This is a genomic window from Acinetobacter sp. DSM 11652, assembly GCF_900109815.1.
Lineage (GTDB): Bacteria > Pseudomonadota > Gammaproteobacteria > Pseudomonadales > Moraxellaceae > Acinetobacter.
This window is the reverse complement of sequence record NZ_FOBK01000008.1, coordinates 1-57,671: the sequence shown is the minus strand read 5'-3', so window position 1 is coordinate 57,671 and position 57,671 is coordinate 1. Positions and strand designations below refer to the sequence as shown.

The following is a 57,671-nucleotide window of genomic DNA, read 5'->3' as shown; positions in this document are numbered from 1 at the left end:
CGTGAATTATTGAATATTCGTGATCCGCTGTATCGTGAAGTTGCACATCATATTATTGAAACGAATCAAGGTGCTGCGCGTGATTTGGCACAACGTATTCTTAATGTGATTGTCGCAAAAGAATTGAATTAAATTTGTTTTATTGGCTTATAACATCATGCAAACCTTATTCGTTGAACTCGGTGAACGCCGTTATCCTATTTTCATTGGTAGTGATTTAGATCCGCAACAATTACTTGAACCCTATATTCATGGGCAACAGGTCATGATTGTCACCAATGAAACGGTTAAACCGTTGTATTTAAATCACTATGTATCAGCTGTGGAAGGTTTAGGTAAAAAAGTTGAGACATGTGTTCTACCTGATGGTGAATGTTATAAAAATATTGAACATTTGAATTTAATTTTTGATGCCTTGCTTGAGGCAGGATTTAACCGCGATTGTACAGTGCTTGCCTTGGGTGGAGGGGTGATTGGTGACATGGCTGGATTTGCATCAGCTTGTTTCCAACGCGGAGTATATTTTATTCAAGTCCCGACCACGCTGCTATCGCAAGTCGATTCGAGCGTTGGCGGTAAAACTGGAATCAACCACCCATTAGGCAAAAACATGATTGGCGCATTCCAGCAGCCACAGGTCGTACTTGCGGATATGGCGCAACTTAAAACATTGCCTGAGCGTGAGTTATCAGCAGGTTTGGCTGAAGTCATTAAGTATGCCCTATTAGGAGATGTTGATTTTCTTGCATGGCTTGAGGAAAACATGGATGGTCTCGTTGCACAACATCCAGAATTACTTGCTGAAGCAGTGTACCGCTCTTGTGCACACAAAGCGCGAATTGTGGCCAATGACGAGAAAGAACAGGGTGAGCGTGCATTGCTGAATTTAGGTCATACCTTTGGACATGCGATTGAATCTTATCTGGGGTATGGTGAGTGGTTACATGGTGAGGCTGTGGCGACGGGAATGGTGATGGCGGCAGATTTATCTTATTTAATGGGGTGGATCACAGAAGCTGACCTTGAACGTACAAAAATTATCATTCAACGTGCGAAATTACCGATAAAATGTCCTCAAATTCCACTTGATGAATTTTTGGCATATATGTCTCATGACAAAAAAGTCCTGAATGGTCAATTACGTTTAGTGCTCTTGAAGTCGCTAGGGCAAGCAGTAATTACCAAAGAGTTTGATGTGGGATTAATGAAACAAGCGATTTTACGTAATCAAGCATAATCTTAGGTTTTCTCATGACGGTACGCCACTCATCCCCACGCACAGCGCAACAATATATTTGGTTGATCGGTGGCATACTGTTTTTAGTCGCATCTTTTGTATTCTGGATTTTGACTGATAGCAAAGAGTTGGTTACTCAGTCTAAGCAAATTGAAGAAACTCAAGTCCAGATTCAACCTGAAAAGGTGGCAGCAACAAATTATTTGGGCGGGCTGACTGATCAAGTGCGACCTTTGGAATTAACTGCGCGTAAAGTGGCTTCAGGAAACCATTTGCCTGAATTTAGAGGCACAAAGTTTATTCAAGACAATAAAAATAATTATTTTATCGAACTATTTCGCGTTACCAATGAAGATGTAATTAAAAGTTTTCTTAATAAGCAAACTGATCGTAAACCATACATTTATTTTCGTTTGAGTGGTGAGGATCAAGTTGAACAGTACATTTTGGGTTATGGGCTGTTTATGGGGGAAGGTGCTGCCAAGACAACTTTAAATGGATTGGATTTAAAGTTACCACCTTCTGTAGCGCCTAAAGTTGCTGGCTTTAATCAGTTTGTGGGTCAAGTCAATGACATGGGTTCTGAAGAACTAACAACTGCAAAATTATACGAAATTAAATTACGACCTGCAGCGGTACCATTGATTGATGAGTCATTGCTGGTTCGTCCTAAGCCAACCCCTGTGGCTGATCCTGCTAAGGCAACAACCAATGTGACTATTACAAGAAAAGATCAGTCAGGAAATGTGGTTGATGTGAGACGTTCGCAATCGAATGTTGACCCTATTTCGAGCGATAATTCAAAGAATAATACGGATAAACGGAATCAAGAGGCTCAAATTAGTGATCCATTTAATTAAAATGGTATAAAATGGCGCAAAATTAAACGAAAGCATAATAAATTTGCACATCATTGGTGCGATAAAGTGGTTCTAATTTGGTGCCTTTTCGGTTAATAATGACAAAATAATTGAAATAAAACGCTTGCACGGAATAAATAAATATTGGCATAGATTTTGCTTTTATTGGTGCACTGATTAAGTAAATTGTCCCTATTTTGGAGCGAAGACCTTAATTTAGTGTGCGATTTAGTCAAATTGATCTGCTTTAAATGGGTGCAAATCGTCTCGTACATTTGTGAAATTAAATCAGAAAAGACGTTCAATAACGAAAGACATACAGAATCATGTCTTTGTTTTATAAAGAAATCGTATTTGAAGAATAGATAAGTTTTGCCCAATGAGGGCCATGTTGAAGAAGGGTACGCTATGCACATGCCATCGCCTAATACTGTAGCTCCCGCTAAAGGTCTATACCAACCGGATGAGTTTAAAGATAACTGTGGTTTCGGATTAATCGCCCATATGCAAGGTGATGCGAGTCATGACTTGGTCAAGACCGCGATTCATAGTTTAAGTTGTATGACGCACCGCGGTGGTATTGCTGCAGATGGTAAGACGGGTGATGGATGTGGTCTACTGTTGGCTATGCCTAAGCAATTCTTCCGTGAAGAAGCAAAACGTTTAAGTGATATTACACTCAGTGAAATTTTTGCAGTAGGTACAGTTTTTCTTAGCCTAGATCCTGCAATTGCTGCACATGCAAAACAAGTGCTGACTAAAGAAATTGAATCAGAAGGTTTGCGTGTAATTGCATGGCGTTTAGTGCCAACCAATAATGAAGCATTAGGCTCAATTGCGATGCAGTCTTTGCCAGCATTTGAACAAGTAATTGTTAACTGTCCAATGGGTGTTGAAGAGGTTGAGTTTAACCGTAAGTTATTCTTGGCTCGACGTCGTGCTGAACAAAAATTAAGTCAAGATAGTTCATTCTACGTTACAACACTTTGTTCAACTGTGATCTCTTATAAAGGCTTAATGATGCCTGATGCGATTGCAGATTTTTATACAGATTTGGCTGATCCACGTTTGGAATCACACATTGTAGTGTTCCATCAGCGTTTCTCAACCAATACATTGCCACGTTGGCCATTGGCACAACCTTTCCGTTACTTAGCGCACAATGGTGAAATTAATACCATTACAGCAAACCGTAACTGGGCGATGGCACGTACACCAAAGTTTGAAAACCCGCTCTTACCTGGTTTAACTGAGCTCAACCCAATCGTAAATCGTACTGGCTCTGACTCTTCAAGTTTAGACAACATGCTCGAGATCTTGGTTGGTGGAGGTATGGATTTATTCCGTGCACTACGCATGCTCGTTCCACCAGCATGGCAAAACGTTGAAACTTTAGATGCTGATTTACGTGCATTCTATGAGTTCAACTCTAAACATATGGAAGCATGGGACGGGCCAGCAGGTCTTGTGATTCAAGATGGTCGTCATGCGATTTGTATGCTTGACCGTAATGGCTTACGTCCTGCACGTTGGGTAATTACTAAAAATGGTTACATCACACTTGCATCAGAAATTGGTGTCTGGGGTTATGAACCAGAAGATGTGGTCTCTAAAGGTCGTGTTGGACCAGGTCAGATCTTAGTCATTGACACTTTCACTGGTAAATTGCTGGATACTAAAGACGTCAGTAATCATCTGAAAAAAATGCGTCCTTATCGTCAATGGTTGCGTGAAAATTCAGTTCGTATCCAAGGCAGCCCAGAGTTAGAAGAATATCTATGTGATCAAGGCTTAAAAGGCGATGCTTTAAAAGCAGCGCAAAAAATGTTTATGGTGACATTTGAAGAGCGAGATCAGTTATTACGTCCAATCGCTGAAAGTGGTCAAGAAGCAGTAGGTTCCATGGGCGATGATACGCCGATGGCAGTATTGTCTCGTCAAGTACGCCATGTAACAGATTACTTCCGTCAACAATTTGCTCAGGTAACTAACCCACCAATCGATCCATTACGTGAATCGATCGTAATGTCTTTAGAAACATGTTTGGGTCGTGAACAAAATGTATTTGAACAAGGTCCAGAGCATGCGGATCGATTAATTATTTCAAGTCCTGTACTGTCAAACTCTAAAATGCATCAAATTCGCACTTTAGGTCGTAAGGGCTACGAGATTGCAGATATTGATCTAAACTATGCAGAGACTGAAGGTCTAGAAGCCGCGATTACACGTATTTGTGAAGAAGCAGCGCAAGCAATTCGTGATGGCAAAACCCTATTGGTGATTTCTGATAAGAAAATTCGTGAAGGGTTCTTACCAGCCAATGCAGCGATGGTAACGGGTGCTATCCACCATTACCTCATCCATGCAGGTTTGCGTACAGATGCAAACATTATTGTTGAAACAGCTTTAGCGCGTGATCCACACCAGTTTGCCGTAATGCTTGGCTTTGGCGCAACAGCAATTTACCCATATCTTGCATATGACGTCATTAATGATTTAATTGCGAAAGGTGAGTTGTTAGGTGATCCGATTCATGCACAAGCGAATTTCCGTAAAGGGATTGAAAAAGGATTGCTGAAAGTCCTTTCAAAAATGGGTATTTCGACTGTTGCTTCATATCGTGGTGGGCAGTTATTTGAAGCTGTCGGTTTATCTGAAGAAGTTGTTAATAAATGCTTCACAGGTGTTCCAAGCCGTATTAAAGGTGCGACTTTTGTTGATCTTGAAAATGATTTGAAAAAATTAGCAGAAACCGCTTGGAAATCACGTAAGCCAATTGAGCAAGGTGGTTTGCTGAAATTTGTATTTGATAAGGAATATCACGCTTTTAACCCTGATGTAATTAATGCTCTACATAAATCTGTACGTTCTGGGAAATATGAAGATTTCAAAGAATATGCTGAGCTTGTAAATAATCGTCCAGTGGCAACCATTCGTGATTTATTTAAACTCAAAACAGAAAATTCAATTCCACTGGATCAAGTTGAATCTGTAGAAGCGATTCTTCCGCGTTTTGACTCTGCAGGGATGTCTTTAGGGGCATTATCACCAGAAGCACATGAAGCGATTGCCATTGCAATGAATACAATTGGTGGTCGTTCGAACTCAGGTGAGGGTGGTGAAGATCCAGCGCGTTACGGCACAATCCGTAACTCAAAAATCAAACAAATCGCATCAGGTCGTTTTGGTGTAACGCCTGCTTACTTAACTTCTGCAGAAGTACTGCAAATTAAAGTGGCACAAGGTGCAAAACCGGGTGAAGGTGGTCAGTTGCCAGGTGGTAAAGTGAATGGCTTAATTGCACGTTTACGCTACTCTGTACCGGGTGTGACATTAATTTCTCCACCACCGCACCACGATATTTATTCAATCGAAGATTTATCGCAGTTAATTTTTGATTTAAAACAAGTGAACCCTCAAGCGATGGTCTCTGTAAAACTGGTATCTGAGCCAGGTGTGGGTACGATTGCTGCGGGTGTTGCAAAAGCCTATGCTGACTTTATTACCATCTCTGGTTATGACGGTGGTACAGCAGCATCGCCATTGTCTTCGATTCATCATGCGGGTTCGCCATGGGAGCTTGGTCTTTCTGAAGCGCATCAAGCCCTTCGTGTAAATGATTTGCGTGGTAAAGTTCGCGTTCAAACGGATGGTGGTTTAAAAACGGGTCTAGATGTCGTGAAAGCAGCTATTTTAGGTGCGGAAAGCTTCGGTTTTGGTTCTACACCAATGATTGCGTTGGGTTGTAAATACCTCCGTATCTGCCACTTAAATAACTGTGCGACTGGTGTAGCGACTCAGCAAGATCATTTGCGTCAAGAGCACTATATCGGCGAACCACAAATGCTCATTAACTTCTTCACCTTTATTGCTGAAGAAACACGTGAGTGGTTGGCTGCATTAGGTGTATCAAGTTTGAAAGACTTGATTGGTCGTACCGATTTACTAGAAATGCTACCTGGTGAAACAGATAAGCATGCTCACCTAGATTTAAGTGCTTTACTTGAATCACATCCAGCTGCTGAAGGCAAAGCTCAATATTGCGAAGTCGAAGGAAATGCACCATTTGATAAAGGTGTTTTGGCTGAGTCTATGATCGCAGAAATATTGCCTGCGATTGAAGCTGGTACAGGTGGTGAATACAGTTTTAGCATTGGTAACTGTGACCGTTCTATTGGGGCACGTGTTTCAGGTGAGATCGCTCGTCGCTATGGTAATTTAAGTATGGAAGCACACCCTGTTAAAGTGAATTTGACAGGTACTGCTGGACAATCACTTGGTGTATGGAATGCGGGTGGTCTGCATATCAAGCTTGAGGGTGATGCGAATGACTATGTGGGTAAAGGTATGGCGGGTGGTCGTATCTCAATTTTCCCACCGAAGGGTTCTCCATTCCAAACACAAGAAACAGCGATCATTGGTAACACATGTTTATATGGTGCAACAGGCGGTAAATTATTTGCTGCAGGTACAGCTGGTGAACGTTTTGCTGTTCGTAACTCAGGTGCGTTCGCGGTGATTGAGGGTGCAGGCGATCACTGCTGTGAATACATGACAGGTGGTATTGTGACGGTACTGGGTAAAGTTGGTCATAACTTCGGTGCAGGTATGACAGGTGGTTTTGCTTATGTACTTGATTTAGATAATGACTTTGTTGATCATTATAACCACGAGTTGATCGAGCTTAATCGTATTTCGACCGAATCAATGGAAGAACATAAAGAGTTCTTAAGCCGCATTTTAGATGAGCATATTAAGGAAACTGGTAGTGCTTGGGCGTATAAGATCCGTAATGAGTTTGATTTCTACAGCCGTAAATTCTGGTTGGTGAAACCGAAAGCTGCAAACTTGCAGACTTTATTAAAAACAACTCAAGCTGATCCTCAATAATTCCACTACTGCAGATATATAGGCAGATGCAGCTGAACTAACAACAGACTGCATCTACCCACGGAGAGAGACATGGCAGAACGCCTTAATAATGACTTTCAATTCCTGGATGTCGCACGCCAAGATCCAGAGAAAAAAGATCTCAACGTCCGCAAAGCTGAGTTTGTGGAAATTTATAAACCTTTTACAGCCGAAGTTGCGAAAAACCAAACACATCGCTGTTTAGGTTGTGGTAACCCTTACTGTGAATGGAAATGTCCAGTACATAACTATATTCCAAACTGGTTAAAACTGATTGCTGAAGGTCGTATTTTTCAAGCAGCAGAGCTTTGCCACCAAACCAATACACTACCGGAGGTGTGTGGTCGAGTTTGTCCTCAAGACCGTTTGTGTGAAGGTGCATGTACACTAAATGATGGGTTTGGTGCGGTGACCATTGGAAATGCTGAAAAGTATATTAATGATACGGCATTTGCATTGGGCTGGCGTCCTGACATGTCTCATGTCAAATGGACAGATAAAAAAGTCGCGATTATTGGTGCAGGCCCTGCAGGTCTAGGTTGTGCGGACATTTTGGTGCGCAATGGTGTTAAACCTGTCGTATTTGATAAGCGCCCAGAAATAGGTGGTTTGCTGACCTTTGGTATCCCTGAGTTTAAGATGGAAAAGGACGTGATGAAACGTCGTCGTGAAATCTTTACAGGCATGGGGATTGAATTCCGTTTAAATACAGAAATTGGCACAGACATCACCATTGATCAATTGCTTGCTGATTATGACGCTGTCTTCATGGGTATGGGAACATACACATACATGAAAGGTGGTTTTGCAGGTGAAGATTTGGAAGGTGTTTATGATGCCCTTGATTTCTTAATTGCCAATGTGAATCGTTGCCAAGGTTGGGAAAAAGATCCTTCAGAATTTATCAGTGTGGAAGGTAAGAAAGTTATTGTACTCGGTGGCGGTGATACTGCTATGGATTGTAACCGTACTTCAATCCGCCAAGGTGCAACATCTGTCACTTGTGCATACCGCCGCGATGAAGAAAACATGCCAGGTTCACGCCGTGAAGTTAAAAATGCGCGAGAAGAAGGTGTTGAATTTCAGTTCAATCGTCAGCCGATCGAAATCGTGGGTGAGAATGGAAAGGTCACAGGTGTTAAATTTGTGACGACTCAACTCAGTGAGCCTGATAGTCGTGGTCGTCGCAGTCCTGAACCGATCCCAGGTTCAGAGGAAATCTTACCTGCTGATGCAGTGCTGTTGGCCTTTGGTTTCCGTACAAGCCCTGCAGAATGGTTTAATGATGTAAGTATTAATTTAGATGGTTCAGGTCGTGTCGTTGCTCCTGAGCATCAACAATACAAGTTCCAAACTTCTAATCCGAAAATCTTTGCCGGTGGAGATATGGTGCGTGGTTCTGACTTGGTCGTAACTGCGATTTGGGAAGGACGTCAGGCTGCTGAAGGTATTTTAGATTATCTTGATGTTTAAACGAAAACATGCCTTACAAAAAATCCTACTTCGGTAGGATTTTTCATTTATATGCATGACTTGTTTGACAATCTCTTGTTGAATATTCAAAAGTATCCAATTCAAGAACTATCTTAAGAATCATGTAATTAAATAAAAAAGAGAATGGAGTTGTAATTTAATTTGCGACTTTATTGGCAAAAAATATAATTTATTTGTCTGTGTGGTTATTTTTGCAATATTAAATCTGATTTATTCTGACAGTATGAATAAGAAATGCTATATCCATATAGGCTCTAAAATGACAACTACACAAATCGCCAAAGATAAATCTTATTTAAATCGTCCAAAAGCGATTGGGATTACCGTACGACGTTTAAATTATAATCCTAAAGCCATTCGACGCCATTTTTTCGCGAATTCTCCAGTCATGTCACATTTGTTGACAGCACTTTCTTCTACCTTTCCAATTGGTGAACAATTTTTTGTTCATAGTGTTCGTAATGTACGAGATAAAGTGAAAGATGAAAAATTACAAGCGCAGATTGCAGCCTTTATTGGTCAAGAGGCGATGCATTCAAAAGCACATGCGGAATTTAATGACGCTTGGCGCCGTGATGATTATCAACTTGATAACTTTCAAGCATGGTTAGCGCGACGCGATGAATTTATTCGTACTACCCATCCAAAATTGCAGTTAGCAATTACCTGTGCTTTTGAGCATTTTACAGCGTTATTGGGTGGTTATATTCTTCGTCATCCTGAAGTGCTGTCGACCTTAGATGAAGATGCAACTAAGCTTTGGGTGTGGCATGCAATTGAGGAAATCGAGCATCGAGCAGTTGCATTTGATCTCTACCAAGCGGTATATAAAGATACCAAAGTGCGCCGCAATATTATGCGTAGCGTAACCACAGGTTTTGCGAGTCTTACATTTTATTCAGCAACTCGATTATTTTGGCAAGATCGTCGAAAAAGCTTACCGAAGGTCAGTGGAAACTTATATGGTATTTACTTAATTTCTAAAATGATGATCGAACTAATTCCAGAATATCTATCATATTACAAAGAGGATTTTCATCCTTCTGAAATTGACTATACGGATATCGTGAATCATTGGAAGGCCAAATTAGCTGAAGAATATCAAGTGGAAGGCTTCCAAGAGCATTCCCAACCTGTACTGTATAGCTAATAAAAAACCTAGCGAATGCTAGGTTTTTTATTACTTAGATGAATCTTGATTAAACTGACGCATTCTTCTTTGGCGCTGCCAAGGGAGGGGGCGGTCGAGTGCTTCAGGAACATCACCTGATGTAGAGCGTAAACGTAAATGTAATGCAGCTTGTGCAATTAAATTTGCCGATACAGGCGCCGTAATAAAGGCAAGTAATGTAATCAGTAGTTCAGCAAACCCTAAGCGACTATGAAAGGCTGAATAAATCATAGCTGCTATTAAAAAACTACCTAAGCCTAATGTGCTCGACTTTGTAGGGGCATGCAGACGCATGAAAAGGTCAGGCAATTTCACCATTCCAATTCCACCTACAAGTGTAAAAAAGGCACCATTGATCAGGAAGAAGGAAACTAAGATTTCCATAATCAGCTGAATATTCATAGTTTTCTCCTAGTCCACCACATGGCCTGTCGTAAAATAGCGAGCTAATGCTGCTGTCGATACGAAACCAAGCATGGCTACCAATAGTGCACCTTCAAATAAAGAGGTGCTAGCCCAATAAATTCCTAGAACCACAACTAAACACGTAGCATTCAGAAATAAAGTATCTAATGCAAGTAGTCGATCAACCATTGAAGGACCGATTACAAGACGGATTAGACAGAGCAACATTGAAATCGTAATTCCAATTAAGCTAATTCCCAATACATAAGGAAGAATGATCATTGAGAATCTCCTTGCTGTTTTACATGGAAAATTGCGATGAGAGGCGCTTCGTAGCGCTGTTTGATTTCTAAAATATCAGCCTCTGGATTGTCTGTATTAATCGAGTGAACAAGAATATCTCCACGTTCTTGGTCGATTCCAGCACTGACTGTACCAGGAGTAGTCGTAATGATCATTGCCAGTAAACTGTTTACTTGGTCATGATCCGTATCTAGAGGTACCCGATACCACTTAGGGTGTAGACGATCAGTAGGTCCTAGGACTTGTTTAGCAACACGAATATTACTGATGATAATGTCCCATAACACAACAAAAACCAGTTTAACTGCTAAATCCCAATGAATATTGGGTGTACGAACGATAAAAGGTTGTACTAGCTTAGGAATGACTAAACCAATAAGAATAGCAACCAATATATCAAACAACGCTGCGCTGTTAGCCAACATCAGCCAACTGATAGCCACGATAACTGAAACAAAAGGATGTGGCATGATTCGATCAAATAGAGAGCTCTTTTGTATCATTTACTGCTCCATCGGTTGAAGCTTAGATTGGGCTTCTTCAGGTTGTCGCTGGTTCAATTCTTGTTCTTTGATTTGACGGCGCTTGAACTCTGAGATGTGTTCGCCCTCAAGTGATTTTTCACTTATAACATGTGGAATATAATGTGCATTTGGGTCTGCAAACTCTCCGCCGTATTTTGTTTCTGGAAGATAATTGGGATCAAATGGTTGTACACTAATTACTTCACCACGTTCATCCATTTTTAAAACAGCAGTAATATATTGTTCTGAATCATTTAACTGATTTGCAGTTTGTTGAATATACTGTGTGACTGGATGAGCAAATATCACATAAGCGATTAAACTTATAATAAAGACAAAAATTGTGGTGTCATTACGTGGAGGTGCCTTGCTTGGTAACTTTTGATATTCATGATAAGACTCTTGATTAGGGTCATTTTCTGGTACAGTTGAACGCCATAAAATAACGAATCCTAAACGAGTGAAAGCTATCATACTAAGCAAGCTCACAATCAGAATGACAATAATAATGAGCAATTGATAGCTAGATACAGAGGCCGCTTGAAGGATAAATACTTTTCCAAAGAATCCACTGAAGGGTGGAAGCCCTGCCATCATGAGTGCAATAATGAAAAAGCAAATCGAAACTAGCGTCTGCTGTTTCATGATTGGTGCGATTTTTAGATGATCTTTGAATGCACCACGCTGCGAAGTAATCCAACCGCATAGCAAGTAGAATGCAGCGGCAATAATCGTACTATGCACGAGGTAATATAGCGCTGCAGCCCAAGCATCTGCAGTCATCAGAGAAAGGGCGATTGCAATCGTTCCTATAGACGATAGGATCATGAAACCAACAAAACGACGCATTCGCTCTGCACCAATCGCACCAATTACACCATAAATAGTCGTAATTAAACCAATTGGAAGCAGCCAAGTGCTGAGAATTTCTCGCGAAAGCTCATCGGTGAATACGGTTCCATTCACACGTAAAATGGCATAGATACCCACTTTGGTCATGATGGTGAATAATGCGGCTACAGGGGTCGTGGCGACGGCATAAGTTTTAGGTAGCCATAGTCCGACAGGGAGGATTGCAGCCTTGATACCAAAGACTACAAACAGCATTAATCCGCCTGCAACTGCCATATTGTACTGATCACCTTCAAGTGTACGTACAATTCGACCCACATCAGCCATATTCAGGCTACCAGTATTACCATAAATCATCCCTAAGCCAATCAAAAAGAATGCAGACGCTAATAGGTTGATCGTTACATAGTGAATACCAAGTTGGAAACGTGCTTTGCCTTGACCATGTAGAAGCAATACATATGAAGCCATCAATAGCACTTCAAAGAAAACAAACAAGTTAAATAAGTCGCCTGTTAGAAATGCACCACATAATCCCATGAGTAAAAAATGGCTCATTGCATGGAAATAGCGTCCACGTTCATCCCATTCTTTACTTGCAAACCAAATAATTGGTGTCGCAAGAGCATAGGTGAGCACGAGCATAAAGGCTGCCAAACGATCTAGTACAAGTACAATGCCAAAAGGAGCTGACCACTCGCTTAAACTATACACATAGATCTGACCAGAGTTCGCCTGAATTAAGTAAATGATTGCAGTCGCTAAACCAAGAAAAACCGATGTTAAACTGATTCCACGACGCCAAGGTTGACGCCAGTCATGCGCTAAAGATCCTGAACCTGGATTACCCAATAGCACTAAAATAAATGCAGTAAATGTCGGAATTAAAATACTTAAAATTGGCGAGTGGGTGAGCCATAAATCATAAAAATTCATCATTAAGGCTCATCCTCTCTTGGGTCTGTATTGATTATTTCTTCTTTAGAGTCAACATGATCAGTACCCGATTCATAACGACTTCTCAATGCTAGTTGCACGATAAAAGCAGTTGTGGCAAAACCGATTACAATTGCCGTTAATACAAGTGCTTGAGGTAATGGATCTGTAACTTGAGTGGCATTGGTTAAAATCGCAGGTGAATTTAATTGAATCCGCCCCATTGCAAAGAGAAATAAATTGACTGCATACCCTATCATGGCCAAGCCTAGTACCACAGGGAAAGTGCGGGCACGTAAAATCAGATAAATACCAGTGGCAACCAATAATCCAATAGCGGAGGCGAGTAAAAATTCTAAACTAATCATTCTTTACTCCTTCGGTACAGGGCCGGTGATGCTTGAGTTGCGTGAGTCGCCTAAAACGGAAATCATGAGCATTGTTGCACCAACGACTGTGACATAGACACCAACATCAAATGCTGCAGCAGATGGCAAATGCATTTTTCCGAGAATGATCGGCTCTACATAAATATGAGCACTGGTCAGGAATGGTCGACCCCAGAACCACGCAGCGACCCCAGTCAGACCAGCAATAGTTAAGCCAGTACCAATCCAAATTTCATAAAGACGCCCAGACTTTGCTCGTAAGAGTTGTTCAGTGTGATCTTGACCTAGTGCAATGTACTGAATCACAAGCGCCATTGATGTAATGAGACCTGCGATAAAGCCACCCCCTGGAAGATTATGTCCGCGTAAGAAAATATATAAGCTGACGACTAAGGCAATCGGAAGGACCCAAGATGCGGTCATTCGGAACATCAACGGTGATGGATTAAAGCGATAGGTTAAGCCTTGTGTAATGGTCGTACCATGAGCACGCATTCCATCCATTAAACACAGTGTCCCAATCGCAGCAATACCCAGTACTGTGATTTCACCAAAGGTATCAAATCCACGGAAATCGACTAAAATTACGTTCACAATATTTGAACCACCACCGAGCGGTAGAGATTGTTGAACAAAGAACCATGAGATTGAATTGTGATCACGCGTTAGAATCATCCAAGTGATCCAACCGATTCCTAGGCCTCCGATGATTGCAATCACCGCATCTCTCCAACGACGAGTGCGTGAAGATTCATAAGGCGTAAGTTGTGGTAAGAGGGACAGACTCATCAGAAGTAAAACAGTTGTGACAACATCGACTGTGATTTGTGTGAGTGCCAGGTCTGGTGCTGACATCGTAACAAAGACCATCGTCACGACAAGACCGATTGCTCCACTGATAAGAACGGCTTTAATGCGTTCATGGTGAAACCAAAGCATCATCCAGCACGCTGAAAACAGTAATAACCAAAGCACGATTGCAACCAATGGTGCATGCGTCAGTTCGCGTGTACCTGCATAAATACCTTGACCAATGAGAGGCATGGAGACTAAAGCAACAGCAAAAATTAATATCCACAATAAATAGTTTTGTAGAGAACCTGTTTCTGTTGCTCTTTTTAATTTTCGCGAATTTAAGAGCAAATGTTTGAGAAAGAGATCAAACAGGACTTTACCTTGAAGTTTGCCAAGTATTGGATCAAGGTCAATGTCACGAATTCTACTGTTCTTCGCAAGACTAAAATAAAAAATAATACCGCCAATCAATGCAATCGCACTCATCAATAAAGGCACGTTAAAGCCATGCCAGATTGCTAGATGTACGCCTTCAAAAGCTGGAAGGTTGGTGCTTGCTCGTGCACCAGCATTGACGATATCGCCTACTAAGAGCGCTGGTAATAGACCAACTGCAATACATAATGTAGCTAATAAAATTGCAGGTGCACGCATACCAATTGGTGGTTCATGCGCATCTTTATTTGGAATCGCTTTGCCTAAATCACCATCAAAAAATACGCCATGAACTAAACGAACAGAATACGCGACAGCAAACAGACCCGCGAGTGTTGCAATAATTGCTGCGAAGACACCTATACCACCTGAGAGATTCGCTAATAGTTCAGTAAAGAACATTTCTTTAGATAAGAATCCATTGGTCAGTGGTACACCAGCCATTGAGGCTGCTGTGATCATGGTTAAAGTCGCTGTAAATGGAAGTAACTGCCATACCCCACTGAGTTTTCTTAAATCACGGGTACCTGTTTCATGGTCGATAATGCCGGCGATCATGAATAATGCTGCTTTAAAGGTCGCATGGTTAATGATATGAAAAATAGCTGCAGCCACAGCGAGTGGTGAACCAATCCCCAGTAAGCAAACGATCAAGCCTAAATGACTAATGGTGGAGTAGGCGAGCAAACCTTTTAGATCTTCCTTAAAAATGGCAAAGAATGCGGCCATACATAAGGTAAATAAACCAATGAATGTGACGAGGTTATGATACAGAGCAGAACCAACAAAGATCGGCATTAAGCGCGCCAGTAAGAAAATTCCGGCTTTAACCATTGTCGCTGAATGCAAATAAGCTGACACGGGTGTTGGAGCAGCCATTGCATTTGGCAACCAAAAATGGAAAGGGAATTGAGCACTTTTGGTGAATGCACCTAAAAGAATAAGGAGCAAGGCTGGCACAAATAAATGACTCGATTGAATCTGCGCCGTCATATTGAGGATTTGATCAATTTGATATGTGCCAGTGATTTGACCTAATAGAATAAAACCACCGAGCATGGCTAAACCACCCATACCCGTGATGGTTAAGGCCATTCTTGAGCCACGCTGTGCTGCTTCGTAGTTACTCCAATAACCCACTAAAAGAAATGAAGAAATACTGGTCATTTCCCAAAAGACAAGAAGAATAAGTAAATTATTAGAAAGTGAAATGCCGAGCATGGCGGCCATGAACAGCATCAGTAAGAAATATAACTTACTTAGTGAGTTTTTATGATTTAAATAATAATAAGCATAAATATAAATGAGCGTCCCAATCCCTGTAATAAGGAGGGAGAAGATCAAGCCTAATGCATCAAGTCTAAAGCTTAAGTCGATACCAAACTGTGGTAACCATGACCAGTGTTCAGAGATGACTTGACCTTGAAAGACGTCTTTGGCTTGAGTCAACAACAAGATAAAACTTGTTAAGCTGACTCCAATTGCCCCTAATGCTGTCGCCCCGCGAGAGATTTTTTGCAGCCAGAGGACAAGAAAAGTGCCAAGTATTAATGGTAACAATATAATAATCGGTAGCACACTCGTATCCATAGAGTTGTAGGCCGGAACCTATGATGAGTTTTATCTTTCAAAAGCTTGAGGATGGCAAAGAGTCATCCAACTACTTAAACTTTGAAAGCCGAACGAATTTTAAAAAACAAAAACAAGTTGTGTTGCGCAACTTGGAAAGCTAATGCAAAGAAATAGACATTTTTTGATTAAAAAATGAATGAGTAGATTTTATTACATGTATAAAATTACATCAAACTTTTTAGCTACACAATTCAGAATTATAGCGAAAAAAAGCTTAAATTTCTGTTTAAATTGAGTGAGTCATACCCGATTAATTCATCTAATTCCAATCAATTAGGGTGATGAAATACTTGATAAATCTCCAGCTTGGAGATACTCAATAAAGCGCTGTTTTTCTGACACTGATAAATTTTTGAAGTATTCAAACAAACGCAAGCCATCAAGCGTATCAGTAGATCGACTCACTTCAGTGATTTGATCATCTTGTAAATCATTAGCCATGAGTTGAGCAAATAGTTCATCATATTGTTCCCTGATTTGGTTTTGTTCTACTTCAACAATTTTTCGATTTTCTAACTTAAAATGTTGTACATCTACTTCATTGTTTAAAATCAATTCAGAGCATGCAGATGCGATAATTTGAATTTGTGGGAATGCTTCATGCAAACGGCTGAGTACGTTTTGCACAAAATCTTCATCTACTTGAGCATCAATATTGTCAATTAATAGAATGCCTTCACCATCAAGGCATGGGTCAATACTATGAGGATTCAGGAGACAAAGTCGTCTGACAATATCACCTACTAAACACAACCATTGACGATACGAATTAGATAATTGCGAAAAAGGAATTTCTTGACCATTTTGCACCAGCATCAATTGGATCTTGGGCGTGTATTCAATATAAATGTCACTGATCGATGGGAATAATGTATGGATGGCTTTCTTGAGTGCTTTGAGTGATGGTAGTTGCATCTCTGCTTCAAGATTTAATAATTTTGCAACTAAATCCTCTTGGTCATGATGAGAAGATAATTTTTGTTTGGTTTGAATTTTTTGAAAAACTTGTGCTAATCGTGCATTTTCAATGTCACTAATTTCACGAAACCATTCGAAGAACCGAGCAAAGGTTGTATAAGGGAGTGCAGCAAGTTCATAGGCTGCGTGCGTTTGTAATACAGCAGGATTATTTTTGCTTAGCAAATTCACTTCGTTGATAAAACGATCAGAAGGATAGTAGGCCACCATAGGCATGCCTTGAGCAGGATCTTGTTTGATCGCTTGTTGATAAAGATGAACGAGTGCTTCTAATTGAGTCGTTAGTGCTTTACTATGACCTACACCTTTACTGGTTAATGTTTTATAGAGTTGCCATTCGCACAAACCCTCTTCATTATGTTGCACAGTCGCAGCCTGTTCAATAGATCCAATATCAGTGGGATATTGAACACAAATATCTATTTTGGCTTGAATGTGTTTGTGCTTAATATCAGAATCAAGCATAACTACACCAGCAGTTCTTAAATCTTTGGCACGTGCAGCAAACCACGTTAAAGCTTGATAAATATTTTTAATAATCGCAGTTTTACCAGAGGCCTGATCACCTAAAATAATAGATATTGGACGTTGAGTTGGATCAAATTTAATTTTTATATCTGAAAAATGATAACAGTGACGTAACTGAATAGATTGAACTTTCATATTTTGCCTGCAACTTATCGTAGGGGATTATGCTGTTGCTTTCGTTTTAATCGTGGATTTAAGTTTGAGTTGTTGTATTAAATCATAAATATGATGAATATTTAAGCTGCTTTTTGCTCGTGTACATGCAACATAAAGTAAACGTAATTCTTCATCGCTAATTTTATGTTCTAGTCCATTAATTTTAAATTGGTAATCATCTTCTAAATGCACGCGATTCCACTCTAAACCTTTGGCTTTATGAGCGGTTGAGATTACATAGTCCGCTTGTTCAATGGGTGTGATTTTGGCAAGAGCTCGTTTGAGTGGATCTGTACCATGTTCATCAACCAATTTAACCAAAGGCTTGATGTCACTACCATCATTTGTTTCACAATATTCATGCACATCATGCCAAGAGTTGAACCAAGCTAACTCTGGAACGTCCGTTACTCTTTTACCTTGTTTAAGTAAGCTTGCAGCATCAACAAAGCGATTTAATTTCGCATGATCGGCTTGCAGGCTCACTTTTTCTCCTTGAACTAATCCTGAGAGTAAAAGTTCCATCGCGCGTGCGTTAGTACGGCACAAAATCGCATCTCGCATTTTGGTATGAGGCTTGTTGACGACTTTTGATTGGAGTTCGGGGTTGCCAATCAATGGAACAGTCTCATTGAGTGCGCCTAATAAGTGATTAGCAACTTCAGCGATATCATCACCAAAACGGAATGAAGTGGTTAGGCGCGATTCGGGTAAAGGCATTTGTTGCATCGCATTGACTGCCCCACGCCATGCATAAATTTGTTGATGTGCATCGCCGACATAGATGACTTGCGTACTTTTTTGCTTGAGTAAAATCCCCAGCATCAGGGGGTCAGCATCCTGTGCTTCATCAAACAATACATAGTCTGCGGGTATAAAAGGATCTGATAAAGCCCATAATTTGAGATAGATGTCATGCCCAATGCCAGCCTGATGATTAGGGTCGATTGATTCTAACCAACGACGTTCGACTGCAGGATAAAGGTGTTGCTGTAATATCGCAATATCGTCAGCATGTAGCCAACTTGGTGCTTGAATATGGCGGGGTGCAGGATATTGCGAGCTTGTTGAACAGAAATAACTGACAGCATTTGCAACTAAGCCCGCCAAACGACTAGGCATAAGCGCATATTTTTCGTAACGCCCCCCCATGAGTCGGCGTAATGTGATGGGTTGCAAACGGTATTCTTTGGCAATAAAGCTCGGGCTCAAGCGTGGGAGTCTAAGTTTATCAGTCACTCCACGTGGAACGCTTCGAAATGCTAAAGAGTGGAATGTACGACAATCCACGCGCTGATGAAATTTTTGTTGAGCCTCGCTGGCAATCGCTTTGTTAAAGGCAAGATACATACCGCGACGCTGTTGCATCGCATCACTGACTAATTTAAGCGTTGTTGTTTTACCTGTACCTGCATAGGCAATCACTTTGAAGGATTGACCAGATTGCGCTTGTTGAATCGCAATTTCTTGTTCTAAGGTAGGTTTGACAATGACAGACACAGGTTGATAGATCTTCAATGGTTTTAAAAATGATCAGTGAGTATAGCAAGAATTTACAAAGGGGAGAGTTCAATCTTCTTCTTTTTGGATGGGGAGTCTTCGGCGACTTAAAAAGCCGAGTTAAATAAAAAAGCCATGTTTGAACATGGCTTTATAAGAGTAAATTAATGCGTACGATTCGCTTTTTCAACAAGTCCTGACAGACCCTGACGTCGTGCAAGCTCATTTAAAACGAGTTGAATATCAAGATCGAAGTAACCCAGCATCACTATGGTATGGAACCAAACATCAGCAACTTCATAAATTAAATCATTTTGGTGATCCAGCGTCGCTTCTTGTTTGAAATCTTTAGCTGCAATTACCGTTTCAAAACTTTCTTCACCAATTTTTTCTAATATTTTATTGAGACCTTTATGATAAAGCTTTGCCACATAAGAAGAGTCAGGATCTGCAGATTTACGTTCTGCCATCATTTGACCAAGATAATGTAATACATCGACTTGCTCAGCTTGAGCTGTTGATGCATTCATCACTTTACTATGCGCATTCTCAGACTTTTCGCCATAAATTTGGTTCGGATCTTTCAATTGAGCGTCTACAATTTCCCAACCGTTTGATGTTAAGCGGCGATAAAAACATGATTCACGTCCCGTATGGCAAGCAATGCCACCATGTTGCTCAATTTGAAGAACGATCACATCAGCATCACAATCTAAACGAATTTCATGCACAGTTTGGAAGTGACCTGATTCTTCGCCTTTATGCCACAATTTGCTGCGTGAACGAGAGTAGTAAACAGCTTGATTTTTTTCTGCTGTAAGTGCCAAAGACTCACGATTCATCCAAGCCACCATCAACACTCGACCTGTTTGATGATGCTGAGCAATGGCAGGGATTAAACCTTGTTCGTTAAATTTTACTTCATCGAGCCATTGCGTATTGTTCATAAGGATTTCACCAGAATTAAATGAGACACTACAAAATTGTAGGTCATTAGTTTAAGCGAATAAATCTTTGTAGGGGAGAGTAGAAATTAATTTATTTAAGATCTTGCATATATTCTTCAAAGTTTTGCTTATGGATCATTTCTAAGAATGCATCCCCTAAGCGTTGACTTTCAGCTACAGACTGTTTCCAAAGCTCGATTCGTTTTTTTTGATCAAGCCCTTTCAGTGTGAAATCTTTGCGATCAGGAAGACGTCCTAAAGGAAGTGATCTTAAATAAGACTCAGAGGGTGCAATCAATACGGTTCGTGCTTGATATTCAGCATTAGATCTACGTTTTTTGAGGAACTTATCGAACCAACCCGGTGTTATTTGATCTGTAAAATGAGGGTATAGGACAATCCCATGACTCGGTAAAGGTAGATCAATATGATAATCGATTAGCCCGCCATCACGATAAGCAGCGACATCTGCACCTTCGATATTTCTGACCGCCGGCATCACAAATGGAATGGATGCAGATGCCATTAACCAATCTTCTAAATTTTTTTCAGTCAACGCATAATCAAGGTGTTCGAATTCATTTTTGATGAGTGAAAGTCGTGAAGCGTTGTGTGGTTGGGCAATTGTACGTTGCATGAAGTGCCCAATTTTAGCTCTCGAAAAAGTATTGAGACCGATAATGCCAGCGACTGCACGGGCAAGCATAAGAGGGTGATCACTTTGAAATTTTTTCGATGACTTTACTGCCAAAATAGCCAGATGGTAGTCGGGATGATCAATAATTTGATTGGTTTTACCTTGAAGGAGGGCTTTAAGCATGCCGCGACAGACGTCTCCAACTTCAATAATATTCATCTTAGGTCGAAATTCAAGATGGGTATATAAGTCTGCTAATTTGGATGTGCCTGCTTGTGCACCATGCGCTGCAATACTTGCAAAACGCCAACTCCCAATGGATGAGCCAATTAAAGTCCGTTTTTTGGGTGCTTGAGCAAAGAACTCACCAAAAACAGCTTGGTCCAATCCTTGAATTCCAATACCTTTGGGACCACCTGCTGCTCCAGGAACAAAATCAACCGCACTGGCTTGTAGACCTTGTTCTTGAATGATCTTTTTTGCTTTATAACCTACATGAATATTCAAGCAAGGTTGAGTGTTCTTGAGGATATGTGTCATAAGCAATTCAGCGACTAAAACCTATTGAAGTAGTAAGTTTTGATATGAGATAGTGAACTTATTTCACCATACGCCAAATGGCAATAAAGGATGCCAATACAATTAAAATCATGGAGATAAACCATGGTGCGATCACAGCAATTGAGAGCAGAATTGCGATTACACTTCCGAAAATCCAACTACGCTTTTGCTGATGCTCCATTTGTAAGCGCAGCGTTTGAAGTTCATTCAATTGTTTAGCATGCCATGCAGACTGATTTTTTAAACCGTTAAGACTGTCAATCAGTAAAGTTGGTAAATCCTGAGCACCTAATAATAAGTCGGGAATTTTTTGTCCTAATTCTTTAATATTTTTTTGAGGGTTCATTTGGGCTTTAACCCAATCCGTTAGAATTGGCTTTGCTAACTTCCAAATATCTAATTCAGGATAAAGGTCTGTACCTAAGCCTTCAACATGTACTAAGGTTTTAAGCAATAACATCAGTTGCGGTGGAATTTCTAAATGAAAACGTCGAGCGATGTCCATCACTTGGATCAATATGCCTGCGAAATCTAACTCATGCATCGGTTTCGAAACCATAGGTCCTACTGTACGACGCATTTCACGTGCTAAAGCATCTTGATCCGTGCCTGGTGGAATCCAACCTGCTTGATGCACAATCTGAATCAATTGCATGAAATCACTGTTCATGACTGCCAGCAACATACGTGCTATCGTCATTTGATCATGCTTGGAAAGCTCGCCCATGATGGCGCAATCGAGCGCAATAAATCTTGGATTTTGCGGATTAATCGTTTCTACGAAAACATTACCCGGATGCATATCTGCATGGAAAAAATTATCGCGAAACACTTGAGTAAAGAAGATTGTTAAGCCTTTTTCTGCTAAGTCTGCACGGTTCATTCCTAAACGATCAAAGGTCGCAGTATCTGAGATAGGCACACCGGTGATGCGCTCTGCCACCATCACATCCAGACTATCCATATACACTTCAGGCACATACATCATACTTGAGCCAGTAAAATAATGGCGCATACGTCGTGTATTTTCGGCTTCAAGAGTCAAGTCGAGTTCATTTAAAATGATTTGACGATAATCTTGAATAATTTCTGATAGATGTAAAGCACGGGCAGCTTCTAGCCTTTTTTCTAAATAGTGACCAAGCCATTCTAAAATTTCAAAATCTTGAATAATTTGAGCACGTATATTCGGGCGAGTTACTTTCACGACAACTTCACGACCATCGTGAAGAGCAGCGGTATGTACTTGAGCAATTGAAGCAGCAGCTAGCGGCTTATCATCGAAGCGCGTAAATAATGTGGAAACATCTGCTTTAAGCGAATCTTGAATTCTTTGCTTAGCCACTCCAAAATCGAAAGGTTTAACACGATCTTGTAATAACACCAATTGTTGTAATATTTCTGGTGGAATTAGATCGCGACGCGTAGAGAGGAGCTGCCCTAATTTAATTGCGAGTGGCCCCATTTCTTCTAAAGCTTCTTTAAGCTTTAAAGGATTTTTACGTTCTCGACTAGAAAGTGCAGCAGGATGCAAACGTATAAGATTCAGCAGGGGGCGAACCTTTGCAGGAATATCTTCCGCAGGAACCAACGTGTCGAGTCTATAGTGCGCAGCTATACGCCAAAGTTCGATTAAACGTCTAATGTGCGGAATCATATATGCAATTACCTGAAATCTACGAAGGGTTAAATTTTGATTTTAAAAGCTGAATTTTTGCTTCTAGTCGATCAATATCTTGATTAAGCTGGCGAGTTCCATGGAGAAGATCGTCCATTTGCCAACGTGGTGCGAATAGTCCGGTATCTTCTTTTAAAAAGTCTTCCGCAAAAAAAAGATGAGATTGAAGTGACTTAATTAAATGTTGTGGTGCTAATTGAACCTTGCCGATTTGACTTGCAAGATTAGGTCCGATCCAATCACTTAACTGTGAAGCGAGATCTGGCTCAGCATTTTGTATAATTTTTTGAATGTCTTGCAGAAGGCGATAGTCACCTTGAACGGGAATATTGCCAATGTCATCTGCTAGAAATAGTTTGCACAGGTCGACCACATTATTAACATGCAATGTGGAATCTGCTTCAGTAATCGTGTGAGCTTGCTCCCAAGGCCGCTGTTCGAAAATAGAGGGTTGAGTGCTATGACCTGTTATTGTTGGTTCTAAACGAATTTTATTTTCATCAAAAAACACATCAACAGAAAGTTGTGGTGTATCAATCACAACACGAAGCATTTTCCCTTGTAATTGGTTAAATTGGATACGAGTAATCGCATCCAAATTAATCCAATGATGTATGGTTTTTTCAACTGCACCCAGTGCTAAGATTGACCACATGACGAAGTGCTACCTGTGGTTAGAGTTTAAAACCACGGTGAACTGCAACAATACCACCTGTTAAATTGTGATAATCGCAGTTTTGGAAGCCCGCATTTTCCATCATGCTTTTCAATGTGCGTTGGTCTGGGTGCATACGAATTGATTCAGCAAGATATTTATAGCTTTCAGCATCATTTGCCACAATTTTACCCATGATTGGTAAAGCAGTGAATGAGTACAAATCATAGAGTTTTGAGAAAGGCTCAAACACTGGTTTTGAAAACTCTAATACAAGTAAGCGACCACCTGGTTTAAGTACACGATACATTGCTGCAAGCGCTGCATCTTTGTCTGTTACATTGCGCAGACCAAAACTGATGGTGAGTAAATCAAAACTGTTATCTTCGAAAGGCTCGAGGGTTTCAGCATTCGCCAGTACAAAATCAACGTTGGTACAACCCGCGTCGATCAGACGGTCGCGACCTACATTCAGCATGGATTCATTAATATCAGATAATACAACATGCCCAGTAGGACCAACTTCACGGCTAAATACTTTCGCTAAATCACCAGTACCACCAGCGATATCTAAAACGCGTTGCCCACGGCGAACGCCAGACATATTAATGGCAAAACGTTTCCACAAACGATGAATACCAAATGACATTAAGTCATTCATGATGTCGTATTTCGCGGCAACTGAATGGAAAACTTCAGCGACTTTTTGCGCTTTCTCTTCAGAATTTACGGTTTTATAACCGAAGTGTGTCGTTGGTCCAACGTTTCCAGTATTCGCACCACGTGGCAAATTATATTTCGGTACTGAAGAATGTACTGGCGTATCTGTCAGTTGCTCTTGTAGCGATTGTTGCTGACCTTGAGGTGCGCCAGTTGGTAATGGATCTGTTAAAAAAGGACTCACGTTGTCTTTATTATTTGCCGGCTCAACCTGAGCATGAGGCTGTTGATTTTCATTAGACATTCGAGTCACTCCTGAACACAAATAATATTAAATCTGAATTAAACTGCATAATGACAGATTCTTAAGTTTTTTTCAGTCTAGATTATGCAATTGATATGAATAATATACAGAATTAAAGCGAAGTTTCATCCATGAAATGACAAGATGTTCTTTTATTTTCGATATTCTGACCAGACGCTTTTACGCTTTTTCGGCTGATCAGAATCTTGGCTGATGAATTTTAATTAAGCGATTTGGAAGGGATTTTCTTTCCCTGAGTGTACATTATTCACAATGATTCGCTCTTTTTCAGTAAAATTCCGAATGAAGGTCGCAGCCGATTTCATTGGTTTCATAGCGACAAAGCCTTCACCAATAAAGTCATACATCAGTTCAAAATTATATTTGCTTGCTGCACCTTTACACATTTTAAACGCTGTGTGCATGATGAATGAACGCATGTATTTGTCCAGACTTAGACCGAGCTCATCCAACAGATTGAGTTGTTCATGGCGCGCTTGCTCTTGATCTAAAGCCACTAAAGTTTCACGCATCATTTCATCAGTAATTGGTTGGTCTTTTGGATAATGTTGGAGTAAATACTGTGCAACTTGTTCATCCAATTGCATTGCCAAGACCGCTAGTCCTACAGACTTTAATCCGGTTTTAATGGCATTTTCTGGAATGATTTTTTCAGCTTTGTGTGCGTATTTTAGTAAACGTTCGATTTGCAATGCTAGGTCATCAAATTCTGGGCCACCATAAAGACGGTTAATAAAATATTGAGCCATCAGCTTATTTTTATCTTCAGCGAATAACTCAGCATGTGTTTGAAGTATGCGCTGTTTTAGCCAATTTTGAGCACCATTTAACCTTTGTTTAAGTGCCGGATCCTGATGATAATTGAGTTGTTTGTATTGTTCTAAAAGTTGATCTAATGCAGCAAGTTTGGACATGTTCTAGCTCAATTAAAAGGACTGAAAAAAGCATAATAGGTTGGATTGCGCTCGACTATGACTGTTGAAATCTAAAATAAAACCTTTCAGGTCAGTCATGGATGAAAAGACAATTGCAATAAATTGTACCTGAAGATTTAAGTTGATACTGTTCCTTGAGTATACTGTCGAAAATACAATAATTTTGAGTGGGCTATGTCTGAACCAAAACAACAATCTGATAAAAATACTGATCAACCCGAAGATAAGAACAAAACATTTGATACAGATCAGATCAATTTGGACTTAATTGAAGCACAATATGCACTCAAAGATACACGCGGTAAGAAAAATGCCAAAAGTTTAGTGGTGTTGGTAAGTGGCATCGAGTTAGCAGGTAAAGGAGAATCGGTTAAGCAATTAAGAGAATGGGTCGATCCACGATATTTGAAAGTCAAAGCTGACCCTCCTCATCTTATTCAGCCAAATATCCCATATTGGCAACCTTATGCACGTTATATTCCTGCTGAAGGGCAAATGATCGTTATGTTTGGGAATTGGTATAGTGATCTCTTAGCCACATCCTTACATGTTTCAAAACCATTTGATGAAACCATGTTCGAAAATTATTTGCAGCAAATGCAAAGTTTTGAGCAGGGTTTAAAAAATAATCATGTTGATGTCGTGAAAGTTTGGTTTGATTTATCGTGGAAATCATTACAGAAGCGTTTAGATAAAATTGAACCTTCGGAGCAGCGTTGTCATAAATTGCATGGGCTGGATTGGCGCAATAAAAAACAATATGAAAATGTACAACGATTGCGTCAAAAATTTACCCAAGACTGGGTCATTATCGATTGTGAAGATGAAGTATGTCGTGATCAGAAATTCGCAGAAGTTGTATTAGCGCGACTGAAAGATTTGCCAAATCATCCTCAAAAAATGCGCCAAAAATGGCATCAAGCGGATATCCCAGAAATTTTAACGTCCCCCAATGAAGAAGCACTTGAAAAAGATCAGTATAAGGCTGAACTCAAGAAACTGACCAAGAAGGTCGCTGAAGCATTACGCGCAGAAGGACAAAAAACGGTGATCGTTTTTGAGGGGATGGATGCTGCAGGTAAAGGTGGTGCGATCAAGCGTATTGTGAAAAAGCTCGATCCAAGAGAATATGGAATTTATAATATTTCTGCGCCCGAAAAGTATGAATTGGCGCGGCCTTATCTCTGGCGTTTTTGGAATAAACTGCTTGAAGATGAAAAAATCTCGATTTTCGATCGCTCTTGGTACGGTCGTGTATTGGTGGAAAGAGTTGAAGGTTTTGCAACGGATGTAGAGTGGAAACGTGCATATGATGAGATTAATCGCTTTGAAAAAGATCTAGTAGATACGCAAACAGTAGTCATTAAGTTTTGGTTGGCCATCAGTCAAGAAGAGCAAGCCAATCGTTTCAAAGCACGAGAGGAAACACCGCATAAGCGTTTTAAAATTACGGCTGAAGATTGGCGTAATCGCAAACGTTGGGATGATTATTTATTGGCTGCAGCAGACATGCTCCATCGAACCAATACCGAAGATGCGCCGTGGTATATCATTGCTACCAATGATAAATATACTGCACGCCTTGAGATTTTGAAGGCAATTTTGAAACAATTAAAAGTAGATGTTTATAACTGATGAGAGATATAAATAAAGCCCTTACAGGGCTTTATTTATACGTCTAAGGTTTTATGTGTTAAGCGTATTTCACAACATTTGCTTGTTGTTTTTGTTGAATGCTTTTGGCAAGTTTATAGCTTTCTTCAACATGAGCCTCAGCCACTTTTTTCATGACAATATAACCCAAGCTAGCTGCAATAATTGAACCGCCCAATGGAATAAACTTAGTCACTTGCTTGGTCAACACTTTGGCTGCCATATTGTTCAGCGAAGCTTTAGCGGCAGTACGAGCCACGACTAGACCAGAAAACTCGAAACCGCGTTTGCGTAGTTCGTTCCAATGGATTTTTTTGGTTTGAGGATCAAAGACGCTGATTTGTTCAGGAGCTAAGCCAAAGCGAGCATTAATTTCTGGAATTAAAATTGACAACATACCTACATCAATCACAACATCTAAAAAGGGCACTGGAATGACAGCAACACCTGCTGAAACATAAGAGCGTTTTTTGACGAGATCAAGACATTCATCTCGAATTTGTTCTAAATTTAAATTTGGGTCGATTGTTTCTGGAATTTTATCAATTTTCATTTATTTATCACCTAATCAAAGTCTATGGTTCTCGATCCATCACATGATGAACATAGCGCGAGATGAAAGTTTTATTAAAGTCATAAAGTAAAAGTGACATAGTCAGATTAAGATGTATAGTAATTTATGTTTATGATTTTGTTCACACAACTTCATAACGTGTTCGTTGTATGGTGAAAGGGACCTTATGGGAATTCATGTAATTCAAAGTCAGCGCATTGAAGTTTTGGTACAAGGCATCATCACGACTCAAAAGCGTCCCACGAACAACCCATTTGCAGTCCTACAGCAACAACATTTTGTGGTGCCTTCTGCGGCAATGCAAGAGTGGTTAACCCAACGGTTATCTGAGCACCAAGGCATCAGTGCAAATACATTTTTCCATCAACGTATTCGTGGCTTTCAATGGTATGCCTACCAGCAAATTTTGAGTGACAAAGATAAAGTACGTAAAGCGAATATTCCACGTCTGATTATGAAGTGGCGTATTTTCCAAGCACTCAAACCTTTTATACAGCGTGCGCATAATCAGCTTGAGGTTGAACATCCTTTATTCCCATTAATCACACGTATCTATGACAGCGCAGCACGTATTGAACAGTCAAATGAACAATATCGAAAAAAAATGAGCATGTTGTATTGGGTGTCTGATCAAGTGTCAAAATTGTTCAGCAATTACATGATTTATCGAGCAGATTGTCGCCGAGCATGTGAATATGATTGTCGTTGTCCTGAAAATTGGATTCAGGTATGGGGGCGTAATGAAGCACTCAATATTGAACAACAATTACAATATTTAAACGATCAAGCTTCCAGTTTTAAATTTTCGCAGGCACAACAATTAGAGGCTTGGCAACGTTGGTTATGGCTCAATATTTTTCATGAAGACTTTGTTGAAATGCAAAGTATTGATCATGATTTTTGGGCTGTACTTCGTGATGAACAGCAACAGAAAATAGCCCTCAAAAAACTACCACAGCAACTGATCGTTTTTACACTCTTGGATTTACCACCAAGTCAATTACAGTTTTTGCGCCGTTTGGGTCAGTACATTGATGTGTTGATTTTGCATTACAATCCCTCACAAGAATATTGGGCGGATAGTGTCGATCCGAATTGGAAAAAACAATATGACTTAAAGCTTAAAGAGCGATATATCGAAAAGTTTCAGCAAAAGCATCAAAGAAAACCAGCTGATAATGAAATTGAGCAGTTTTTTGAGAATTTTAGTCTGAGCTTTAATGGGCTGGCACGTGAGTCCAGACATCCCTTATTAACACGAATGGGCAAGCAGGCACGTGATCACTTTTCTCTGTTGTCTAACCTTTCCTCGGGTGATGAGGGGCAATGGATAGATGCTTTTGTGGATGAAGCACCGCAGCATTTACTGAGCCAATTGCAATCAGATATTTTACATTTGGTTGAACCTCAAGCTCAAAGTTATGTATTAGATCCAGCAGACGATTCAATCCACATTCATGTTTGTCATTCCGCTGTACGACAGCTTGAAGTCTTAAAAGATCAATTGACCCGATGGCTTGCTCAGTCAACAGCAGAAGCACCACGCCGTCCGAGTGATATTTTAGTTCTTGCGCCTGATCTGAAACAAATTGAGCCTTTGATACGGAGTGTGTTTCCGCAAAAAAATACTGCAACAGGTGTTTATCTGCCAGTAAAGCTAGCTGGTATCACGCAGTTAGATACAGTATTGGCATGGCGTTCAGTGTTAGGGCGAATTGAACTGATACAAAGTCGATTTACCATTGATGATTTTGCTGATTGGTTGAACTTAGCAGCGACCCAAGTGAGATATTGCTTAGACATTAATGGTACTGAGCGCATCTTATTTTTGTTAAGACAAGCGGGATTTCGACGAGGTTTGGATAAACAACATCTGCAAAAAACATTGGCGGAGTATGATCAAGACTATCGGTTTAGTTTTAAGTATGCCTTAGATCGTTTGGCGCTGGGTGTGGCTGTTCCAGTTCATGCGATGTTTCAGGAGACCTTAAGTTCTCATCTAGTGGGCTCGGGTGATTTTCACTTAATCGCCACGCTCATTGAAATATATAAGCACTTTACAGAGCGTCGAGATTGGCTCACGACGATTGAAATCGAAAGTGAACAAGAGACGTCAGAGCATGTTGAATTTTGGCTCAATCGTTTAATTTTAGAAGTTAATGAGTTTGAAAGCGCTGGTGTAAGCTCGTTAGAGATGATTAAAGAGATTATTCAAAAGCAAATAAGAATGCTAACGCTGGCAAATTTCTATGAAGAACATGATCAAGCCATTCTTAAAAACATACGTTTGCCTTTGAGCTATATTCTGACTGAAATCCAAAGCACCCTTGAATCGCAACTTGATTATGCATTGCCAACTGGACAAATTACATTTAGTCAAATTGGTTTGATTCGGCCAATACCGTATAAGTTAATCGTCATGATGAATTTAGATGGGGGGAAGTTTCCAAATCGGGAGAGTCATTTACCTTTTGATTTAATGGATTTACTCAAGCCAATGATTGGTGATCGATCACGTTTGGACGATGATCAAGGTGCTTTTTTAGACGCTTTGTTATTGGCCAAAGATAATCTCTGGCTATTCTATAATGGTTTTGATGTAGCCGATGGTGAAGTACGAGATCCATCGAGTAGTGTTCAGGAATTACTCCAACATCTCGCGTGGATCATAAAAACATCAGATCAATCTTCCTCGAATCCTCTCATTGATATTGATGGCATTCAAGTTCATCAGAATTTGAGCACACTCTACACGGTACATCCTTTGCAACCCTTTGATCCTGATGGTTTTCAGCAACAGCATCAGCGCTATGAAGATGAATGGTATGCCGTGGCTTCTAACCTCAATCGTCAGGATCAACGTGGTCATAGAGAGGCTTGGATTAATACCACGCTTGAATTGAATCAGGACATCATGGTCTTGGATGCTGAACAATGGATCAAAGATATTTGTTTTCCTGCGCGTCTTTATTTAAAAACCGTAGGCGTATCTAATTTAAAGGATCAGGATTTACCTGAGGTGAATGAGCCGTTGTTATTAGATGGATTGGCGCGATACTCTATTCGTGACTTTTTACAACAGCAGCCTAATGTTTCGAAGCTTCAGACTGAATTACTCAGTGACCAGCTTCCTGTCGGTAAATTACAAGAAGTCAGTTTGAAAATGAGTCTGTTAGAACATCAGCAGTTATTAAAAAGGCAAAAGTACTATATTGATGAGCCGACCAAAATCACTCAGCGCGTCATAGCAATAGATGATATACATCTTCAAGTGACCGTTCCTCAAGGGGATGAGACGAGTTGGGTGAGTGTTTCAACATCCAGTGCACGCGCACAACGACGAGCACATGTGTGGTTAGAATACTTATTTTGGTTAAGTTATCGAGACTTACCAGATCACCTTGCAACTGAAATGCAGCGCATCCAAATCTTTAGCGATAAAACCATCATGTGTACTGGCGTGACGACGAAACAAGCTCAGGATATGCTTTCCCAATGGATTCATGCATATAAACAAGCTCAGATAGAGCCTCTCGTTTTACCTGCAGCATTGCTGATGAAACTTGCGGTAGATGGAAAAGCATTAGAATGGGTCACTGATGAAGAGGGTCATCAGCAGTTAAACAACTTCGATAAGCTATTAAATGAGTGGAATAAAAGCGATGCCTTTCTGAGTTATAGTTTAAATGACAGCGAAGAAAGTCATTTGCACCGAGATTGGCAGTATATTTTACAAGATTTAGATGCTGAGCACCTATTAAAACAAGCGTGTGATCAGTTTGCTTATGTCTTATATCAGCCGATATATATGTATCAATCGGAGGCTGAAATATGAGTCAAAAGCCTATAGTCTCATATCATCCAATTGTGGATATGCATTTCACTGGATTGCATTGGATTGAGGCTTCTGCGGGGACTGGAAAAACGTATACGCTCTCCAGCCTCATGGTCAGAATTTTATTAGAAGAATATTTACCAAAGCAGATTATTGCGACGACATTTACACGCAAAGCAGCGGCTGAATTGAAAAGTCGAATCCGTGCACGTTTAATCGAGGTGCTCGGACTTTTAGAGTCATGTCGTGAGTTAACTCAAGATCAAGTTCAAGCGCGTGCAAAATTAGAATCAGATATTTTATATCAAGTGATTTTAAATCAATTTTCTGGCTTGATTGCACATGCATGTGCACGTTTAAAACTGGTAATAGATCAGCTTGAAGAGCTCTTTGTTGGGACCTTGGATAGCTTTAGCCAAAAGCTTCTTCGTGAATTTGCATTTGAGAGCGGTAAAATTGAACGAATGCAAATCACCAATGATGCAAAACAATATACGGTTCAGTTAATTCATGATGAATTACGGGCATGGATTCAACAGCAGCCTCAATCAACTGTAGATTATTTGCTGCTTAAGAAAAAAATTAAGTCACAAGATGCTTATATCGATTTAATTGAAACGAGTTTGAATTTTTCCTCTGCTTATTTCAAAGCAGTGCCAGCGCCGACCATAGATGTAGACGCTTTCAGAACTCATGCAGAGCGCTTCATACAGATCGAGCTTGAAACGCTAGATTCATTAACAGACTTTTATGATCCTGAAGGGCAGTATTATGCTGTAGTCGCAAAGAAGTGGCGCGATCAAGATAAATTAAAAATTACACTCACGCAGTTGTTGCCTGAATTCCTTGATCAAGTTAAATCCCAAGGCGTTGAAGTCATTTTTGCGTCGCATCTCAGCACTCATCTTAGTCAGTTGAATGAATTGAGAAAAAAAGTTCTCAATAAATGTCCCGTCGATGTTTTGGCGGCATTTGAGCAACATCCTATTATTGTTGAACTTGCTGAGTTTTTTAAACAGTTTGACAAGCTCAACCAACAACTCGAGCATTTGGAGAGTTATTTACAATATTATTTAGCGCAGCAAGTAAAACAACGTCTGCCAGAATTGCTACAGCAAAAATCAGAAACCACATTTTCACAGCAAATTCGAACTTTGGCCGAAGCATTGCAAGGAGCACAAGGTCAGGAGTTTGCAAAGTACGTTCACGCGCGTTACCCACTTATTTTAGTGGATGAGTTTCAGGATACCAACCAAGATCAAGATGATATGTTGGCGCAGATTTGGAGACATCCAAGTCGCGTGAAGCAGGGTTGTATGATTATGGTGGGAGACCGTAAGCAAGCGATCTACGGTTTCCGCGGTGGAGACATGCTCACATTCCTGAAAGCATATCAAGATGTTGAAACTAAAGCAGGGCGTTTTTACCAACTTGTGCATAATCATCGCTCAGTGAAACCATTGGTCGAAGTCGTCGATGCATTGTTTCAACAACAAATGGATTTTGGTGAACAAGTTGAATATACGCCTGTTACAGCAGGTACTCGACCGCATCCAGTATTGATCCAATCCAGTTTAGAAAATTATGCTCCGCTTCGTTGGGTTCAAGTAAATGATAAGGAACACGAGTTAGAGCAGGTTGCTTGGAAGATACGGGATTTGCTCAATCAGGCTGCCCAAAGTCAGCTATATTTCGAAAAACAGGGGCAACGTATTGAACTTCAGGCAGATGATATTGCTGTTTTGTCTCGTAACAATCCTGATTTAGAAAAAGTTCATCATCACTTATTGATGTTAGGCATTCCTGTAAATCGACCTTCACGAAAAAGTGTCTTCAAAAGTGGAATTGCTCGAGATGTTGGTGCAATTTTGACAGCCATCATGAATCCATTTGATGAAGCTAAATTAAAGAGAGCTTTACTTACACGATTGATGGGTTTTAATTTACATCGCTTTTTGCAACTTCAAATTCAAGCAGATGGCTTAAGTTTATTTATCACGAAATTTGAAGAAATTCGTGAAATATGGATGGGCCAAGGCTTTTTAACAGCATGGCAAAGTTTCCTCACAGAATTCAAAGTTTGGACAAACTTGGTTGAGCAATTCAGCTATGACAATGAACGCGAAGTGGTCAATCTGCGACACATTTCAGAGTTGTTGAGCCAGAACAGTGATGAGTTAAGAGGTATGCATACCCTTTATCATTGGTATATGCGACAGCTTTCAAATCCGCTGGAAAGAGAGTGGGAAATTGAAAGACAATTGAGTAATCAAGCGGGCGTTCACCTTTTAACTATTCACCAATCTAAAGGATTGGAGTTTAAGATTGTATTCTTGCTTGGCGCAGATCGTAAACTGTCAGATCGAAGCGAACTTAACTTTTCAATTCGTGAAGTGCAGGATTATGGAACTGGAAAGTCCGTCGCACAACGTGTCGTGGCGTTAAAGCGTGAAGAATTATTGGAACCATTAGAGGTTGAGCAACATGACCAACGTGCTTTGGCAGAGCATCGACGATTATGGTATGTGGCCTTAACTCGAGCACAACACCGCGTTTATTCAATGATGAGTGATCAAAAAGGGCAATCTATTTATGGTTTGGCGTATTGGCGTGGTCATGGTGCGCACCAATTTCAGCATGCTTTCAGTTTGGATGAGCCATGTTTAGAGCAATGCCCTGAGAAAATAATCGCTAAAAAAGAACATCATGCTGTTCAAATGATTGCGCAGAAATATCCTCAAGTTCATTTTTATCCTAGAGCCAAAACCAGTTTTAGTTATCTCGCACAACATTTGAGTCATCAACAAATTAAAGATCGTATGGCGGCTCAAGATATGATCGAACATCATGCGAGTGATGAGGTCAATACTGTGACGCTCGTGACTCCATATCAACTTGAGGATTTGGATCATCAACAACCTTTGAGTTGGATTCGTGCTCATTTTCCGATGGGAACATTAGCTGGAAATTTCCTACATGAAATTTTTGAACATATCGATTTTCAAGATCGCCGAGATTGGACATTAGAAATTCGCCGCCGTTTTAAAAATGCCTATTCAGGTTTATGGGAGCAATTATTCGCTAAATTTCAATCAGATTTTCCTCAACATCATGATACCGAGCAACATCTGTTAGAAATGACGGCTGAATGGTTAGCAGAGGTTTTAGAGACACCGATTCAACCTGAATTTCAACTCAAGCAATTAGTACCTGAAGCACATTTGGCTGAATTTCCATTCTATTTGGCTTTAGCAGACCGAATATTTGGTATTCAGCGTATTCAGCAATTATTTTTAGAGTTTGGGCTTGATATGCCCGAATTCAATGCAGCAAATTCAGCACGTTATCTCAATGGTTCAATTGACTTGGTTTATTATGATGGGAAGTGCTATCACATTGCCGACTATAAGAGTAATTATCTCGGAAATCATGTGGAAGACTATTCAGCTCAAGCTATTCAGCTGAGCATGACGCATGCAAGTTATTGGCTACAAGCAGCCCTATATTTGGTGGCATTACATCGCTATTTAAGTATTCATATTGATGACTACAACATCGATCGAGATCTTGGTGGTGCCAGTTATTTATATTTACGTGGGATGAATGGCACTGACCAATATGGATTTAATTATTGGCGTCCTAGTTCAGAATTTATTCTAAGATTAGATGCAATATTGGGCTATTTTGCTGAGGATTAAAACAGCGAAATAGTATGAATATTTAAATGAATTTATTATTAATCATTAATTTATCTTGTGGATAATATTGATGATAAATGTGTAGATAACTATGAGGATAACTGTGTGGAAATTAATCAGAATGAAAAAGTTGATGTTCCTCAATGGGTAACAACTTGGGCTGAATATATCCTAAATCAGTATCTTTCATCAGATGATTTAAATGAACAATCCATTAACACCATTGAACAAGTTCTGATGGCATCTACTGTCGGCGATAGTTGTATTGATTTGAAAGGGGAGGTTATCCAAGATCTAAGTAGGTTACTCGTGAGCGCAGAGCTTGCAGAACAGCAGGTCGCGCCTTTTGTTTATGATCGGAATTATTTGTATTTATATCGCTATTGGCAATTAGAGCAGCGTTTAGCTCGACAAGTTTATCGTTTAAAGCAGCAAACGATAGTGCCTGTAGATTGCACAAAATATGAAAAATTATTAATCGATCCATTTCAAAAGCAAGCCTTAGAAATAGTATCAAGGCAAGCGCTGAGTATGATTACAGGTGGTCCGGGTACAGGGAAAACGTATACTCTAGCGCGTATTATTGCTGTATTAAATGAGTCGAATCATCAGTTAAGAATCGCAATGGCTGCACCGACAGGGAAAGCTGCACAGCGAATGAAAGAAGCATTGCAAAACTCATTAAATGACGATGCAATGCTCAATATGGGTTTGGATATTGCCCACTTAAAGCAGCAAAATACGTTAACGATTCACCGTCTTCTGGGTTTAGGGCATAGCGCTCAACCTAAATACAGTCTGAAAAAGCCATTACCCTATGATGTGGTGGTGATTGACGAAGCCTCAATGCTCGATCTCAATCTCGCGACGATGCTTTTTGAAGCCATTCCAGACCAATGTCGTTTGATCTTGTTAGGGGATGCACAGCAGTTGGTCTCGGTTGATGTGGGGATGGTATTGGCGGATTTACAACAAGTAAAAGCGCTTAATGACCATCACGTCAATTTAGTGACCAGTAGAAGATTCAAAGCAGGTGCAAAAATCGGTGATTTGGCAAGGTTCATCCAATCACATGAATGCTCACCACAAAGCTCGAAAGTTGATGTATTGGCTAAATTTGAGAAGGAGATTTGTAGAGCGTCTGAAATCCAACAGATTAATTTAGCTGAGCTTCAAGAGGATCTTGTTCAACTAGAGTATTTGAATAAAGAATATTCAGATCAAGATTTAAAAGCCTATTACCTTAAATTAAGCTCGGGGTTTACGGATTACTTTAAAGCACTCAACCTTTATGTCAGAAATGGATATCAGCAGCAGGATGTGGCTGAAATTATCCAAAAATTTGATGATTATAGGATCTTAGCTGCAGTGAGACATGGACATTTGGGATTGAATCGTTTGAATGATGAAATTGAAAGGGAGCTATTTCAGCACATGCGGATATCACGACACGACCTTTGGTATATTGGTCGCCCTGTCATGATGACATATAACGATTATCAACTCGGGCTTTCTAATGGTGATATTGGGATATGTCTCAGACATCGCCAGTTTGCTGATCAATTTGAAGTATATTTTCCAAGTCTTGACCAATGGTTTCCAGCATCACGTTTACCAAAGTCAATGCAAACCTGTTATGCGCTGAGCATTCATAAGTCGCAAGGTTCTGAATTTAAACACACTGCAGTTGTATTAGATGAGTTTGCGTCACGTCTATTGAGCCAAGAATTATTGTATACCGCGATTACGAGGGCAAAAAAAGCAGTCAGTTTATTGGTGGATACTGATGCTTTATTTGAGGCAATAAACATTAAAACAATAAGAAAAACAGGTTTATTGAATAAATTAAACACTTTATTTATATCTAATATTTAACGATTGGTTGAAAATAGAAAACCTTTGTAGGAAATATCTTACAAGGATTCGAGAAATTGGCGCATAGAGCTTCGTACAATTTTTTGCGATGATTGCTTGCATAAAAGGTTCAACACGGAAAGTTGAGCAATATCGCATAATTACAATAATTTATAGTCGAGAGACTGCGAACTTACAATGATGTAAGTGATAAAAGAGGAAACTTACAGCCGCTAAGCCTTGTAGTTTTGGGAGAGACTACAGGGCTTTTTTATATACATATAAGATTAAATTGATTACATAATGTACGTAATTTCTTACATAAAGATCAGAAAACTGCGACTTGTGTTGCATAATGAATCTGGCAAAATAGTCATATAAGGAAATGAAACCTTAAGAACAAGGACCGTATTAATAATAAATGTGTGTGCAGCACTTACAATAAAAATATAAATAACAGAATCATAACTAAAATATAAGAATCTACAGCGCAAAAAAGGCCCTATGACTTGTCATAGGGCCTTTTTTAACCGTTTATCTCAATTTTAATTTTTAGGCATCTTTATACTTGTTTTGACTTAATGATTCTATTAAAGTGAGTAAAAATTATCACTTTATAAAAAAACCATGAAAAAATTCATAATTTTAATCATTTTGGTGAGTCTTGTTCTGTTTGGGTTGTATAAATGTTTTAAGCCTGCAGATCAAACTAGTTCCTCAGTCGCTCAGATTGATTCTCTATCTGCTTCTGAGCGTGGACAGCAAACGCCAATATCGCCTAACGAAGATAAAGTCGAAGATTTAAATGAGTCTGAGAAGATGCCTGTTACTGATTCTCCAGATTTAGTAGATCCGAAGAGCGATTTTTCGATTAAGCCTATTGATCCAGAAACTGATCCAGCCAATCAAGTGTAATTTTTTACCCTGCGCACTAAAAACATAACAACGGAGAACAATTATGTTTAAAACTTTATCATTAAGCGCATGTTTGAGTGTTTTGATGGTCGGTACTGCAATGGCTCAAATGAGTCCTGTAGCAGCTAACGCTAAATTGAACAATCAGGCAAAACAAAAAGTGTCGAAAGGTGGTATTAATCTGTCGGCATTATTGAACAACAGTTCAAATGATCTAATCGTTGAATATCATATTGACATTAATCATTTAGAAAATAATCGCGCTCAACTTCGTGAACATCTTGCTCAAAAGAAGCAATCGATTCAATCGAACTTTAAGCGTTTAGGTGGTATTCAATTACTACGCGATTATAATGCCTTACCATATAGTTTTCATCGCGTTCAAAAGCGTGACACGCTCGTAAGCTTATTGAATGACCCGAATGTAAAAGCAATTTATCCAAATAATATTTCTTATACGACAGCATCTCAAAGTCTACCATTAATTGGTCAAGTGCCTGCAGCTGCGCAAGGCTATACTGGTGCGGGGACAACAATTGCTATCTTAGATACAGGTATTAATTACCACCATTCAGACTTTGGTAATTGTACAGCGCCAGGTGTACCATCATCCACTTGCAAAGTTTCGGATTCTATTGAAATTGCTCAAGAAGACGATACATTAGAATTAGATGTTAATGGACATGGAACTAACGTTGCAGCAATTGCTTCTAAAGTTGCACCAGATGCAAAAATTGTGATGCTTGATGTGTTCACCGGCAGTACAGCTAGAACTGGTGGTGGCGCATCCGATTATGACATAATTGGTGCCTTGAACTGGGTAGCGAACCATGCCCAAAGCAAAAACATTAAATCAGTAAACTTAAGCATTGGTAATGGACGTAGTTATTCCTCAACTTGTACTAGTTCCGTACTTACAGATTCTTTTTCGAAGTTGAGAGGCTATGGGGTATTACCAGTAGTTGCATCTGGCAATGATGGCCATCTGAGTGGTATATCCTATCCAGCATGTACTGCGGGTGCAGTCAGTGTAGGGGCAGTTTATGATGCTAACGTAGGTTCGATTGCATTTAGCAATTGCTCTGACAGTGCAACTTATAGCGACAAAGTAACGTGTTTCAGTAACTCTAGTCGTAATTTAACTTTATTGGCGCCTGGTTCACGTATCACCGCTGGTGGATATACAATGGATGGTACTTCAATGGCTGCACCTCACATTGCTGGTGCTGTTGCTGTGTTACGTGCGAATAATGCTTTCCCGAATGAATCTCTGGATCAAATTGTTGCACGTATGACGTCTACGGGAACTTTGGTTACGGATCATCGTAACTCAATTCGAACACCTCGTTTGAATTTAATTGCTGCGTTAAATGGTGCTCCATCTACTCCAGCACCACAACCCCCTGTTATTGACCCACCTGTAGTGACGCCAACTCCTACGCCAACACCAACGCCAGCACCAAAACGTAACTGTCGTACTTTCTTTTTTGTGACAATCTGCACTGGTTAATTAATAGCTAATAGATGAAAACTTTAAAAAAAGGCATCTAAATGATGCCTTTTTTACATTGATATTAAACACGTTCAGTTTCAGATTGATCAGTTCCAAATAACGCGCGTCTTTTTTCCTTAGGAATACTTGGGCATTGGTTGGATATTTGATATAGCACTTTTGCTAAAGCGGCTAAATGTGTGCCTAACACAGATTTCCCTGTATTTAAGAACGATACACTGATATCCCGTTGAGGATCTGCCCAACATAAAATATTCGAGAAACCTAGATGACCAAAAGCTTGTCCAGTATTTGGGCCAAATACACCGATTGGATTACTGCCTAACATCGGACCAAGTGCATAACGCATAGGTGCTAAAAGGTTACGGTCTATTGTTGTATTGGATGTAGGGAGTGTTGCTCTGAAGACCGTTTCTGAATTGATAATTTGCTGATCTTGATAACGACCACCATTAAGTAACATTTCAAAAAAACGATTGGCTTGTTCAGCACTGGTATAAATATTTCCTGCAGGGCAGACGGTATCCATAAAACGGGGATCATTGGTGACATCCACTGCCAGTTGCAGTCCTCCGCCTAATACACGATTGAGATATAGGTCAGTCCCCAAAACAGGGTGAATCCCAGTTGGATAATTTTTTGCAACTAAATGACGTAGTTCTGGTTTTAAACCATAGTTGAAGAAAGGTAAATTCATTGGTTTTTCAATATGTTCGTGCAAGTAATCACGAATATCTTGTCCTGTTACACGTTCAACCAATTCTCCTAAAATATATCCAGCAGTTACAGCATGATAAGAGAGTTGCGAGCCTACGGGTGCAATCGGTTTTGCTGCATAAAGATGCTCCAGGATCCCTTGACGATCAAATAAAAGCTCTGGAGTGACCTCAGTTTCAATTTTAGGAATACCGCCGCGGTGTGACAACAAATGAAATATGGTGGCGCGTCGTTTACCGTTAACGCCAAACTCTGGAATATAGCGACTCACTGGATCAAGTAAGTTAATTTTCCCTTGTTGATCTAACAAATGCACTAACATGGCATTAACGATTTTAGAGGCAGAAAACATACAGACCGGTGTTTCTGGTGTCGCAACTTTAGAAGGGTCTGTTTGATAGTTTGGACCAAGTTCTGTGTAACCAATACTGCGATTAATTAATATCTGACCCTTGCGACGTAAACACATACTGATCATTGGATGATTGCCAGTACGATAAAGTGCTTCAACACTGTGCCAAATTTTATCAATTTGCTGTTGCGTCATTCCCCCAAGTTCTGGCGCAACTTCGTCTTTATGACGAGTGATCGTAGTTAAGTCTTTTGGTGCTATGCACGTATTTGTAGAGAGTAATTTCACGTTCATTCCATGTTTCATTGTTTTTATAACAGGCAAGTTTGCCCTGCCAAAAAACAAAAGTCAGTATCTTTAACGACATGAATTGATGATTGTTTCTGCCAGAAGTTATTGAGCGGATAATTTTGCTTTTTGAGGGGGGTTCCTTTAAAATAGCACGCTGCTGTAGTGATGCACGGCAGTCAATTCCGCTTTGAAGAGCGTCATTGATTTGTATCAAATACTTTTAAATAAGCATCTCGGAGAAATCGAATGGCTTTAACAAACGCAGATCGCGCAGAGATCATTGCTAAATTTGCTCGCGCTGAAAACGACACTGGTTCACCAGAAGTTCAAGTAGCTCTTTTATCTGCTCAAATCAATGACTTACAAGGTCACTTCAAAGAGCACAAACACGACCACCATAGCCGTCGCGGTCTTATCCGTATGGTTAACCAACGTCGTAAGCTTCTTGACTACCTTAAAGGTAAAGATGCTACTCGTTACAGCGATTTGATTGCTGCTTTAGGTTTACGTCGTTAATTCGATTTAAACTTTATTTTCGGATTATTGCATGTTGAATGCTGTATTGCTGAAAACTAAAGGCGATCTAGTTTCGACTAGATCATGGGGAAGGGGCGAATAGTTTCGCTCCTTCTTTGTGTTTAAAAATAGTGTTTCTAGTGAGGTCGGCTTCTAAGCTTTGTCATTTAAAACCTGTGTTGTGAATGCCAAACCTTAGGGGTCTCCACTAGAATAAAATCAGGAAAAAATAGAACATGTCGATGTTTAATATTATTCGTAAAGAATTCCAATTCGGTCAGCACCAAGTTGTGCTTGAAACAGGCCGTGTGGCGCGTCAAGCAAATACAGTAGTGATTACCATGGGTGGTGTGACTGTATTGGTTGCTGTTGTTGCTCAACCAACTGCGAAAGCAGGTCAAGACTTTTTCCCACTGACTGTTAACTACCAAGAAAAACAATATGCTGCAGGTCGTATCCCAGGTGGTTATGGTAAGCGTGAAGGCCGTGCATCTGAAGCTGAAACTTTAATTTCACGTTTGATCGACCGCCCAATTCGTCCGTTGTTCCCAGAAGGTTATTACAACGAAATCCAAGTGACTGCAACAGTTGTATCATCTGACAAAACTATGGAAGCTGATATTGCTGCAATGTTAGGTACCTCTGCTGCACTCGCAATTGCAGGTACACCATTCCGTGGTCCAATTGGTGCTGCACGCGTTGGTTTAATTAACGGTGAATACGTTCTTAACCCAAGTCATGAACAACTTGCTCAATCTGACCTTGACCTTGTGGTTGCAGGTACAGAAGCTGCTGTTCTTATGGTTGAATCTGAAGCGAAAGAACTTTCAGAAGACCAAATGTTGGGTGCTGTATTGTTCGGTCACGACGAAATGCAAATTGCAATTCAAGCGATCAAAGAATTTGCTGCAGCTGCTGGCGCGAAGGAATCTGACTGGGTTGCTCCAGCGAAAAACGAAGACCTTCGTAGTCAATTGAAAGCAGCTTTTGAAGCGAAAATCTCTGAAGCGTATACGATTGCGGTTAAGCAAGACCGTTATGCAGCACTTGATGCACTTCATGCTGAAGCGGTTGCTCAATTCGTTCCAGAAAATGACGAAACAGGTATTGCTGACGAAGTTAACGAATTATTTGAAGACCTTAAATATCGTACAGTTCGTGACAATATCTTGTCTGGTAAACCACGTATTGATGGTCGTGATACTAAAACTGTTCGTGCAATCGACGTACAAGTGGGCGTATTAGATCGCGCTCATGGTTCTGCATTGTTTACACGTGGTGAAACTCAAGCACTTGTAACAACAACTTTGGGTAACACGCGTGATGCATTAATGGTGGATACCCTTGCAGGTACGAAGACTGATAACTTCATGCTTCACTACAACTTCCCTGCATACTCTGTAGGTGAAACTGGTCGTGAATCTGGTCCTAAACGTCGTGAAATTGGTCATGGTCGTTTGGCACGTCGTGGTGTTCAAGCAGTTCTTCCACCAGCTGATCGCTTCCCGTACGTGATTCGTATCGTATCTGACATCACTGAATCGAATGGTTCGTCTTCAATGGCGTCTGTGTGTGGTGCTTCTTTATCACTTATGGATGCAGGTGTTCCACTTAAAGCGCCAGTTGCAGGTATTGCAATGGGTCTAGTGAAAGAAGGTGAACGTTTCGCAGTTCTTTCAGACATTCTAGGCGACGAAGATCACCTTGGCGACATGGACTTTAAAGTAGCAGGTTCTGCAAACGGTATTACTGCACTTCAAATGGACATCAAGATCGAAGGTATTACTGAAGAGATCATGGAAGTTGCATTGAATCAAGCGTATGCAGGTCGTATGAATATCTTGAATGAGATGAATCAAGTGATTTCACGTGCTCGTCCTGAAATCTCAATGCACGCACCAACATTCCAAGTGATCAGCATCAATCCTGATAAGATCCGTGACGTGATTGGTAAAGGCGGCGCAACTATTCGTCAAATCACTGAAGAAACCAAAGCAGCGATCGATATCGAAGATAACGGTACAGTACGTGTATTTGGTGAAACTAAAGCAGCGGCAATGGCTGCAGTAGCGAAAATCCAAGCGCTTACAGCAGAAATTGAACCAGGTACAATTTACACAGGTAAAGTCATTCGTATTGTTGAATTCGGTGCGTTCGTCAATATCCTTCCTGGTACTGATGGCTTGCTTCACATTTCACAAATCTCGAACGAGCGTATTGCGAATGTGACAGACGTTCTTACTGAAGGTCAAGAAGTTAAGGTACAAGTTGCGGATGTTGATAACCGTGGTCGTATCAAACTTACAATGAAAGACATTGAACAAGCTTAATCATTTAAGCTAATTCTAAGCCTTGTGTGGTGCTTCGTTTAAACGAGTGTTACACAAGGCTTTTTTTATGGCATGATCAAAATGTTCTCATTTAAAAATAACTAAAATGCAAAAGTTTAATTATTATTATCATCAAGGTGACGGGTATATTTATCTGAGTGAAGAATTATCGACTGATGTTGATGCAGAATTTATATGGTTGAGTTTTGAACGCCACGAATTGATTCAAAATACAGAGACGTGGCAACGATATATTTTTGAGAACACTGGAATTCTGTTGAACGAATTTCATCTTAAAGATATTCAAAACCTTGAGCATCCTTGCGTATTTGATGCATTGGATGATTATGATTTGTTGATCTTTAAAAAATTAATCACCCCAGATGATCACATTCAAATTCAGAATGGTCATTCAGCTGAACAACAAACTGCGGACATTGTTACAACGCCGGTAAGTTTTGTCATGACATCAAATGTTTTAATCACAGTGCATGAACGAGGTAATCGTGTATTTGAAACATATCTTGAAAGAGTGCAGGCGATTCAAACACGACCTATAGAGCAACAGAATATTCCACGAAAATTAGCACAGAGCCCTGTAGATATTGCGCTTAGATTACTGAATATGATGGTGGATGGCTATTTAGGTTTACGTGTACCACTAACCAAACGTGTGGAATTTTGGCAAAAAGAACTATTACAAGGAAATCAAAAATTTAATCGATGGAATCAACTGCTGCAAGAGATCACCGCTTTTCAACAAGTTGAAAATTTGTGTGAAGAACAGGTTGAATGCCTACAAGAATTAAGAGATGAAATTGTCGAAAATTATCATCATATTAAAGCTAAACGTAAGGCAGAGAAGCAAAATTTAATGCTCGTCCGAATGGATGATTTAATTAGCCATATTGAAAGAATACAAAAGCACAGTGTTCGGTTAAACCATGCAGTACAAGCCGCTATCGATTTGCACTTTTCAGCAGTGGCCAATCAAACCAATGAAAATATGAGAATTTTAGCAATTATCACCGCTGTATTTGCACCACTGACTCTTCTTACAGGTATTTACGGAATGAATTTTGAATTTATTCCAGGATTAAACTCACCGCATGGCTTTTGGTATATGCTCACAGCCATGTGTGTGACAACACTTTTGTTAATTTGGTATTTTTATCGTAGACAAATGGTCGGGCGCGGTGAAAAAAGTGTGATGGAATTGTTGGCTCAACAAAACCAGCAGCAACAACTCGGTTTGTTTGCATTTTTGGAGTATGAACCGATTCAAAAAACATTGAAAGGTACGCTCCGAGAAATGGGGCGTTGGACTCGATTAAAATAGTCAACGTCACATAAGGCACTTATGCTTTAAGTCAGAATGATAAGTGCCAGATTCACCGTTATTTTATAATATTAAATTGAAATTACTGAGTAAGGTTCGTCTGCGCTTGTTTGAGCAAACGATACATTTCATCTTTTAATTTAAGTTTTTTTCGCTTTAGAAACTCAATATCATCATTAATTACATTAACTGGATTTAGTTCCAAATGCGTAATTTCATGATCTAGCGTTTCATGTTCCTCGAAAATTTTAGCGAAGTGAGGGTTTTCTTCTCTTAAAGGCTGAATAAGTTCACGGAACTCAGGGAAAAGGTTTTTCAGCTTTTTATTGCATTCTTTAACTTTCATTGATGGTTTAATCCTTTCATTCTAATCAATAAAAAATAAATGCATGTAACAGTACATGCATTTATGTGGGCTTGCTTTATTTGAAGTATTTCACTTGCTTGCGCAATTGTTGTACTTCATCTATCAGATCCATCATCATGGCGACGGCAGGGAGACTTGCTTCAAAATCCCGTTGCAAGCGATAAGCTCTCCGTGCTCGAGTAAGTTCTTCACCAAAAAATTGATGGATTTTTTGCTCAGAACGAGCAGGTAGAATCTCATATTCAAGTAATTGCAAAACCCATTCAGGACTTTGTCCGCATGCTTGGGCAAAATGCTTTAAATCAAAAATACATTGGTCATCAATGATTTCAGCCTCTAAATATCCATTTTTGTACACTTCTCGGTACTGAATCGTTGTCATGATTCACCTCCTTCATCACGAGGGTTGAAATGTGTAAATGCTTGAGCAAATTGCTCATATGCCTGTTTTTGCTGCGGGGATTCTGCTCTTGGATAAACAATATTCAGGATTAGATAAAGGTGTCCCGGGGGGGAAGAGGGAATCCCTTTTTCTTTAATACGGAGTTGTTTGCCATAAATTGTATGTTGAGGAATGCTGACTTTAATCTTTCCAGAGGGGGTTTTTAGCTCGATGTCTTGGCCTAAAGCAGCTTCCCAAGGACTAATGTTAATGTGATAGTAAATGTCTGCCTGATCGACATATATGCTGTCAGTGGTTTGATAATGGATCTGTATATAAAGATCTCCATTTTCACCGCCCGATAAACCTGCTTGTCCTTGACCTTTGAGCCGAATTTGTTGACCGTTTTTCATCCCTTTCGGGATTCTAATTTCAAGGGTTTTTCGCTGAACTTCAGGTTGTCCATATGCATTAAAAGTGGGTATACGCAATTGGATGGATTGAGTGACACCTTCAAAAGCGACTTGTAAGGGCACTTCTATACAGGCATGTTGATCTTCACCACGAATTGGCTGGGATTTATATTGGTGTGAGCGCTGTGCATAACCTCCACCAAAACCTGTACCAAAACGCCCAAACAAATCTTCAAAGCCAGAAAATTCATGATTTGTATGGTTTTTAGTATCCGAGAAAGGAGACTGACTATTCAACTGATCGAGTTGTTGATCGTACTCTTGTTTTTTTAAAGGATCACTTAATGTGTCATACGCAGTATTAATCGCCTGCATTTTTTTTTCGGCATCAGGTGCTTGACTGATATCGGGATGGTATTTCCGAGCCAGTTTTCGATATGATTTTTTTATTTCCTCAGGACTCGCATCGCGATCTAGTCCGAGTTCCTCATAATAATTATTTGCCATTAAGCAAAAATAACCGTTGATTAACTTTTAATCATTATGAGCAGACTTTCGAAGACTACAATATGTTCAGATGGTGAATAATTGTTTCAATTTCTTACAACCAAAAAAATCAGCAAGTAAAACTTGCTGATTTTCGAAGAGAACTGTTAAGGATTAACTGAGGTGCTCGCCGAATAGACCGAGTGCTTCTTCAGCAGTAAATCTGTATTGAGTGTTACAGAATTGACAGTCCATGGTAATAGGGTTCTGTTGTTCTAAAATTTCACGCACAGATTCAGCACCCACCTGAATTAATGCTGTAGAGCAACGCTCTTTAGAACATGTACAGCCAAATTGAAGTTGTTCAGCTTCAGGTAGTCTGACTTCTTCTTCATTATATAAGCGATACAAAATTTCTTGCGCATCTAGCTCAGTAAGTTCATCTGTTTTTAAAGTTTCAGTGAGCATGGTTAGACGAGGCCAGATATCTTCATCAACCTTTTGCTGCTCTTCATCATTGTTACGCGGTAACAATTGAATCAAAAGACCACCAGCGCGTTGAGCAGTACTAGCTAAAACGATCTTGGTTGGGATTTGGGCAGATAAATCATAATACTGCATGAGGCATTTAGCTAAATTCGGCTGATCTAAAGGCACGATACCCTGATAGCGTTCGCCAAATTCAGGTTCAATATTAATAAATAAAACTGGACTGACCAAAGTTTTCAGAACGATGCTGCTGTCTGATGCTTCTTCAAAACGTGGATCAGCTTCATATTCAGCTAATCCGCGTACTTCACCGAGGTGATTACATTCAGCCATAGCCCATTTTAAGGTGCCAGAAGCTTGAATTTGGAGGCTAATACGTCCCTTAATTTTAAGTGTGCTGGCCAACAATGCAGTTGCACTGAGCATTTCGCCCAATAAAATTTGAATCGCAGGTGCATAGGCGCGTTGTGCTAAAATTGTTTTAAGCGCATCTTCAAGATGTACGACTTCACCACGAACAGGGCTGTTATCAATAAAAAAACGTTGACGTAAATCAGACATAAAATTCTCCAAATCCCTGTCTAGATGGTGACGATATTGTAAATCACAAGTTAAAATTCTTCATCTCGACAAACATTAATTTGGTTTTGCGAGTGCTTAGCGCGTCGTTCTATAGAACTTACTTCAGAATCAATGGTTTCATCTAAACTTTCTGAAAGTGGTTGATGTTGTTGAGCATCATTTTCAAAAATTTGTTCGAGTTCCGCTAAGAAATTTCGATAGCTTTCAAAGACTTTTTGATCATCCGTATAGATGCGTTGTTGCTCAGCTAATAGACGCTCATCATAGTCTCTAAATATTTCAATACTATGTTGAGCATGTTCTTGACTTAAACCTAACGCGGTTAAGGTGCGAAATGCCATACCGAGTGAAGATAGAAAAGTTTCACGCCAAATATGCTCAATGCCTAAGTCTTTAAGTAAATGCATATGATGTCGATCACGGGCACGGACGATGAGTTTGAGCGTTGGATAATTCAAACGTAAATGGCGAGCAATATTCATCGACATTTCCACATCGTCTACAGCAAGTACAAATGCCTTAGCATGCTCGATGCCTGCAGATCTCAATAAATCAGGGGAGGAGGCGTCTCCATAATAAATTTTACCACCGTACTTTCTCACAAAATCAATTTTTTCTAAATTATTATCAATGGCTGTAAAGCTGACATGATTGAGATAAGCAACGCGCGCCACTATTTGTCCGACGCGTCCAAAACCTGCAATGATTAATGTTGAATGAGTGTCTGGTAATGGGACATCTTCAGCGCTATCAGTCTTTCGATCAAGATATGGAATGAGCCATCGTTGTGCAAGCCAGAAAATGACAGGGGTGAGTGCCATCGAAATTGCAATGATCAGAATCGTAGGGGATAACACTGCTTGAGTAATTAAACCTTCGGTATTCGCAACAGCTAAGATCACATAAGCAAATTCTCCTCCTTGAGCAAGACAAATGGCAATCAATACACTGGTTTTCCATTGAAATTTAAAATATCGCGCGATTGCAACCATGCTTAATATTTTTATGATGATCAGCACTAATGCCCCACCAAAAATGAATAGCGGCTGATCTACGAGGAGATCAATCGGTGTCATCATGCCTACGCTCATAAAGAATAAACCGAGTAATAACCCTTTGAAGGGTTGAATGCTCGATTCCAGTTCATGGCGAAACTCAGAATCCGCGAGTAATACACCTGTCAGAAAAGCACCGAGCGTGGTGCTTAATCCGAGCATATCCATAAACAGAACAACCGCTAAAACAATGAAGAGTCCAGCAGCCGTAATGAGTTCCGTTGCACCACTCTGTACAATGAATCTAAAAAATGGTCGCATCACATAGCGACTAAATAAAAATAAGCCAGTAAACGTTGCAACAACAGCGGCAAAATAAGCAATACCATGATGTGTAGACTGATTTCCCGCGAGTAGGGGAATCAGGGCGAGTAAAGGAATAGCGGCAATATCTTGAAACAGTAAAATAGAGAAAGATTGCTGACCATGCGCGGTATTCAGCTGCTGCTTTTCTGCAAGTAATTGCATGACAAATGCTGTAGATGATAAAGCAAGGGCAAGACCAATTACGACACTAGTAGCAAGATGCTGTTGGAAGAACAGCCAAATGGTTGCGACAAGAATTATACCTGTGATCAAGACTTGAGCACTTCCAATCACAAATATAGAGTGACGCATATTCCACAAGCGCTGAGGGCGTAATTCTAGGCCGATTAAGAACATCAAAAAAATCACGCCGTACTCAGCTAATTTCATTAATGTTTCGGCATCGTTGGTCACATTCAATGCACTTGGACCAAGTAATATTCCTGTAAACAAATAACCTAAGACTGTCGCAATACCAATTTTTTTTCCGAGCGGAACAAAAATTAATGCGGCAGCTAGAAAAATTGTGATTTGTAACAACAATGGCATTGGCCTTCCCTAAAGTGGAATGTTGGACTGATGAAATTGTAATCGTGTCTGCTTTAGCCGTGTAAATTTAATTCAGGTCTTCGACTTTGATAATTTAACTCTATTCATGATTAGCTTAGCTCTTGAGGATCTATATCAATACTGAGCTTCATCGTTGAAGGTTTTTGTTGAAGCACGAATGGCCACCATTCTCGTATATAGAAATGCATTTTTGCACGATCTGATGACAATAAAACCACATGTGCCTGATAACGCCCAGCCTTTCGCTCCATTGGCGCAGGAATTGGACCCCAAATCTCAATCAGCTCACCAGTATGTTGTTGGAGCGATTGTGTCATATTGGTTAAAAAATTGAGATTTTCTTCCTGACTACGCGATTCACAACGTATTAATGCTGCATAGCGCATTGGAGGGAGTAAAGCAGCTTGACGATCATGAAGTGTTTCACGAGCAAAAGCACGATAGTCTTTATGAATGAGCGTGTTGAGTAGAGGGTGATCAGGTCGTAAAGTTTGTAGATAAACCTCACCTTTTTTTTCACCTCGTCCTGCACGACCTGCAACTTGAACAATCAATTGGGCTGTTCGTTCCGTTGCTCTGAAATCAACACTGAGTAGGCCACTATCAATATCTAAGATTGCAACTAAGGTTACATATGGAAAGTGATGACCTTTGGCTAACATTTGCGTACCAAGTAAAATCATCGGTTTACTTTGATGAATTTGCTCGTAAATTTTTTGCCAACTCCCGACACGGCTCGTGGAATCACGATCTACTCTGACCACAGGAAAGTCTGGAAATAAAAGTTGTAAATTCTCTTCAACTTTTGCCGTGCCCATTCCAATAGGCTTCAAGGTGTGTTGCTGACAAGAGGGGCATTGATCAGGCAGTCGATTAATTGTCCCACAGTGATGGCAATGCAGGTGCTCATATGGTTTTTTATGAAGCGTAAAATGTGCATCACAATGGGGACAATTGGCTTGCCATCCACAGCTTTCGCAGATCAGGACAGGTGCATAACCACGTCTGTTTAAAAAGATCAGTACCTGTTCTTCTTGATTGAGTCTTTTTTGAATTTCTTTAATGAGTTGTTCGCTTATACCATGCTGTTTTTGAGCAATCTTTAGATCAATTAAATGAATTTTAGGTAAGCTTGCACCTGCGGCACGTTCATCGAGTTTCAGAATCGTTAATTTTTTTTGCTCCACCAAATGATATGAGTCAATACTTGGTGTTGCTGAGCCAAGGACAATGGGGCATTGCTCTAAATAAGCGCGATAGAGAGCAACATCACGTGCATGGTAGCGAAAACCTTCTTGTTGTTTGAATGACAGGTCATGCTCCTCATCTAAGATAATGAGCCCTAAATTTGGCATGGGGGTGTAAATCGCAGAGCGTGTACCAAGAATAATGGAGGCCTTCCCTGTTTGAGCATATTGCCAAGCTTGGAGGCGTTTTGTGTCATTCAGTCCGGAATGCAACAAGACAATATTGCAGTGAAAGCGAGATTGAAATCGACTGATAGTTTGAGGGGTTAAGCCAATTTCTGGTACCAGTACCAATACTTGCTGACCTTTTTGTAAAACCTCTTGCATGACTTGCAAATAAACTTCAGTTTTTCCGCTTCCAGTTAAACCATCGAGTAAAAATGCTTGATAGCGATTTTGTGCTTTTAAAATGGATTGAATTGCTTTTTTTTGATCATCATTTGCTGTCAATGGCATTTGAGCCAGCTGTACAGGTTCAGGACTAAAGTCCTGCTGAATCAATTTACATTCGACGATTTCTTTCTTTTCAAGCGCTTTTAATGTTGCTGTTTCCACACCACTCAAATTCAGTATTGTCTCGGCAGTCCCTTGCGGATGTAACTTTAATATTTTATAAGCCTCTTGTTGTTTTAAAGATCGAGCCACTTTCTTTTCAGCGTCTAAATTTAAAACTTTCCAAGAGTGAGCTAATAAATTATAGGGTTTACCCTGCCTTAAAAATGTCGGCAAAGTGGTATGCATGACTTCCCCAATGGGAAATTGATAATATTGAGCAGACCACTGCGCGAGCTGAATGATCGTAGCATTGAGTATGGGTTGTAGATCCAAGATTTCAGTGATGGATTTCAGTTTGATTTTCGGATCTAATGGCGTTTCCGGTGCGATCTTTTCAAGTACGATTCCGACTAAGTTTTGACGACCAAACGAAACAAGAACACGGCAACCTATGTGTATAGTTTGGTATTGTTCCGCAGAAACTTCATAATCAAAACAATCATATAGATAAACTGGCACCGCGATGCGCACTCGATAAACAATTTGGCTTAATTCTGAAATATTTGTCATATATAGTCGTCGATCAATATGGTGAAAACTTATCGTGGATAACCAATGCTTGTGATAGAGTGTTCAAGTTGTTGCAAGTGATCAATATGAATGAAGAGAACGGTCTAAGGCAACTCTTAAGACATCATAATTAGGAAAATTAGAGCATTATCATGCCCGCATATCAATATACTGCCATCGATGCTTCAGGAAAGCAGCAAAAGGGTGTGCTAGAAGGTGATTCAGCCCGACAGATTCGACAACAGCTTCGGGATAAACAATGGATTCCAGTACAAGTTGATGCTGTAGAACAAAAAGACAAGCATCGAACTGGTGGTTTTTTTCAAAAAAAATTTACAGCTTATGACTTAGCTTTAATGACTCGCCAATTATCCGTATTAGTTGCTGCGGGGATCCCACTTGAGGAAGCATTAAGAGCAGTTGCCAAACAAAGCGAAAAAGCTCACGTGCAAAATTTGATGTTATCTGTAAGATCAAAGGTTTTAGAAGGTCATTCCTTGGCTCAAGGGATGCAACAATCTGGCAGATTCCCTGAACTTTATATTGCAACGATTGCTGCTGGTGAGCGATCAGGACACTTAGATCTTATTCTCGATCAATTGGCTGATTACACTGAAAATCGCTTTGCGATGCAAAAGAAGATTCAAGGTGCAATGATTTATCCTATTATTTTGATGTTGATGTCTTTCGGTATCGTAATGGGACTCATGACCTATGTAGTACCAGACATCGTTAAAACTTTTGACCAAAGTAAAGATGCGCTACCTTGGATTACGGTTGCTTTAATGAAAGCCAGTGATTTTATACGTCAAGCTTGGCCATTTGTATTGGTTGCATCGGCGTTGGGATTCTTTCTATTGGTGCGTTTTTTAAGGACTGCCGCAGGGCATTATGCTTTTGATCGTCTCACGTTGAAGTTGCCATTATTTGGAAAACTATCACGAGGTATTAATGCCGCCCGCTTTTCAAGTACCTTATCTATCTTAACGCAATCTGGTGTTCCTTTGGTCGACGCGTTGAAAATTGGTGCAGCAGTAAGTAGCAATTGGGTTATTCGAGATGCAGTCAATGTCGCGGCTGAAAAGGTCACAGAGGGTGGAAATTTGGCGACGCAACTTGAACGCTGTGGTTATTTTCCACCGATGATGGTGCAAATGATCAAAAGTGGTGAAGCCTCGGGTGAGTTGGATCGAATGTTAGAAAGAGCTTCGACGATGCAAGATCGAGAGGTTACTACATTGATCTCAACATTATTGGCGTTGTTGGAACCACTAATGTTGGTGTTAATGGCTGCGATTGTATTGGTGATCGTGATTGCTGTCATGTTGCCAATCGTCAACATGAACAATATGATTTAAACAGATTCAATAAATTCTAATAATGAATGAAATAGCGAGTGAAAACATGCGAAACAAGATGAAAATGCGAAAACAATCTGGTTTTACCCTGATCGAAGTGATGGTAGTGATTGTGATTTTAGGTGTGCTTGCAGCACTGATTGTGCCTAATGTCATGGGTCGTGGTGAGAAAGCGAAGGTTGATACCACAATCATTACGCTGAAAGGTGTTGCAGGTGCATTAGATCAATACAAATTAGACAACAACCAATATCCATCCATGCAAGATGGTGGCTTGGATGCTTTGGTCAATCAACCAGCTTCAGCAAAAAATTGGTTACCTGGTGGTTATGTGAAGGGTGGTTATCCTAAAGATAGTTGGGATAATGATTTACAATATGTGATTCCTGGTTCGGAAGGTCGTGCATATGATCTTTATTCATTCGGCGCAGATGGAAAGCAGGGTGGTGAAGGAAATGATGCTGATATCTTTTACACACCATAAATGAAAATCATTATTAAAAACCATTCATAGTATTAATCACTTCACTTAATCGAATTAATAAATATTGAGTGAAGTGATAATCTTTATTATTTAGGAATATTAACTTAAGATATTGATAATTAAAATATTTGTAAATAATTAGTTTTTGAGACTTATAATAAGAATTATTCCCATATTTAATGGTTACAAGAAACAGAAAATATGAAGAAAATTAGGCTTTTTATTTTAATTTTTCCCTGCATAATGGAGCCAACAGCTTAGCTTGATAATAAGGGGGAATGATGAAAGCATTAATATTGTCAGATGAAATCAATTTATTTCATTGGACTGTGCTCAAGTCTGCACTGCTTATTTTGAGCTTATTGCCTATCAGTCATCTATTTATTGATCTTTGGTCAAATGCAGATGCAAGCAGTCAAATCATGATCGGATTTATGGCGATTAGTGTATTTAGTGCGATTACGATTTTAAGTTTTTATAGTGCACTTAAAGCATCTGTTTTGACGCTGTCTGATGTATCTTCAACATGTGAAGCGCTGCTGATTAAAATTTATCGATCTATTCCGATGTTGAGTTTGATGGCAATGCTGTCTTACCTCACTACACAAATTTAAAAAAACCGAGCATATTTGCTCGGTTTTTTTGATATAGAACGTATATTTGATTTGAACCAAGTGTTATCGACGAGATTTAAAACTGACATCGACAACACGTGGTCTAAAGAACCAACCCATCACCAATAAAATCAATGACAATCCCAATATTGGCCAATCACTGAATCTCGTATACCAAGTTTGCCCTTCCATTGCAGGTAAATCACCACGAAGAACCGCTTTTTGATCAATTGGGGCTTGGCTGACGATTTCCCCTTTGTGGTTGATAAAAGCAGTCACACCTGTATTGGTTGCACGAATAAACCAGCGTCCATTTTCTTTTGCTCGCATTTGTACCATTTGTAAATGTTGCCACGGACCAGCCGTACCCGTAAACCACGCATCATTTGAAACGGTGACGAGGAAATCACTATTTAGTGCATTGCGTCGGGTTAGGTTCGGATAGGCAACCTCATAACAAATCGCAGCAGCTAATTTGTGGTTGTGAATTGAAAATGGAGCTTGATCCTGCGGACCACGTGAAAAACCGCTCATTGAAGGATCATTTTGAAGCGCAGGTAACACCCAACTTAACAGGCCAGACAGCGGAATATATTCACCAAAAGGAACGAGACGCTGTTTTTTATATAAGCCTGTAGCTTCATCACCGGATGCCATCATGGAGTTGTAATAACGCGGATAACCCAATGCCTTAGATTCATTTAAATCCCAATATGGAATGCCTGTTACCCAAGCTGTGTTGGTACTTTTGGCTTGCTGATCCATTGCATCTAAAAATGGTTCAATATCTGATTGAAACATTGGGATAGATGATTCAGGCCAAACCACCAAGTCACGTCCCCATTCTGATCGCGTTAATTGTGCATAGATTTCAAGTGTCTTTACTTGATACTCAGTTAACCACTTTAAATCTTGAGGAATATTACCTTGGATTAAAGAAACGCTCAGCGGTGCTGATTTTTTTTCTTCAATAAAAGTTAAATAGGATGCGCCCCATGCACCTAGCAATACAATTAAAACTGGAATAGCCCAAAAGTAGCGTTTTCGTAGGATTTCAACAAGTGCAGATGCAATGAGAATGACCACGAAAGAAACGGCAAATACACCAAATAAAGGTGCATAGCTATCTAAGAAGCGCTCGGTAAAAGCATAACCTGCAAATAACCAAGGGAAACCAGTAAATACCCAAGTTTTTGCCCATTCAAAGAATACCCATAAAGGGGCAAAAGTAAGTGGTGTTTCTGGAAAGAATCGACGATATATCCAAGTTTGTATTGCAGTAAATAGCCCCATCACCAAGGCCATAATCGCAATCATGATGACACTTAAAAACGCAGATGTATCACCATACACATGGATAGAGGTGTATAACCAGAATGCACCTACAAACCATAATCCAAAACCGTAAGCCCAACCGATGAGGAATGCTTGTTTAGAATTCCGCTTACTGAGTGTGGCATATAGCAATGCTGGCGATAATATTGCCAGCCACCACCAATAAAAAGGTGCAAGTGCGAGACTAAAAGTCGCACCTGCTGTTAAAGCAATAAGGAGTGGATAAATGAAAGGTAATGATTTTTGTTTTTCTGAAGGACTCAATAATTTTTGAAAATAGGCTCTCATTTACGCACAGCTCGAATCAGATGAATAGTACGGACATCTGCTTCCACAATGGTAAATTCCCAATCTCCCAATTCAATCACTTGGCCTTGAAGATCGCTGACTAAACCAATTTCTTGCAGTAATAGTCCACCCACAGTTTCCACTTCATCATCGGAAAATTCAGCATTTAAAACATTGTTAAAATGTTCAATTGGTGTAAGTGCTTGAACTAACCACGTGTTACTGCTGTTGCTGGTTTGATCTGGAACAATGAAATTGGCTTCTTCATCGACATTGTCATGTTCATCTTCAATTTCACCCACAATTTCTTCAAGAATATCCTCAAGTGTCACTAAACCCGAAGTAGAACCGTACTCATCAATCACAATCGCAATATGTGTTTGAGTGTTTTTTAGCATTCGGAGCACTTGATCAGAACGCGCGCTTTCAGGCACAAAGATCGGTTGGCGCATCAGCGAATGTACATTTACTTTCGAATCACGATCTTTTAAGAAAGGTAAGAGGTCCTTTGCCAAAAGGATACCAATGACGTTATCAGGTTGATCTGTTGAAAATACAGGGAAACGTGAGTGTGCTGACTCGATGAGAACATCAAGAATATCCAATAACTCATCATCTTCTTGTAAGCTAACCATTGAAGTTCGTGGCGTCATGACTTCACGAATTTTAGTCGCTGGAAGGTCAAAGATTCCTTCGAGCATCGCTACTGTATCTGGTTCGAGTAGTCGACGTGAATCTTGTACAATTTTTAACAGTTCATCTCGGGTTTCTGGGGCTGTGCCTAACCATTTGCGTAAGCCACGCATACCCCACGATGTACCTGATTCCTCTTGCATGATCTTTCCTAAAGACTCTTCAATTGAAAAAATAAGTTTTAATCATACCGAAGAAAATACGCTTGTCTATTGGTAAAATTTTGATTCCTAATGATCTATTTGATCATAGACCACTGTATTTGGAGTCTTTTTCTGAATTTGGGAGTGAAAAGATTGAATTATGATAAAATAATCGCCCAATCTTTTTAGGGCGATATTGAATGTCTGATTCTCAAGTTCAACCTCAAATCCAGTTGAATACACGTGGTTTACGTTGTCCAGAACCGGTGATGATGTTACATCAAGCCATTCGTAAATCTAAGTCTGGTGATGTGGTGGAAGTATTTGCAACAGATAATTCAACTTCTTGGGATATTCCTAAATTCTGTATGCATCTTGGTCATGAATTGCTGTTGCAAGAAGAACGTTTAGATGACAATGGGAACAAAGAGTTTCATTATTTGGTAAAAAAAGGTTAGCCCGCCTTGAATTAACGATTGAAACAATTCATATCGTTTAAAATTGATTTTTTCGTGTACAATTTGGGTTAAGAATATCTAAATAATAATGATTAACTCATTTTGACATGAAGAATTTCATCAATAATATTCAGTGTGCGATTGATCAGCTCGGCCTAACCGCCCAAAACAGAGCCCTCCACATCCAATTCAGTCATTCACAACTGAATAGCCAAGTCTTCCTACAACGCATCGATGGCAGCCAT

At 39.9% G+C, this 57,671-nt stretch carries 44 protein-coding genes (1 of these 44 running past the window's edge); 20 read left to right on the top strand and 24 right to left on the bottom strand.

Annotated elements, in window-relative coordinates; translation table 11 throughout:
• From aroK to BMW42_RS09085, 6 genes are all read left to right on the top strand, one after another.
• Nucleotides 1-132 carry the 3' end of a shikimate kinase AroK gene (aroK, locus tag BMW42_RS09110; protein ID WP_035263975.1) on the top strand. 411 nt of this gene lie to the left of the window's left edge, so the window shows 132 of its 543 coding nt (coding positions 412-543); its start codon lies beyond the left edge, outside the window; the stop codon is at nucleotides 130-132.
• A 25-nt stretch (nucleotides 133-157) separates the two neighbouring features.
• Entirely contained in the window at nucleotides 158-1,237 is a 1,080-nt protein-coding gene (gene aroB, locus BMW42_RS09105) for a 3-dehydroquinate synthase (RefSeq protein WP_092767271.1), read from the top strand.
• Between the two features lie 14 nt (nucleotides 1,238-1,251).
• Nucleotides 1,252-2,097 carry a hypothetical protein gene (locus BMW42_RS09100; protein WP_035263987.1) on the top strand — a complete coding sequence of 282 codons (846 nt, stop codon included), beginning with the start codon at nucleotides 1,252-1,254 and terminating at the stop codon, nucleotides 2,095-2,097.
• 414 nt (nucleotides 2,098-2,511) lie between these two features.
• Nucleotides 2,512-6,987: a glutamate synthase large subunit gene (gltB, locus tag BMW42_RS09095; protein ID WP_171260706.1), complete on the top strand. Its 4,476-nt coding sequence runs from the start codon at nucleotides 2,512-2,514 to the stop codon at nucleotides 6,985-6,987.
• 72 nt (nucleotides 6,988-7,059) lie between these two features.
• Complete coding sequence (locus tag BMW42_RS09090) at nucleotides 7,060-8,481, top strand: FAD-dependent oxidoreductase (RefSeq protein ID WP_035263992.1); 1,422 nt, start codon at nucleotides 7,060-7,062, stop codon at nucleotides 8,479-8,481.
• Between the two features lie 280 nt (nucleotides 8,482-8,761).
• Complete coding sequence (locus tag BMW42_RS09085; protein WP_092767268.1) at nucleotides 8,762-9,652, top strand: metal-dependent hydrolase; 891 nt, start codon at nucleotides 8,762-8,764, stop codon at nucleotides 9,650-9,652.
• 30 nt (nucleotides 9,653-9,682) lie between these two features.
• Here BMW42_RS09085 and BMW42_RS09080 read toward each other — a convergent pair whose 3' ends face one another.
• The 14 genes from BMW42_RS09080 to BMW42_RS09015 all read right to left on the bottom strand — a co-directional run bounded on the left by BMW42_RS09080 (nucleotide 9,683) and on the right by BMW42_RS09015 (nucleotide 25,483).
• Complete coding sequence (locus tag BMW42_RS09080) at nucleotides 9,683-10,069, bottom strand: Na+/H+ antiporter subunit G (protein ID WP_092767413.1); 387 nt, start codon at nucleotides 10,067-10,069, stop codon at nucleotides 9,683-9,685.
• Between the two features lie 15 nt (nucleotides 10,070-10,084).
• Nucleotides 10,085-10,360: a monovalent cation/H+ antiporter subunit F gene (locus BMW42_RS09075; RefSeq protein WP_092767266.1), complete on the bottom strand. Its 276-nt coding sequence runs from the start codon at nucleotides 10,358-10,360 to the stop codon at nucleotides 10,085-10,087.
• Nucleotides 10,357-10,881: a Na+/H+ antiporter subunit E gene (locus BMW42_RS09070; protein ID WP_416224323.1), complete on the bottom strand. Its 525-nt coding sequence runs from the start codon at nucleotides 10,879-10,881 to the stop codon at nucleotides 10,357-10,359. The genes BMW42_RS09075 and BMW42_RS09070 overlap by 4 nt, the downstream gene beginning before the upstream one ends.
• A 3-nt stretch (nucleotides 10,882-10,884) precedes the next feature.
• On the bottom strand, nucleotides 10,885-12,696 hold the full coding sequence (locus BMW42_RS09065; protein WP_092767261.1) for a monovalent cation/H+ antiporter subunit D: 1,812 nt from the start codon (nucleotides 12,694-12,696) through the stop codon (nucleotides 10,885-10,887).
• Nucleotides 12,696-13,061: a Na+/H+ antiporter subunit C gene (locus BMW42_RS09060; protein WP_092767259.1), complete on the bottom strand. Its 366-nt coding sequence runs from the start codon at nucleotides 13,059-13,061 to the stop codon at nucleotides 12,696-12,698. The genes BMW42_RS09065 and BMW42_RS09060 overlap by 1 nt, the downstream gene beginning before the upstream one ends.
• Before the next feature lie 3 nt (nucleotides 13,062-13,064).
• A complete protein-coding gene (locus BMW42_RS09055; RefSeq protein WP_092767257.1) occupies nucleotides 13,065-15,902 on the bottom strand; it encodes a monovalent cation/H+ antiporter subunit A in 2,838 nt (945 codons plus the stop codon).
• A 315-nt stretch (nucleotides 15,903-16,217) separates the two neighbouring features.
• Complete coding sequence (locus tag BMW42_RS09050; RefSeq protein ID WP_092767255.1) at nucleotides 16,218-17,585, bottom strand: AAA family ATPase; 1,368 nt, start codon at nucleotides 17,583-17,585, stop codon at nucleotides 16,218-16,220.
• Between the two features lie 27 nt (nucleotides 17,586-17,612).
• On the bottom strand, nucleotides 17,613-19,106 hold the full coding sequence (locus BMW42_RS09045) for a UvrD-helicase domain-containing protein (RefSeq protein WP_092767253.1): 1,494 nt from the start codon (nucleotides 19,104-19,106) through the stop codon (nucleotides 17,613-17,615).
• Nucleotides 19,107-19,270: 164 nt separating this feature from the next.
• Nucleotides 19,271-20,053 carry a bifunctional phosphoribosyl-AMP cyclohydrolase/phosphoribosyl-ATP diphosphatase HisIE gene (gene hisIE / locus BMW42_RS09040; protein ID WP_092767251.1) on the bottom strand — a complete coding sequence of 261 codons (783 nt, stop codon included), beginning with the start codon at nucleotides 20,051-20,053 and terminating at the stop codon, nucleotides 19,271-19,273.
• Between the two features lie 91 nt (nucleotides 20,054-20,144).
• Nucleotides 20,145-21,230 (bottom strand): patatin-like phospholipase family protein, encoded by a 1,086-nt coding sequence (locus BMW42_RS09035; RefSeq protein WP_092767249.1) that lies wholly within the window; start codon nucleotides 21,228-21,230, stop codon nucleotides 20,145-20,147.
• A 58-nt stretch (nucleotides 21,231-21,288) separates the two neighbouring features.
• Nucleotides 21,289-22,908 carry an ABC1 kinase family protein gene (locus BMW42_RS09030; protein WP_092767247.1) on the bottom strand — a complete coding sequence of 540 codons (1,620 nt, stop codon included), beginning with the start codon at nucleotides 22,906-22,908 and terminating at the stop codon, nucleotides 21,289-21,291.
• Between the two features lie 19 nt (nucleotides 22,909-22,927).
• Nucleotides 22,928-23,584, bottom strand: coding sequence for a ubiquinone biosynthesis accessory factor UbiJ (locus BMW42_RS09025; RefSeq protein WP_092767245.1), 657 nt, complete (start codon nucleotides 23,582-23,584; stop codon nucleotides 22,928-22,930).
• Nucleotides 23,585-23,603: 19 nt separating this feature from the next.
• Nucleotides 23,604-24,548, bottom strand: a complete 945-nt coding sequence (gene ubiE, locus BMW42_RS09020; protein ID WP_035264034.1) for a bifunctional demethylmenaquinone methyltransferase/2-methoxy-6-polyprenyl-1,4-benzoquinol methylase UbiE — start codon at nucleotides 24,546-24,548, stop codon at nucleotides 23,604-23,606.
• A gap of 224 nt (nucleotides 24,549-24,772) precedes the next feature.
• Entirely contained in the window at nucleotides 24,773-25,483 is a 711-nt protein-coding gene (locus tag BMW42_RS09015) for an FFLEELY motif protein (protein ID WP_092767243.1), read from the bottom strand.
• 195 nt (nucleotides 25,484-25,678) lie between these two features.
• Between BMW42_RS09015 and BMW42_RS09010 the strand changes: the two genes are divergently transcribed.
• Entirely contained in the window at nucleotides 25,679-27,139 is a 1,461-nt protein-coding gene (locus BMW42_RS09010; protein ID WP_092767241.1) for a polyphosphate:AMP phosphotransferase, read from the top strand.
• 58 nt (nucleotides 27,140-27,197) lie between these two features.
• On the opposite strand, the gene BMW42_RS09005 is transcribed toward BMW42_RS09010, so the two are convergent.
• Entirely contained in the window at nucleotides 27,198-27,710 is a 513-nt protein-coding gene (locus BMW42_RS09005; protein ID WP_092767239.1) for a hypothetical protein, read from the bottom strand.
• A gap of 187 nt (nucleotides 27,711-27,897) precedes the next feature.
• Between BMW42_RS09005 and BMW42_RS09000 the strand changes: the two genes are divergently transcribed.
• The 5 genes from BMW42_RS09000 (at nucleotide 27,898) to BMW42_RS08980 (ending at nucleotide 39,543) form a co-directional block, all read left to right on the top strand.
• Nucleotides 27,898-31,566 (top strand): exodeoxyribonuclease V subunit gamma, encoded by a 3,669-nt coding sequence (locus BMW42_RS09000; protein ID WP_092767237.1) that lies wholly within the window; start codon nucleotides 27,898-27,900, stop codon nucleotides 31,564-31,566.
• Nucleotides 31,563-35,264 (top strand): UvrD-helicase domain-containing protein, encoded by a 3,702-nt coding sequence (locus BMW42_RS08995; protein WP_092767235.1) that lies wholly within the window; start codon nucleotides 31,563-31,565, stop codon nucleotides 35,262-35,264. Before BMW42_RS09000 ends, BMW42_RS08995 begins: the two co-directional genes overlap by 4 nt.
• A 105-nt stretch (nucleotides 35,265-35,369) precedes the next feature.
• Nucleotides 35,370-37,139 carry an exodeoxyribonuclease V subunit alpha gene (recD, locus tag BMW42_RS08990; RefSeq protein ID WP_213032609.1) on the top strand — a complete coding sequence of 590 codons (1,770 nt, stop codon included), beginning with the start codon at nucleotides 35,370-35,372 and terminating at the stop codon, nucleotides 37,137-37,139.
• A gap of 606 nt (nucleotides 37,140-37,745) precedes the next feature.
• Nucleotides 37,746-38,033 carry a hypothetical protein gene (locus BMW42_RS08985; protein ID WP_092767232.1) on the top strand — a complete coding sequence of 96 codons (288 nt, stop codon included), beginning with the start codon at nucleotides 37,746-37,748 and terminating at the stop codon, nucleotides 38,031-38,033.
• Nucleotides 38,034-38,076: 43 nt separating this feature from the next.
• Nucleotides 38,077-39,543 carry a S8 family peptidase gene (locus tag BMW42_RS08980; protein ID WP_092767230.1) on the top strand — a complete coding sequence of 489 codons (1,467 nt, stop codon included), beginning with the start codon at nucleotides 38,077-38,079 and terminating at the stop codon, nucleotides 39,541-39,543.
• A 64-nt stretch (nucleotides 39,544-39,607) separates the two neighbouring features.
• Here BMW42_RS08980 and BMW42_RS08975 read toward each other — a convergent pair whose 3' ends face one another.
• The gene (locus BMW42_RS08975) at nucleotides 39,608-40,903 is read right to left on the bottom strand and encodes a serine hydrolase domain-containing protein (protein WP_092767411.1); all 1,296 of its coding nucleotides are present in this window, start codon (nucleotides 40,901-40,903) and stop codon (nucleotides 39,608-39,610) included.
• A gap of 249 nt (nucleotides 40,904-41,152) precedes the next feature.
• Between BMW42_RS08975 and rpsO the strand changes: the two genes are divergently transcribed.
• From rpsO to BMW42_RS08960, 3 genes are all read left to right on the top strand, one after another.
• Nucleotides 41,153-41,422: a 30S ribosomal protein S15 gene (rpsO, locus tag BMW42_RS08970; RefSeq protein ID WP_035264047.1), complete on the top strand. Its 270-nt coding sequence runs from the start codon at nucleotides 41,153-41,155 to the stop codon at nucleotides 41,420-41,422.
• Nucleotides 41,423-41,664: 242 nt separating this feature from the next.
• Nucleotides 41,665-43,752, top strand: coding sequence for a polyribonucleotide nucleotidyltransferase (gene pnp, locus BMW42_RS08965; protein WP_171260705.1), 2,088 nt, complete (start codon nucleotides 41,665-41,667; stop codon nucleotides 43,750-43,752).
• 106 nt (nucleotides 43,753-43,858) lie between these two features.
• On the top strand, nucleotides 43,859-45,091 hold the full coding sequence (locus BMW42_RS08960; protein WP_092767226.1) for a magnesium transporter CorA family protein: 1,233 nt from the start codon (nucleotides 43,859-43,861) through the stop codon (nucleotides 45,089-45,091).
• Nucleotides 45,092-45,173: 82 nt separating this feature from the next.
• Here BMW42_RS08960 and BMW42_RS08955 read toward each other — a convergent pair whose 3' ends face one another.
• The 6 genes from BMW42_RS08955 to BMW42_RS08930 form a co-directional block, all read right to left on the bottom strand.
• On the bottom strand, nucleotides 45,174-45,437 hold the full coding sequence (locus tag BMW42_RS08955; RefSeq protein WP_035264053.1) for a YdcH family protein: 264 nt from the start codon (nucleotides 45,435-45,437) through the stop codon (nucleotides 45,174-45,176).
• Between the two features lie 76 nt (nucleotides 45,438-45,513).
• Entirely contained in the window at nucleotides 45,514-45,840 is a 327-nt protein-coding gene (locus tag BMW42_RS08950; protein WP_035264056.1) for a chaperone modulator CbpM, read from the bottom strand.
• Nucleotides 45,837-46,760, bottom strand: coding sequence for a DnaJ C-terminal domain-containing protein (locus BMW42_RS08945; protein WP_092767224.1), 924 nt, complete (start codon nucleotides 46,758-46,760; stop codon nucleotides 45,837-45,839). Before BMW42_RS08945 ends, BMW42_RS08950 begins: the two co-directional genes overlap by 4 nt.
• A gap of 153 nt (nucleotides 46,761-46,913) precedes the next feature.
• Nucleotides 46,914-47,789 carry an Hsp33 family molecular chaperone HslO gene (gene hslO, locus BMW42_RS08940; protein ID WP_092767221.1) on the bottom strand — a complete coding sequence of 292 codons (876 nt, stop codon included), beginning with the start codon at nucleotides 47,787-47,789 and terminating at the stop codon, nucleotides 46,914-46,916.
• Nucleotides 47,790-47,839: 50 nt separating this feature from the next.
• On the bottom strand, nucleotides 47,840-49,720 hold the full coding sequence (locus BMW42_RS08935; RefSeq protein ID WP_092767219.1) for a monovalent cation:proton antiporter-2 (CPA2) family protein: 1,881 nt from the start codon (nucleotides 49,718-49,720) through the stop codon (nucleotides 47,840-47,842).
• A 110-nt stretch (nucleotides 49,721-49,830) separates the two neighbouring features.
• Complete coding sequence (locus tag BMW42_RS08930) at nucleotides 49,831-52,053, bottom strand: primosomal protein N' (protein ID WP_092767217.1); 2,223 nt, start codon at nucleotides 52,051-52,053, stop codon at nucleotides 49,831-49,833.
• Nucleotides 52,054-52,205: 152 nt separating this feature from the next.
• Here BMW42_RS08930 and gspF point away from each other — a divergent pair, with 152 nt between their 5' ends.
• The 3 genes from gspF to BMW42_RS08915 all read left to right on the top strand — a co-directional run bounded on the left by gspF (nucleotide 52,206) and on the right by BMW42_RS08915 (nucleotide 54,509).
• Nucleotides 52,206-53,411, top strand: coding sequence for a type II secretion system inner membrane protein GspF (gene gspF / locus BMW42_RS08925; protein ID WP_035264068.1), 1,206 nt, complete (start codon nucleotides 52,206-52,208; stop codon nucleotides 53,409-53,411).
• A 58-nt stretch (nucleotides 53,412-53,469) separates the two neighbouring features.
• On the top strand, nucleotides 53,470-53,895 hold the full coding sequence (gspG, locus tag BMW42_RS08920; protein ID WP_228143111.1) for a type II secretion system major pseudopilin GspG: 426 nt from the start codon (nucleotides 53,470-53,472) through the stop codon (nucleotides 53,893-53,895).
• Between the two features lie 281 nt (nucleotides 53,896-54,176).
• Nucleotides 54,177-54,509 carry a hypothetical protein gene (locus BMW42_RS08915; protein WP_092767215.1) on the top strand — a complete coding sequence of 111 codons (333 nt, stop codon included), beginning with the start codon at nucleotides 54,177-54,179 and terminating at the stop codon, nucleotides 54,507-54,509.
• Between the two features lie 63 nt (nucleotides 54,510-54,572).
• On the opposite strand, the gene lnt is transcribed toward BMW42_RS08915, so the two are convergent.
• Nucleotides 54,573-56,132, bottom strand: coding sequence for an apolipoprotein N-acyltransferase (gene lnt, locus BMW42_RS08910; protein ID WP_092767213.1), 1,560 nt, complete (start codon nucleotides 56,130-56,132; stop codon nucleotides 54,573-54,575).
• Nucleotides 56,129-56,968: an HlyC/CorC family transporter gene (locus BMW42_RS08905; protein WP_092767211.1), complete on the bottom strand. Its 840-nt coding sequence runs from the start codon at nucleotides 56,966-56,968 to the stop codon at nucleotides 56,129-56,131. The genes lnt and BMW42_RS08905 overlap by 4 nt, the downstream gene beginning before the upstream one ends.
• Nucleotides 56,969-57,168: 200 nt before the next feature.
• Here BMW42_RS08905 and tusA point away from each other — a divergent pair, with 200 nt between their 5' ends.
• Together tusA and BMW42_RS14960 are read left to right on the top strand one after the other, a co-directional pair.
• Nucleotides 57,169-57,426, top strand: a complete 258-nt coding sequence (gene tusA / locus BMW42_RS08900; protein WP_035264077.1) for a sulfurtransferase TusA — start codon at nucleotides 57,169-57,171, stop codon at nucleotides 57,424-57,426.
• Nucleotides 57,427-57,533: 107 nt separating this feature from the next.
• Nucleotides 57,534-57,671 (top strand): hypothetical protein (locus BMW42_RS14960; protein WP_416224322.1); only part of this gene is annotated, 138 nt, incomplete at its 3' end.

Bases quoted from the DNA above. Each gene is read 5' to 3' on its own strand.
- aroB (WP_092767271.1), top strand. From the start codon at position 158: ATGCAAACCTTATTCGTTGAACTCGGTGAACGCCGTTATCCTATTTTC.
- BMW42_RS09100 (WP_035263987.1), top strand. From the start codon at position 1,252: ATGACGGTACGCCACTCATCCCCACGCACAGCGCAACAATATATTTGG.
- gltB (WP_171260706.1), top strand. From the start codon at position 2,512: ATGCCATCGCCTAATACTGTAGCTCCCGCTAAAGGTCTATACCAACCG.
- BMW42_RS09090 (WP_035263992.1), top strand. From the start codon at position 7,060: ATGGCAGAACGCCTTAATAATGACTTTCAATTCCTGGATGTCGCACGC.
- BMW42_RS09085 (WP_092767268.1), top strand. From the start codon at position 8,762: ATGACAACTACACAAATCGCCAAAGATAAATCTTATTTAAATCGTCCA.
- BMW42_RS09075 (WP_092767266.1), bottom strand. From the start codon at position 10,360: ATGATCATTCTTCCTTATGTATTGGGAATTAGCTTAATTGGAATTACG.
- BMW42_RS09065 (WP_092767261.1), bottom strand. From the start codon at position 12,696: ATGATGAATTTTTATGATTTATGGCTCACCCACTCGCCAATTTTAAGT.
- BMW42_RS09060 (WP_092767259.1), bottom strand. From the start codon at position 13,061: ATGATTAGTTTAGAATTTTTACTCGCCTCCGCTATTGGATTATTGGTT.
- BMW42_RS09055 (WP_092767257.1), bottom strand. From the start codon at position 15,902: ATGGATACGAGTGTGCTACCGATTATTATATTGTTACCATTAATACTT.
- BMW42_RS09050 (WP_092767255.1), bottom strand. From the start codon at position 17,585: ATGAAAGTTCAATCTATTCAGTTACGTCACTGTTATCATTTTTCAGAT.
- hisIE (WP_092767251.1), bottom strand. From the start codon at position 20,053: ATGAACAATACGCAATGGCTCGATGAAGTAAAATTTAACGAACAAGGT.
- BMW42_RS09035 (WP_092767249.1), bottom strand. From the start codon at position 21,230: ATGACACATATCCTCAAGAACACTCAACCTTGCTTGAATATTCATGTA.
- BMW42_RS09030 (WP_092767247.1), bottom strand. From the start codon at position 22,908: ATGATTCCGCACATTAGACGTTTAATCGAACTTTGGCGTATAGCTGCG.
- BMW42_RS09025 (WP_092767245.1), bottom strand. From the start codon at position 23,584: ATGTGGTCAATCTTAGCACTGGGTGCAGTTGAAAAAACCATACATCAT.
- ubiE (WP_035264034.1), bottom strand. From the start codon at position 24,548: ATGTCTAATGAAAATCAACAGCCTCATGCTCAGGTTGAGCCGGCAAAT.
- BMW42_RS09015 (WP_092767243.1), bottom strand. From the start codon at position 25,483: ATGTCCAAACTTGCTGCATTAGATCAACTTTTAGAACAATACAAACAA.
- BMW42_RS09010 (WP_092767241.1), top strand. From the start codon at position 25,679: ATGTCTGAACCAAAACAACAATCTGATAAAAATACTGATCAACCCGAA.
- BMW42_RS09005 (WP_092767239.1), bottom strand. From the start codon at position 27,710: ATGAAAATTGATAAAATTCCAGAAACAATCGACCCAAATTTAAATTTA.
- BMW42_RS09000 (WP_092767237.1), top strand. From the start codon at position 27,898: ATGGGAATTCATGTAATTCAAAGTCAGCGCATTGAAGTTTTGGTACAA.
- BMW42_RS08995 (WP_092767235.1), top strand. From the start codon at position 31,563: ATGAGTCAAAAGCCTATAGTCTCATATCATCCAATTGTGGATATGCAT.
- BMW42_RS08985 (WP_092767232.1), top strand. From the start codon at position 37,746: ATGAAAAAATTCATAATTTTAATCATTTTGGTGAGTCTTGTTCTGTTT.
- BMW42_RS08980 (WP_092767230.1), top strand. From the start codon at position 38,077: ATGTTTAAAACTTTATCATTAAGCGCATGTTTGAGTGTTTTGATGGTC.
- rpsO (WP_035264047.1), top strand. From the start codon at position 41,153: ATGGCTTTAACAAACGCAGATCGCGCAGAGATCATTGCTAAATTTGCT.
- pnp (WP_171260705.1), top strand. From the start codon at position 41,665: ATGTTTAATATTATTCGTAAAGAATTCCAATTCGGTCAGCACCAAGTT.
- BMW42_RS08960 (WP_092767226.1), top strand. From the start codon at position 43,859: ATGCAAAAGTTTAATTATTATTATCATCAAGGTGACGGGTATATTTAT.
- BMW42_RS08955 (WP_035264053.1), bottom strand. From the start codon at position 45,437: ATGAAAGTTAAAGAATGCAATAAAAAGCTGAAAAACCTTTTCCCTGAG.
- BMW42_RS08950 (WP_035264056.1), bottom strand. From the start codon at position 45,840: ATGACAACGATTCAGTACCGAGAAGTGTACAAAAATGGATATTTAGAG.
- BMW42_RS08945 (WP_092767224.1), bottom strand. From the start codon at position 46,760: ATGGCAAATAATTATTATGAGGAACTCGGACTAGATCGCGATGCGAGT.
- hslO (WP_092767221.1), bottom strand. From the start codon at position 47,789: ATGTCTGATTTACGTCAACGTTTTTTTATTGATAACAGCCCTGTTCGT.
- BMW42_RS08935 (WP_092767219.1), bottom strand. From the start codon at position 49,720: ATGCCATTGTTGTTACAAATCACAATTTTTCTAGCTGCCGCATTAATT.
- BMW42_RS08930 (WP_092767217.1), bottom strand. From the start codon at position 52,053: ATGACAAATATTTCAGAATTAAGCCAAATTGTTTATCGAGTGCGCATC.
- gspF (WP_035264068.1), top strand. From the start codon at position 52,206: ATGCCCGCATATCAATATACTGCCATCGATGCTTCAGGAAAGCAGCAA.
- gspG (WP_228143111.1), top strand. From the start codon at position 53,470: ATGAAAATGCGAAAACAATCTGGTTTTACCCTGATCGAAGTGATGGTA.
- BMW42_RS08915 (WP_092767215.1), top strand. From the start codon at position 54,177: ATGAAAGCATTAATATTGTCAGATGAAATCAATTTATTTCATTGGACT.
- lnt (WP_092767213.1), bottom strand. From the start codon at position 56,132: ATGAGAGCCTATTTTCAAAAATTATTGAGTCCTTCAGAAAAACAAAAA.
- BMW42_RS08905 (WP_092767211.1), bottom strand. From the start codon at position 56,968: ATGCAAGAGGAATCAGGTACATCGTGGGGTATGCGTGGCTTACGCAAA.
- tusA (WP_035264077.1), top strand. From the start codon at position 57,169: ATGTCTGATTCTCAAGTTCAACCTCAAATCCAGTTGAATACACGTGGT.